Source organism: Neisseria sp. HMSC058F07 (assembly GCF_001810035.1).
Taxonomy (GTDB): Bacteria; Pseudomonadota; Gammaproteobacteria; order Burkholderiales; family Neisseriaceae; genus Neisseria; species Neisseria perflava.
The window spans coordinates 219,698-277,368 of the sequence record NZ_KV799706.1; the positions used below are offsets into that span (position 1 = coordinate 219,698).

At 49.1% G+C, this 57,671-nt stretch carries 51 protein-coding genes, 2 tRNA genes and 1 pseudogene (1 of these 54 cut by a window edge); 34 read left to right on the forward strand and 20 right to left on the reverse strand.

The features are described from left to right. The first annotated feature begins 352 nt into the window (after positions 1-352). The 7 genes from recN (at position 353) to HMPREF2696_RS09130 (ending at position 8,884) form a co-directional block, all read left to right on the forward strand. A complete protein-coding gene (recN, locus tag HMPREF2696_RS09100) occupies positions 353-2,014 on the forward strand; it encodes a DNA repair protein RecN (protein WP_039861999.1) in 1,662 nt (553 codons plus the stop codon). Positions 2,015-2,129: 115 nt separating this feature from the next. Then, on the forward strand, positions 2,130-3,086 hold the full coding sequence (gene gshB / locus HMPREF2696_RS09105) for a glutathione synthase (protein ID WP_039862001.1): 957 nt from the start codon (positions 2,130-2,132) through the stop codon (positions 3,084-3,086). A 68-nt stretch (positions 3,087-3,154) separates the two neighbouring features. Further along, the gene (locus HMPREF2696_RS09110) at positions 3,155-3,538 is read left to right on the forward strand and encodes a diacylglycerol kinase (protein ID WP_039862003.1); all 384 of its coding nucleotides are present in this window, start codon (positions 3,155-3,157) and stop codon (positions 3,536-3,538) included. A 131-nt stretch (positions 3,539-3,669) separates the two neighbouring features. After that, the gene (locus tag HMPREF2696_RS09115; RefSeq protein ID WP_004519448.1) at positions 3,670-4,146 is read left to right on the forward strand and encodes a copper chaperone PCu(A)C; all 477 of its coding nucleotides are present in this window, start codon (positions 3,670-3,672) and stop codon (positions 4,144-4,146) included. Between the two features lie 126 nt (positions 4,147-4,272). Then, positions 4,273-5,376, forward strand: a complete 1,104-nt coding sequence (gene mnmA, locus HMPREF2696_RS09120) for a tRNA 2-thiouridine(34) synthase MnmA (protein WP_004519449.1) — start codon at positions 4,273-4,275, stop codon at positions 5,374-5,376. A 93-nt stretch (positions 5,377-5,469) separates the two neighbouring features. Further along, on the forward strand, positions 5,470-7,125 hold the full coding sequence (locus tag HMPREF2696_RS09125) for an AMP-binding protein (protein WP_004519450.1): 1,656 nt from the start codon (positions 5,470-5,472) through the stop codon (positions 7,123-7,125). Positions 7,126-7,249: 124 nt separating this feature from the next. After that, positions 7,250-8,884, forward strand: coding sequence for a CTP synthase (locus tag HMPREF2696_RS09130; protein WP_004519451.1), 1,635 nt, complete (start codon positions 7,250-7,252; stop codon positions 8,882-8,884). Between the two features lie 63 nt (positions 8,885-8,947). On the opposite strand, the gene HMPREF2696_RS09135 is transcribed toward HMPREF2696_RS09130, so the two are convergent. Further along, positions 8,948-9,694 carry a carbonic anhydrase gene (locus HMPREF2696_RS09135; protein ID WP_004519452.1) on the reverse strand — a complete coding sequence of 249 codons (747 nt, stop codon included), beginning with the start codon at positions 9,692-9,694 and terminating at the stop codon, positions 8,948-8,950. 388 nt (positions 9,695-10,082) lie between these two features. Between HMPREF2696_RS09135 and HMPREF2696_RS09140 the strand changes: the two genes are divergently transcribed. Beyond that, complete coding sequence (locus HMPREF2696_RS09140; protein WP_004519454.1) at positions 10,083-11,198, forward strand: porin; 1,116 nt, start codon at positions 10,083-10,085, stop codon at positions 11,196-11,198. 63 nt (positions 11,199-11,261) lie between these two features. On the opposite strand, the gene HMPREF2696_RS09145 is transcribed toward HMPREF2696_RS09140, so the two are convergent. After that, on the reverse strand, positions 11,262-11,873 hold the full coding sequence (locus HMPREF2696_RS09145) for a CNP1-like family protein (protein WP_039862007.1): 612 nt from the start codon (positions 11,871-11,873) through the stop codon (positions 11,262-11,264). Positions 11,874-11,982: 109 nt separating this feature from the next. Here HMPREF2696_RS09145 and HMPREF2696_RS09150 point away from each other — a divergent pair, with 109 nt between their 5' ends. From HMPREF2696_RS09150 to pyrC, 3 genes are all read left to right on the forward strand, one after another. Next, a complete protein-coding gene (locus HMPREF2696_RS09150) occupies positions 11,983-12,207 on the forward strand; it encodes a sulfurtransferase TusA family protein (protein ID WP_003681929.1) in 225 nt (74 codons plus the stop codon). 11 nt (positions 12,208-12,218) lie between these two features. Then, positions 12,219-12,812 (forward strand): NMCC_0638 family (lipo)protein, encoded by a 594-nt coding sequence (locus tag HMPREF2696_RS09155; RefSeq protein WP_070588346.1) that lies wholly within the window; start codon positions 12,219-12,221, stop codon positions 12,810-12,812. Positions 12,813-12,909: 97 nt separating this feature from the next. Further along, entirely contained in the window at positions 12,910-13,944 is a 1,035-nt protein-coding gene (gene pyrC, locus HMPREF2696_RS09160) for a dihydroorotase (RefSeq protein ID WP_070504408.1), read from the forward strand. A gap of 134 nt (positions 13,945-14,078) precedes the next feature. On the opposite strand, the gene HMPREF2696_RS09165 is transcribed toward pyrC, so the two are convergent. Together HMPREF2696_RS09165 and cysD are read right to left on the reverse strand one after the other, a co-directional pair. Beyond that, positions 14,079-14,642 (reverse strand): RBBP9/YdeN family alpha/beta hydrolase, encoded by a 564-nt coding sequence (locus HMPREF2696_RS09165; RefSeq protein WP_049322739.1) that lies wholly within the window; start codon positions 14,640-14,642, stop codon positions 14,079-14,081. Between the two features lie 232 nt (positions 14,643-14,874). Then, entirely contained in the window at positions 14,875-15,816 is a 942-nt protein-coding gene (gene cysD, locus HMPREF2696_RS09170; RefSeq protein WP_079453679.1) for a sulfate adenylyltransferase subunit CysD, read from the reverse strand. Positions 15,817-16,005: 189 nt separating this feature from the next. On the opposite strand from cysD, the gene HMPREF2696_RS09175 reads away from it, so the two are divergent. Then, the gene (locus HMPREF2696_RS09175; RefSeq protein WP_049335514.1) at positions 16,006-16,632 is read left to right on the forward strand and encodes a PAQR family membrane homeostasis protein TrhA; all 627 of its coding nucleotides are present in this window, start codon (positions 16,006-16,008) and stop codon (positions 16,630-16,632) included. Positions 16,633-16,690: 58 nt separating this feature from the next. On the opposite strand, the gene HMPREF2696_RS09180 is transcribed toward HMPREF2696_RS09175, so the two are convergent. After that, positions 16,691-18,121 (reverse strand): alanine/glycine:cation symporter family protein, encoded by a 1,431-nt coding sequence (locus HMPREF2696_RS09180; protein WP_049335517.1) that lies wholly within the window; start codon positions 18,119-18,121, stop codon positions 16,691-16,693. A 364-nt stretch (positions 18,122-18,485) separates the two neighbouring features. On the opposite strand from HMPREF2696_RS09180, the gene HMPREF2696_RS09185 reads away from it, so the two are divergent. Further along, positions 18,486-19,214, forward strand: coding sequence for a YebC/PmpR family DNA-binding transcriptional regulator (locus tag HMPREF2696_RS09185; RefSeq protein WP_049329917.1), 729 nt, complete (start codon positions 18,486-18,488; stop codon positions 19,212-19,214). 60 nt (positions 19,215-19,274) lie between these two features. Here HMPREF2696_RS09185 and HMPREF2696_RS09190 read toward each other — a convergent pair whose 3' ends face one another. From HMPREF2696_RS09190 to tgt, 4 genes are all read right to left on the reverse strand, one after another. After that, the gene (locus tag HMPREF2696_RS09190; RefSeq protein ID WP_049335519.1) at positions 19,275-19,766 is read right to left on the reverse strand and encodes a disulfide bond formation protein B; all 492 of its coding nucleotides are present in this window, start codon (positions 19,764-19,766) and stop codon (positions 19,275-19,277) included. A 204-nt stretch (positions 19,767-19,970) separates the two neighbouring features. Beyond that, complete coding sequence (locus HMPREF2696_RS09195; protein ID WP_049335521.1) at positions 19,971-20,369, reverse strand: c-type cytochrome; 399 nt, start codon at positions 20,367-20,369, stop codon at positions 19,971-19,973. Between the two features lie 120 nt (positions 20,370-20,489). Continuing rightward, complete coding sequence (hemH, locus tag HMPREF2696_RS09200) at positions 20,490-21,500, reverse strand: ferrochelatase (RefSeq protein ID WP_049335522.1); 1,011 nt, start codon at positions 21,498-21,500, stop codon at positions 20,490-20,492. 85 nt (positions 21,501-21,585) lie between these two features. Next, on the reverse strand, positions 21,586-22,701 hold the full coding sequence (gene tgt, locus HMPREF2696_RS09205; protein ID WP_003745960.1) for a tRNA guanosine(34) transglycosylase Tgt: 1,116 nt from the start codon (positions 22,699-22,701) through the stop codon (positions 21,586-21,588). Positions 22,702-22,939: 238 nt separating this feature from the next. Between tgt and HMPREF2696_RS09210 the strand changes: the two genes are divergently transcribed. From HMPREF2696_RS09210 to accD, 11 genes are all read left to right on the forward strand, one after another. Then, positions 22,940-23,016 (forward strand) — tRNA-Val (locus HMPREF2696_RS09210). A 52-nt stretch (positions 23,017-23,068) separates the two neighbouring features. Next, the gene (thrS, locus tag HMPREF2696_RS09215) at positions 23,069-24,982 is read left to right on the forward strand and encodes a threonine--tRNA ligase (RefSeq protein ID WP_049335607.1); all 1,914 of its coding nucleotides are present in this window, start codon (positions 23,069-23,071) and stop codon (positions 24,980-24,982) included. A 17-nt stretch (positions 24,983-24,999) separates the two neighbouring features. Beyond that, positions 25,000-25,521, forward strand: coding sequence for a translation initiation factor IF-3 (infC, locus tag HMPREF2696_RS09220; protein WP_079453677.1), 522 nt, complete (start codon positions 25,000-25,002; stop codon positions 25,519-25,521). 143 nt (positions 25,522-25,664) lie between these two features. Next, on the forward strand, positions 25,665-25,862 hold the full coding sequence (gene rpmI / locus HMPREF2696_RS09225) for a 50S ribosomal protein L35 (protein WP_003675505.1): 198 nt from the start codon (positions 25,665-25,667) through the stop codon (positions 25,860-25,862). Between the two features lie 12 nt (positions 25,863-25,874). Next, the gene (gene rplT, locus HMPREF2696_RS09230; RefSeq protein ID WP_003675502.1) at positions 25,875-26,234 is read left to right on the forward strand and encodes a 50S ribosomal protein L20; all 360 of its coding nucleotides are present in this window, start codon (positions 25,875-25,877) and stop codon (positions 26,232-26,234) included. Between the two features lie 248 nt (positions 26,235-26,482). Further along, complete coding sequence (pheS, locus tag HMPREF2696_RS09235) at positions 26,483-27,472, forward strand: phenylalanine--tRNA ligase subunit alpha (RefSeq protein WP_049335524.1); 990 nt, start codon at positions 26,483-26,485, stop codon at positions 27,470-27,472. Between the two features lie 103 nt (positions 27,473-27,575). Then, positions 27,576-29,939: a phenylalanine--tRNA ligase subunit beta gene (gene pheT / locus HMPREF2696_RS09240; protein ID WP_049335526.1), complete on the forward strand. Its 2,364-nt coding sequence runs from the start codon at positions 27,576-27,578 to the stop codon at positions 29,937-29,939. A gap of 114 nt (positions 29,940-30,053) precedes the next feature. Next, positions 30,054-30,356: an integration host factor subunit alpha gene (locus HMPREF2696_RS09245; RefSeq protein ID WP_003680933.1), complete on the forward strand. Its 303-nt coding sequence runs from the start codon at positions 30,054-30,056 to the stop codon at positions 30,354-30,356. Then, the gene (locus tag HMPREF2696_RS09250) at positions 30,340-30,687 is read left to right on the forward strand and encodes a hypothetical protein (RefSeq protein ID WP_070588348.1); all 348 of its coding nucleotides are present in this window, start codon (positions 30,340-30,342) and stop codon (positions 30,685-30,687) included. Before HMPREF2696_RS09245 ends, HMPREF2696_RS09250 begins: the two co-directional genes overlap by 17 nt. Positions 30,688-31,013: 326 nt before the next feature. Further along, positions 31,014-31,799, forward strand: a complete 786-nt coding sequence (gene trpA, locus HMPREF2696_RS09255; protein ID WP_004519477.1) for a tryptophan synthase subunit alpha — start codon at positions 31,014-31,016, stop codon at positions 31,797-31,799. 75 nt (positions 31,800-31,874) lie between these two features. Next, positions 31,875-32,741, forward strand: a complete 867-nt coding sequence (gene accD / locus HMPREF2696_RS09260; RefSeq protein ID WP_039862013.1) for an acetyl-CoA carboxylase, carboxyltransferase subunit beta — start codon at positions 31,875-31,877, stop codon at positions 32,739-32,741. A 63-nt stretch (positions 32,742-32,804) separates the two neighbouring features. Here accD and HMPREF2696_RS09265 read toward each other — a convergent pair whose 3' ends face one another. From HMPREF2696_RS09265 to HMPREF2696_RS09290, 6 genes are all read right to left on the reverse strand, one after another. Further along, the gene (locus HMPREF2696_RS09265) at positions 32,805-33,251 is read right to left on the reverse strand and encodes a GatB/YqeY domain-containing protein (protein ID WP_004519479.1); all 447 of its coding nucleotides are present in this window, start codon (positions 33,249-33,251) and stop codon (positions 32,805-32,807) included. A 102-nt stretch (positions 33,252-33,353) separates the two neighbouring features. After that, entirely contained in the window at positions 33,354-33,566 is a 213-nt protein-coding gene (rpsU, locus tag HMPREF2696_RS09270; RefSeq protein WP_003680926.1) for a 30S ribosomal protein S21, read from the reverse strand. A 277-nt stretch (positions 33,567-33,843) separates the two neighbouring features. After that, the gene (locus HMPREF2696_RS09275; protein WP_070588350.1) at positions 33,844-35,691 is read right to left on the reverse strand and encodes a lytic transglycosylase domain-containing protein; all 1,848 of its coding nucleotides are present in this window, start codon (positions 35,689-35,691) and stop codon (positions 33,844-33,846) included. Positions 35,692-35,869: 178 nt separating this feature from the next. After that, positions 35,870-36,337: an FxsA family protein gene (locus HMPREF2696_RS09280; RefSeq protein ID WP_070588351.1), complete on the reverse strand. Its 468-nt coding sequence runs from the start codon at positions 36,335-36,337 to the stop codon at positions 35,870-35,872. Positions 36,338-36,504: 167 nt separating this feature from the next. Next, positions 36,505-38,022, reverse strand: a complete 1,518-nt coding sequence (locus HMPREF2696_RS09285) for a polyamine aminopropyltransferase (protein ID WP_256388735.1) — start codon at positions 38,020-38,022, stop codon at positions 36,505-36,507. Between the two features lie 124 nt (positions 38,023-38,146). Then, positions 38,147-39,220, reverse strand: coding sequence for a porin (locus HMPREF2696_RS09290; protein WP_070588354.1), 1,074 nt, complete (start codon positions 39,218-39,220; stop codon positions 38,147-38,149). Between the two features lie 327 nt (positions 39,221-39,547). On the opposite strand from HMPREF2696_RS09290, the gene HMPREF2696_RS09295 reads away from it, so the two are divergent. The 5 genes from HMPREF2696_RS09295 (at position 39,548) to HMPREF2696_RS09315 (ending at position 46,801) form a co-directional block, all read left to right on the forward strand. Then, positions 39,548-41,167: an ABC transporter substrate-binding protein gene (locus HMPREF2696_RS09295; RefSeq protein ID WP_070588355.1), complete on the forward strand. Its 1,620-nt coding sequence runs from the start codon at positions 39,548-39,550 to the stop codon at positions 41,165-41,167. 75 nt (positions 41,168-41,242) lie between these two features. Next, positions 41,243-43,039, forward strand: coding sequence for an aminopeptidase P family protein (locus HMPREF2696_RS09300; RefSeq protein ID WP_070588357.1), 1,797 nt, complete (start codon positions 41,243-41,245; stop codon positions 43,037-43,039). A 231-nt stretch (positions 43,040-43,270) separates the two neighbouring features. Beyond that, a complete protein-coding gene (oppB, locus tag HMPREF2696_RS09305; RefSeq protein WP_036472303.1) occupies positions 43,271-44,191 on the forward strand; it encodes an oligopeptide ABC transporter permease OppB in 921 nt (306 codons plus the stop codon). A gap of 72 nt (positions 44,192-44,263) precedes the next feature. Continuing rightward, the gene (oppC, locus tag HMPREF2696_RS09310; RefSeq protein ID WP_003683112.1) at positions 44,264-45,172 is read left to right on the forward strand and encodes an oligopeptide ABC transporter permease OppC; all 909 of its coding nucleotides are present in this window, start codon (positions 44,264-44,266) and stop codon (positions 45,170-45,172) included. Between the two features lie 24 nt (positions 45,173-45,196). Then, positions 45,197-46,801 (forward strand): ABC transporter ATP-binding protein, encoded by a 1,605-nt coding sequence (locus HMPREF2696_RS09315; protein WP_049335541.1) that lies wholly within the window; start codon positions 45,197-45,199, stop codon positions 46,799-46,801. Between the two features lie 79 nt (positions 46,802-46,880). On the opposite strand, the gene HMPREF2696_RS09320 is transcribed toward HMPREF2696_RS09315, so the two are convergent. After that, positions 46,881-48,158 (reverse strand): O-acetylhomoserine aminocarboxypropyltransferase/cysteine synthase family protein, encoded by a 1,278-nt coding sequence (locus tag HMPREF2696_RS09320; protein WP_049335542.1) that lies wholly within the window; start codon positions 48,156-48,158, stop codon positions 46,881-46,883. A 195-nt stretch (positions 48,159-48,353) separates the two neighbouring features. On the opposite strand from HMPREF2696_RS09320, the pseudogene HMPREF2696_RS11860 reads away from it, so the two are divergent. Continuing rightward, positions 48,354-48,564: pseudogene (locus tag HMPREF2696_RS11860) on the forward strand (IS30 family transposase); the annotation flags it as partial. A gap of 243 nt (positions 48,565-48,807) precedes the next feature. On the opposite strand, the gene HMPREF2696_RS09330 reads toward HMPREF2696_RS11860, so the two are convergent. Both HMPREF2696_RS09330 and yaaA read right to left on the reverse strand, forming a co-directional pair. Further along, positions 48,808-48,898: transfer RNA gene (locus tag HMPREF2696_RS09330), tRNA-Ser, on the reverse strand. Positions 48,899-48,977: 79 nt separating this feature from the next. Further along, positions 48,978-49,757 (reverse strand): peroxide stress protein YaaA, encoded by a 780-nt coding sequence (gene yaaA, locus HMPREF2696_RS09335; RefSeq protein WP_049335610.1) that lies wholly within the window; start codon positions 49,755-49,757, stop codon positions 48,978-48,980. Between the two features lie 170 nt (positions 49,758-49,927). Between yaaA and HMPREF2696_RS09340 the strand changes: the two genes are divergently transcribed. Both HMPREF2696_RS09340 and HMPREF2696_RS09345 read left to right on the forward strand, forming a co-directional pair. Further along, the gene (locus HMPREF2696_RS09340) at positions 49,928-50,317 is read left to right on the forward strand and encodes a RidA family protein (protein ID WP_003746001.1); all 390 of its coding nucleotides are present in this window, start codon (positions 49,928-49,930) and stop codon (positions 50,315-50,317) included. A gap of 70 nt (positions 50,318-50,387) precedes the next feature. Then, positions 50,388-51,218 carry a symmetrical bis(5'-nucleosyl)-tetraphosphatase gene (locus tag HMPREF2696_RS09345; RefSeq protein ID WP_004519496.1) on the forward strand — a complete coding sequence of 277 codons (831 nt, stop codon included), beginning with the start codon at positions 50,388-50,390 and terminating at the stop codon, positions 51,216-51,218. Between the two features lie 54 nt (positions 51,219-51,272). Here HMPREF2696_RS09345 and HMPREF2696_RS09350 read toward each other — a convergent pair whose 3' ends face one another. Both HMPREF2696_RS09350 and HMPREF2696_RS09355 read right to left on the reverse strand, forming a co-directional pair. Further along, positions 51,273-52,646: an FAD-binding oxidoreductase gene (locus HMPREF2696_RS09350; protein WP_004519497.1), complete on the reverse strand. Its 1,374-nt coding sequence runs from the start codon at positions 52,644-52,646 to the stop codon at positions 51,273-51,275. 95 nt (positions 52,647-52,741) lie between these two features. Beyond that, entirely contained in the window at positions 52,742-52,984 is a 243-nt protein-coding gene (locus tag HMPREF2696_RS09355) for a hypothetical protein (protein ID WP_070588359.1), read from the reverse strand. 509 nt (positions 52,985-53,493) lie between these two features. Between HMPREF2696_RS09355 and HMPREF2696_RS09360 the strand changes: the two genes are divergently transcribed. Beyond that, complete coding sequence (locus HMPREF2696_RS09360; RefSeq protein ID WP_003683125.1) at positions 53,494-53,976, forward strand: FKBP-type peptidyl-prolyl cis-trans isomerase; 483 nt, start codon at positions 53,494-53,496, stop codon at positions 53,974-53,976. Positions 53,977-54,193: 217 nt separating this feature from the next. Beyond that, positions 54,194-57,671, forward strand: the 5' portion of a protein-coding gene (gene glgB / locus HMPREF2696_RS09365) for a 1,4-alpha-glucan branching protein GlgB (protein ID WP_004519500.1). Its footprint extends 809 nt past the window's final position; the window shows 3,478 of its 4,287 coding nt (coding positions 1-3,478); the start codon lies at positions 54,194-54,196; its stop codon lies beyond the right edge, outside the window.

Consider the following 57,671-nt stretch of genomic DNA (forward strand, 5'->3'; position numbering starts at 1 on the left):
TTTTCGGATGGGCGCGATGGATACGATGTGCAATATATGACGCAAAAAGAATTGATTGCCGATATGCTCAAGCAGTATGAGCGTTATCTGAACCTGCTTGCAGGAGTAGGGCAGGAATTGATGGGGCATGAACAAGTAGAACTGGCAGAGTAAAATAAATTTAGGCCGTCTGAACATGTAGCAATATTCAGACGGCCTTTTTATTGCCCGCTTAAAAAATAATTTGTTTAAAATAAATATCTTAGATAAATCATAAGAAAAATCTGATTTAAACTATAAAAAACCTTAGTTATAATCAACTTATCTAAAGCTATTCCGCATGAGTGCGGGTGATTTACTAAGGAATACTGCAATGCTGTTGGCACTTTCTTTGCGTGATTTTGTCATTGTTGAAAACCTGAATCTTGATTTTCAAAACGGCTTTACCGTATTGACGGGCGAGACCGGCGCAGGCAAATCGATTACTCTGGATGCGATTGGCCTGTTGTTGGGCGATAAAGCCGATTACAGTCAAGTGCGAAGCGGCGCCAAAGAAGCGCAGTTGTCGGCTTTGTTCGATATCAGCGGTTTGCCTGAACTGAAAGCGCAGCTGCAGGAGCAAGGCCTTTTGGAAGAAGATGCCGAAGAGCTCAGCATCCGCCGTATTATCGATGCCAAGGGTAAAAGTCGCAGTTATATCAATAATCAGGCAGCAACATTGGTGCAGCTGAAAGCTATTGGCGAGCAGTTAATCGATATTCACGGACAAAATGCCCATCATTCGTTGAATCAAGAATCTGCGCAACGCGAGTTGTTGGACGCATTTGCCGGCAGCAAAGAGCAGGCAGAAACGGTCAAACAGCTTTATCAAAATTGGGTCAATGCGAAAAAAGCCCTGCAAGAAGCGCAAGAGCAGGCAGAAACCATGGCCATCGAGCGCGAGCGTTTGGAATGGCAGTTTAATGAATTGAACCAATTGGAGCTTAAGCCCAACGAATGGGAAACCTTAAGCCAAAGCCACGACAGTCTGGCGCATTCGGCCGAATTGCTGCAAACCGCCGAGCAGGTGGGCGACAGCATAGACGGAGATAACGGCATCCACCGTCAAATCTACCAATGCCAAAAACTGTTGGGTAATCTGCAAAACATTGAGCCGCGCTTTGCCGAGAGCCTGAATATGTTGGCAAGTATTGAAGCAGAATTGGGTGAAATCAGTGCCAATATGCGTGATGTGGCCGGTCGCAGCGACATCGATCCTAATGAATTGGCCGCACAAGAAAGCCGTATGGGCGAATTGATGAGCATGGCGCGGAAATACCGCATTGAGCCGGAAGAGTTGCCGCAAAAGCTGGCAGAAATCGACGAACGACTGCAAAACCTGCACGCGGCTGCCGATTTGGAAGCCTTGGAAAATACAGTTGCACGCAATCTTGCCGAATACCATGAAGCCGCGCATATCCTCTCTGCCATGCGCCATCAGGCAGCCGGCCGTTTGGGCGAAGAAACAACCGAGCATATGCAACATTTGGCCATGAAGGGCGCACGTTTTGACATCGTCTTGTTGCCGTCTTCGCCGACCGCACATGGGCTGGAGCAGGTGCAATTCCAAGTAGCGGCGAATAAAGGCAATCCGTCCCGTCCTTTGAACAAAGTCGCTTCCGGTGGCGAATTGGCGCGTATCAGCTTGGCTTTGCAAGTGGTTGCCAGCCAATACACGCAAGTGCCGACATTGATTTTTGACGAAGTGGATACCGGTATTGGTGGCGGCGTTGCTGAAATGGTCGGTAAAGCTTTGCGTGCCTTAGGTAAAAAACATCAAGTCTTAGCGGTAACCCATCTTCCTCAAGTCGCCTCTTGCGGTGAAAACCATTGGCAGGTCCGCAAGCATAGCGAAGGGGAGCAAACCGTCAGCGAAATCAGTGTTTTGAACCATCATCAGCGCATTGAGGAAATCGCGCGTATGCTGGGTGGCGAAATCATTACCGATACCACACGCAGCCATGCTGCCGAACTCTTGCATTTGGCAGCCGCCTAAAAGCCTCAAGGCCGTCTGAAAATAGGATTCAGACGGCCTTTTCTATATTTTGCCACCCTTTCAGGCGGGCCGAATACAAGGTATGATTATATCGTCTGTTTACAAGGAAATTTTGATGAAAGTCCTGTTTATCGCCGATCCGATGGCAAGTTTTAAAACCTATAAAGACACTACTTACGCCATGATGCGTGAAATGGCAAAGCGCGGTTGGCAGCTTTTTCATACCTTGAGCGGAGAATTGTCCGTCCGTGAAGGCTTGGTAGTGGCTCAGGTGGCGGCATTTGAGTTTGTCGGCGCGAAAAACGATGACGATCACGAATGGTTTAAATCAGAGGCAAAAGTTCAGACGGCCTTGAAAGATTTCGATGCGGTCATTATGCGCACTGATCCGCCGTTTGATATGCAATATCTGTACGCGACCCAGTTTTTGACGTTGGCACAGCAGCAGGGTACAAAAGTATTTAACAGCGGGCAGGCAATGCGCGATTTCAATGAAAAATTGGCTATTTTGAACTTCAGCCAGTTTACCGCGCCGACTTTGGTTACCACACGTTCCGCCGATGTCCGTGCCTTTTTGAAAGAACACGGCGACATCATTATCAAACCTTTGGACGGTATGGGCGGTATGGGCATTTTCCGCCTAACCGAATCCGACCCCAATATCGGCAGTATTTTGGAAACCCTGATGCAGCTTGATTCACGTACCATCATGGCGCAACGTTATATTCCTGAAATCGTACATGGCGACAAGCGCATTCTGATTATTGGTGGAGAGGTTGTTCCGTATGCTTTGGCGCGTATTCCGCAAAACGGAGAAACGCGCGGCAACTTGGCTGCCGGCGGCCGCGGCGTGGCACAGGAATTGAGCGAGCGCGACCGTGAGATCGCAGAAACCCTTGCGCCTGAATTGAAGCGTCGCGGTATTTTGCTTGCCGGTTTGGATGTCATCGGCAACAACCTGACCGAAGTCAATGTAACCAGCCCGACCGGCTTCCAAGAAATCATGAAGCAAAAAGATTTCAACGTTGCCGCTATGTTTGCAGATGCCGTAGCATCTTGGGCAAAACAATAAACCCAAAGGCCGTCTGAAAATTGACCCGACCGTTTCTTTTCAGACGGCCTTTTTATGTTGAGAATATGATGGAACCATCTTCCTACGCATCTGAAAAAAAAGGTAAAAACGGCATTAAGCGCATTATCAATGCGTTTGGTTATTCCAAAGACGGACTGGCTGCCGCGTATCGTTATGAAAGCGCATTTCGCCAAGTTTTTTGGTTGAACCTGATTTTAATTTTCTTAGCGTTGTTTCTTGATTTCGGATCGGTCACCAAAATGGTGCTTGTTGTCGCATCGTTTATTTCACTGATTACCGAATTGTTTAATACCGCCATCGAGGCAGCCGTTGACCATACTTCTACTGAAAAACACGAGCTGGCCAAGCGTGCCAAAGATGCCGGCTCGGCCGCGCAATTGATGGCTTTGTTCATGTTATTTATTGTTTGGATTATTGCATTAACTGCTTAAAAATGTGGTAATATAGTAATTCGTTAGGATTAGATAGTATTAATTAATCTATATCAAAGTTTTCAGGCGGCCTTTGGTTGTAAGATGAAGGCTGTATATCCCAGCCATTTGGCAAACACAAGGAGCAAAACATGAAAAAATTAATGGCAACCCTGATTCTGGCAGGCTTGGCAACTTCCGTATCTGCAGCCGGTATCCATATTGAAGACGGTTGGGCACGTGCCACTGTCGAAGGTATGAAAATGGGTGGCGCATTCATGAAAATCCAAAACGATGAAGCCAAACAAGACTTCTTGGTAGGCGGCAGCAGCCCTGTTGCCGAACGTGTTGAAGTACACACCCATATTAACGACAATGGTGTTATGCGTATGCGCGAAGTTAAAGGCGGCGTGCCTTTGGCTGCAAAAGGCGTAACCGAGCTGAAACCGGGCAGCTACCACGTTATGTTCATGGGTCTGAAAAAACAATTGAAAGAAGGCGAAAAAGTGCCTGTAACCCTGAAATTCAAAAACGCGAAACCTCAAACTGTCGAGCTGGAAGTGAAAACCGCACCTAAAGCCGAAATGCAGCATGATCACGGCGCACACGGTGGCGCACATCAGCACTAATTGCTTGAATTTGCATATAAAGGCCGTCTGAAAGTCGTTGGGCTTGCAGACGGCCTTTTCTGTCGTCAAATCAAAATGTGCTAAAATCACGCTTTAAAAAATGTATTTAAAACCCACATTCCGCTCATGAATACTCACAACACACCAGCAAACATCATCGTCGGCCTCTCCGGCGGCGTCGATTCATCCGTTACCGCGGCCCTGCTCAAACAGCAAGGCCATCAAATCAGCGGCGTGTTCATGCAGAACTGGGAAGATGACGACAACGACGAATATTGCAGCATCAAACAAGATTCCTTTGATGCCATTGCCGTTGCCGATATCATCGGCATCGACATCGACATCGTCAATTTTGCCGCGCAATATAAAGACAACGTATTTGCCTATTTTCTCAAAGAATACAGCGCAGGCCGCACGCCAAACCCGGATATCTTGTGCAATGCCGAAATTAAATTCAAATGCTTTTTGGACTATGCCATAGAGCAGGGCGCCGATACCATTGCCACCGGACACTATGCCCGCAAAGAAGTTCGAAACGGCGTGCATTACCTGCTCAAAGGCTTGGATCAAAATAAAGACCAAAGCTATTTCCTATATCGTCTCAAGCCTTTCCAACTCGAGCGCTCGATTTTCCCATTGGGTGAGTTGGAGAAGCCTGAAGTCCGCCGTCTTGCCGAAGAATTCAAATTACCGACTGCAACCAAAAAAGACAGTACCGGCATCTGCTTTATCGGCGAACGCCCGTTCCGCGAGTTTTTGCAAAAATACCTGCCGACCAATAATGGCAAAATGGTGACCCCTGAAGGCAAAGTAGTCGGCGAACACGTCGGCTTGATGTTTTACACGCTGGGCCAACGCAAAGGCTTGGGCATCGGCGGCGCAGGCGAGCCGTGGTTTGTTGCGGCCAAGGATTTGACCAAAAACGAACTGATTGTCGTCCAAGGCCATGACCATCCTTTGCTTTATACGCAAAGCCTGGTTATGAACGATTTGAGCTTCACATTGCCAGAACGCCCGAAAGAAGGCCGCTATACCTGCAAAACGCGCTACCGTATGGCCGACGCGCCTTGTACGTTGCGTTATTTAGATGATGAAACCATCGAGCTTGTTTTTGACGAGCCGCAGTGGGCAGTAACCCCAGGCCAATCTGCGGTACTGTATGACGGCGATGTGTGCTTGGGCGGCGGTATCATCATGTCCACCGACAAGCCTGTCATTATTACAGCTTAATAAAAGGGCCGTCTGAAAACGAAGCGGCAGATTGAATAAAGCCTTTCAGACGGCCTCGATTTCAAAAAACGACTAAATAAAAGACTGATCAATATGGAAAAACTCTGGCTCAAAAGCTACGAACAAGGCGTAAACCCTGAAATCGATATCTCTCAATACAGCTCCATCAGCGATGTATTCCGTCAAAGTGTCGAGAAATTCGCAGATAAACCTGCTTTTCAAAATATGGGCAAAACACTGACTTATGCCGAAGTGGGCAAGTTGGCGACCGATTTTGCGTCTTACCTGCAAAACGTATTGAAACTACCGCGCGGTGAGCGTGTGGCAATTATGATGCCGAACGTTTTGCAATATCCGATTGCGCTTTTCGGTATTTTGCAGGCAGGTTTGGTGGCAGTGAATACCAATCCGCTTTATACGCCGCGCGAGTTGGAGCATCAGTTGAAAGACAGCGGTGCGACCACGATTGTCGTGTTGGAGAACTTTGCCAATACGCTGGAGCTGGTGTTGCCGCGTACGCAAATCAAACATGTGATTGTCGCGTCGGTCGGCGAGATGTTCGGCATGATTAAGGGCGCGTTGCTGAACTTTGTCATCCGCAAAGTGAAAAAAATGGTGCCGGAATACCGCATTCCAAATACCATCACTTTTCAGACGGCCTTGAAGCAAGGTGCAGCAAATACGTTCAAACCAGTCGAGTTGACACGTGACGATACTGCCTTGCTGCAATATACAGGCGGCACGACCGGTTTGGCAAAAGGTGCCGTCCTCAGTCATGGCAATATCTGCGCCAATATGTTGCAGGCAAAAGAATGGATTAAAAACAGCCTGCACGAAGGCAAAGAAACGGTTATTGCCGCGTTGCCGCTTTATCATATCTTTGCCTTGACGGTAAACCTGATGATCTTTGCGAATACCGGTTCTAAAATCATCCTGATTACCAACCCTCGCGATATGAAGGGGTTTATCGGCGAATTGAAAAAAGAGCCGATTAGCGTGTTCATCGGTGTGAATACCTTGTTTAATGCGATGGTCAACCGTCCGGATTTCGCCGAAGTCGATTTTTCCCGTTTGAAGCTGACTTTGGGCGGCGGTATGGCAACGCAAAAAGCCGTTGCGGAAAAATGGAAAAAAATCACCGGTACGCCGATTGTGGAAGCTTACGGTTTGACCGAAGCCAGCCCGGGTGTGTGTTGCAATCCTTTGAATATCGAGGCTTACAGCGGCGGTATCGGTTTGCCGGTTCCTTCGACCGAAGTCGAATTACGCGATGCGGACGGCAAAGAAGTGCCTATCGGACAGCCGGGCGAATTGTGGGTACGCGGTCCGCAAGTGATGAAAGGCTATTGGAACCGTCCTGAAGAAACCGCCAAAGCAATCGATGCACGCGGCTTTTTAGAGACCGGCGACATTGCCGTGATGGATGAAAAAGGCTGGCTGAAGCTGGTGGACCGCAAAAAAGATTTGATTGTGGTATCCGGTTTCAATGTATATCCGAACGAAATCGAAGAAGTGGTGGCCAGCAACGACAAAGTCTTGGAAGTCGCCTGTATCGGCGTGGCAAGCGAGAAAACCGGTGAAGCGATTAAGGTCTTCGTCGTACGCAAAGACCCGTCTTTGACCAAGGAAGAACTGATCGATTTCTGCCGCAAAGAACTGACGGCGTATAAAGTGCCGAAAGACATCGAATTCCGCGACGAGTTGCCAAAATCCAACGTTGGCAAAATCCTGCGCCGCGAGCTGCGCTGATATATAGAATCAGTATGATAAGGCCGTCTGAAAACGCTGTTTTCAGACGGCCTGAAGCTTTTGCCGTTTGCCAGAATATGCTGCTTCAAGTTAAAATCACACATTCCAACATGGGTATCACATCATGACTAAATTCATTTTCGTAACCGGCGGCGTTGTATCTTCTTTGGGTAAAGGTATCGCCGCCGCTTCTATTGCTACTATTCTCGAGTCGCGTGGCTTGAACGTGACCATGCTTAAGCTTGACCCGTATATCAACGTTGACCCGGGTACCATGAGCCCGTTTCAACACGGCGAAGTATTTGTGACCGATGACGGCGCGGAAACTGACCTCGACCTTGGTCACTATGAGCGTTTCATCAACGCCACCATGACCCGCCGCAACAGCTTCAGTACCGGCCAAGTCTATGAAAACGTGATTGCCAAAGAGCGTCGCGGCGACTATTTGGGCGGTACCGTACAAGTGATTCCGCACATTACTGATGAAATTAAACGCCGTATCCATGAAGGCGCGGCTGGTTATGATGTGGCGATTGTTGAAATCGGCGGTACAGTCGGCGATATCGAATCGTTGCCTTTCTTGGAAGCCATCCGTCAAATGCGCAGCCAGCTCGGCCGTAATAATACATTGTTTGCCCACCTGAGCTATGTTCCCTACATTGCCGCCGCCGGCGAAATCAAAACCAAACCGACCCAGCATACCGTTAAAGAAATGTTGAGCATCGGTTTACAACCGGACATCCTGATCTGCCGTATGGACAGAGAAATGCCTGCGGACGAGCGCCGTAAGATTGCTTTGTTCTGTAACGTTGAAGAACGCGCCATCGTGGGCAGCTACGATGTGGACAGCATTTACGAATGCCCTGAAATGCTGCACAACCAAGGCATCGATAGCATCATTACCGAGCAGCTTCAACTGAATGTCAAACAAGCCGATTTGACCGAATGGAAGAAAATCGTTCACGCGATTCAAAATCCGAAACATACCGTCAAAATCGCGATGGTCGGCAAATACGTTGATTTGACCGAGTCCTACAAATCATTGATCGAAGCACTGAAACACGCCGGTATTCACACTGAAACCGACGTACAAATTACCTTTGTCGACAGCGAAAGCATTGAGAAGGGCAATGGCGACGTTTCCATGCTCAAAGACATGGACGCGATTTTGGTGCCGGGCGGCTTCGGTTCACGCGGCGTGGAAGGCAAAATTGCCGCCGTACGCTATGCGCGTGAAAACAACGTACCATACTTGGGCATCTGCTTGGGCATGCAAATTGCCCTGATCGAATACGCCCGCGATGTTGCAGGCTTGAAAGGTGCGAACTCTACCGAGTTTGACTTGAAATGCGCTGCGCCTGTCGTTGCCCTGATTGACGAATGGCAAACTGCAGACGGTAGCGTAGAAACCCGTGACGAATCTGCCGATTTGGGCGGTACCATGCGTTTGGGTGCGCAAGAAGTTGACCTCAAACCGGGCAGCCTTGCCGCAAAAATCTACGGTAGCGAACATATCCGCGAACGTCATCGCCACCGCTACGAGGTCAACAACAACTATGTGCCTCAGTTGGAAAAAGCTGGTTTGGTCATCGGCGGCGTATCCGCAGGCCGTGAGCGTTTGGTTGAAACCATCGAATTGCCAAATCATCCTTGGTTCTTCGCGTGTCAGTTCCATCCGGAATTTACTTCCAATCCGCGCAAAGGCCATCCTTTATTCAGCGCGTTTGTGAAAGCCGCGTTGGGTAACAAAAAAGCCTGATTGATGTGATTGAAAAAGCACCCGTTATCCGGGTGCTTTTTTCTTTTCAGACGGCCTTAGAAGTTATTTGTCTTCATTGACTTCGCGGTCGTTCAAAGGTTGTACGGGACGGTTGTTTTCGCCACCGATAATGTCGCGCATGGCTTTAAACTGCGCCGCATCTGCCTGAACCGGAGTTTTTAAGACAACCCAAGTCACGTTTTCGCTGCAAGGCGGCGTTGTCAGCGAGCCTTTCAGCTGAAATGACTTGCTATCTTTAGGCAGCAGGGCTTGGATATTCAAGTTTTTCAAATCTACGGATTCGCCTGCTTTCAGTTTTTTGGCAATGAGTGCGGACAAGGCAGGGTTGTTTTTGCCCGGTTTAAATACAGAGCCGATGACCGCCAAAGTACCGTCTTCGGCTTGATGGACGAAATGCGCTTCCATCGGGAAATGTTTGCCTTTGAAAGTATGTTCGCTCGGCGTATGGAAGTGGAATTGTTTTAAGGTATAGGTTTTACCGTTAATCACGATGGTTTGTGCCTTGCCTTGCGGCGTGGCTTGAAGGGTATGGCCGTTATTTTCTACTTTGTAGTCGGCGACGTTGTAACGGTATGCCAGTTGTTTGCCTTTTACTGCTTTTGTTGCGGAGAAGTCCACAGGAGATTGCTGTTTGCCTGTTTTGCAGACAGCAAAGTCTTCACTTAAATCGCCCCAGTGTGCAGCATCGTTTTCACCTGTGTAAGACCAATGTGCATGATGGGTTTCGGCGGATACCGTTGCAGTAGAGACAGCCATTAGCAAAGATAAAAAGAGATGTTTGTTCAACATAAGGGCTCCTGTTTATTTATATTAGGTAAAAGAAAAAATTTATACCAAATAAATTATTGATATAAAAAAACTTCTTCATAAGAAGAAAGTTAATGATAGTGGCAATTTGGGAATGTTGGGTTGATATATGGCAAACATTTATCAAGCAATCATTTTTGATTAAATGATTGCAATAAGAGGGATGATTGTCCTTGCAGTGACTTTGAATGGGAGAGGCCGTCTGAAATTTCTTTCAGACGGCCTGTTTTATTTGAAAATGTTGTAAAAAGTCTAAACTCTAATAAATAAAAGTGCTTATCAAGATGAAAGTAGTTGTTTGTAGCGTTGGAAAACATTAATATTGCTAAACGTGTTTTCACGAGATTTTAACTTTGTTTTGGAGAGAATAATGAAAAAATCGATTATCGCTTTGGTTATTGCCGGTTTGCCGCTGGCTGCATCTGCAGAAGTGATTCTGTATGGTCAAATCAAAAGTAGCGTGACCGTCGGTCAAGTAAAAATCAAAGGTGATGCAGGTTCTGAAACCAGCTCTACCGCAACCAGCATCAATGACAATACCTCCCGCATCGGTTTCAAAGGCAGCGAGAACTTGGGCGGCGATTTGAAAGCCATTTGGCAGGTAGAACAAAAAACGGCCATTACCGGCGGTTCCCAAGGTTTTGCCACTCGGGACTCCTTCATCGGCCTGCAAGGTAACTTCGGTAAGATTCGCGCCGGTAAACTCAGCAATATGCTGAATGAAATGGACACCATCGATCCATGGATGTACAAAACCAATGCCGCAGGCTTGGGCATCTTTACCCGTACCGGCAACCGCAACGCCGCTGTACGCTACGACAGCCCGGATTTCGGCGGATTCAAATTCAACGTGTCTTACGCACCGCGCGACAACCGCAATCCTTCAGATAAATACACGCATACCCAAGCGGCCAAAGACCAATACACCGGCGGCGTGAGTTTCTCTAAAAACGGCTTTACCGCCAATGCGGCTTACGGCCACTACAACGGCGCGTACACCGACAAATCAAGCAAAGCCAAAGCGGCGCAAATCGCCAAAGTCGAAACTTATTACGATAAAGACAATCTCTTTGTCGGCGGCGGCGTACAATATGCCAAAGGCCATGAGACAGCCAACAAATATTTAGGCTATTTCACCGATGATTTTAATCAGTACAAGGGTAGTGACATCACTACCGACACAGGCAAAGAGGAAGCCGTGAAAGTAGTTGATGCAGCGGTAACTGTCGGCTACAAATTCGGCAACGTGACCCCACGCATTACTTACGCACACGGCTGGCCTGCCAAGGGCGTGAACAGTGGCGAGAAATTGGTGGATAAATTCGACCAAGTCGTTATCGGCGGCCAATACACCTTCAGCAAACGCACCGGCATCAATGCTCAACTGGCGTATCTGAAAGTCGGCAACAAAACCCGTCTGACTGCGGCCAACAAAGGCGGCGTTGAACAAAAAGCCGCTTCTGTGGGCCTGTATCACAAATTCTAAACCGTCTTGAAAGACAAGGCCGTCTGAAAAATTTCAGACGGCCTTTTTGTTGATTAAAGCGGTTTATTTGTCGTGCTTGGTCAGTGTTGTGCCGTGACGGCCGCCGCGTTCTTTCAAACGTTGTACCAAGCCTTCGACCGTTGTCGGCATACCGTCGATACAGAATGCCTGATACAGGGCGGTGTGCAGGGCATCATTGCGGCTGAACGCATTGCCGATCAGCTTCCAATCGCCTTTACGCGGCTCGATCCAGCGGTGGTTTACTGTGTCGCCGTATGCGAATACTTTGTAAGAAGAACGCTTGTCGTTACTGTAAGTAAAGGACGTACGGGCGCAATAGAGGCCTTCGACGGAGAGGTTGTCGTAGCCTTTGTCGGAGCGTACGTTCAAGACATAGCGGATGCTGTTGTCCGGCGCAGGCATGATTTGCAGGCTGCTGAGCAGGATTTTGGGCTGCTTGCCGTAGGTTTCGTTGACATAGAGGTCGAACCAATCGCCCGATTGGGTATCGGGCAAGGGCGGCAACTCGGCTTTATGTTCTTTAAATTCGCGTGCGGCAACTTCTTCAGGGCTTTCCTGATAACGCGTGTTGGTCAGCGTATCCTTTTGGCTGAAACCCAAAGCAAATGCTTGAGTCGCGGCAAGGCTGAGAGCGAGAAGGGCAAAACGGCGCATAGACAGCTCCAAAGTGAAAAACGGCTTTATTTTATGGGCTTGCAGGGTGGGGTGCAAGTAAGTGCGGTATAATTGACGTTAATTCTGATTAATATGACGAGTTTTCATCATGAATACACAAACTCTGGATGTCATCGGTTTGAAATGCCCGCTGCCGATTTTGCGTGCTAAAAAAGCTTTGGCGCAAATGCAGGAGGGCGAAGTGCTGACCGTATTGGCTACCGATGGCGGCGCGCCCGGCGATTTTGAAGCGTTTTGCCGTCAGACCGGACATGTCTTGTTGGAATCGAGCGAAGCCGACGGCGTGTTCAAGCTGGTGTTGAAACACAAATAAGGCCGTCTGAAATGTCTAAAGCCGTCGCGTTGTGTGCCGCCGTATTGGCCGTCTGCCTGAGTGCATGCGGCAAGGAAGGCGTTTCGCCGCAGAACGCTGCCGATTATGCCCAAAATGTAACCGACTTGTTCCGCCAAAGCTGCGTGGCCTCAGACGGCGATGCCGCCCTTGTCGGCGAGTTTGCCAATGCCAACAAACTGGTTTTATTGTCGAAAAAAGATATTGCCGATTTGCCTGCCGGAATGATGGATTTGGAGGCATTAAGCATTTGGAAGAAAACGGAAAACGGCGTAGATTATTATTTGAGCCTGACTGAAGACAGTTGCAGCGTGCGCACGGCTAAAGCCGACGACCATCTGATTTTCAAACAATTTTTAGCTTTGGCAGAAAATCCGCCGCAAGGTTTGAACGCTGAGTTGCGTGCCGATAATTTGGCGGAAGCCCCGTTGCCTATGCGTCAGATTTCCTACGCATGGCGCGCGTCCGGCAGTCCGAAAGAAACCTTGCTGACCGTCAAAACAACGTCGTCCGAGCATTTTCCGGTACAGGCTGTTTTTTATTTGACCCATCATTCTTACGACAATAAGGCCGCCGTTTTGCCTTAGGCCGGTTGACGATTGAAACATCAAATCGATAGAAACCGTTACCGCCGAATAAAGGCCGTCTGAAACATTATCAAACCAAACCACTCGAAAGTAAGCTATGCAAACCCTGACCATCATCCGCCCCGACGATATGCACTTACACCTGCGCGACGGTGACGCGCTCAAAGCCGTTGCCCCCTACACCGCCCGACAAATGGGTCGCGCGGTTATCATGCCCAACCTGAAGCCGCCCGTTGTCAGCATTGCCGATGCCCAAGCATACAAAGAGCGCATTATGGCCGCCCTGCCAGAAGGCAGTGCCTTTCAGCCGTTGATGACGCTTTATTTGACCGACAACGCTACTCCCGAACTCGTGCGTGAAGCCAAGGCTGCCGGTATCGTGGCTTTCAAACTCTATCCAGCAGGCGCGACCACCAATTCCGATTCCGGCGTGACCGACTTGTTTAAGCTAATTCCCGTGTTGGAAGAAATGGCGAAACAGGGTATTTTGTTCTTGGTTCACGGCGAAGTAACCGACCCCGAAATCGATATTTTCGACCGCGAGGCCGCCTTTATCGAGCGCGTGATGAAGCCGGTTCTGGCGCAAGTGCCCAACCTCAAGGTCGTGTTTGAACACATCACCACTGCCGAAGCAGCCCGACTGGTATTGGAAGCTGGCGATAATGTGGCCGCGTCCGTGACGCCGCAACACTTGCTGCTCAACCGCAACGACCTTTTGGTCGGCGGCGTGCGCCCTCATCATTTCTGCCTGCCGGTTCTCAAACGCGAAACCCACCGTCAGGCTTTGGTTGCCGCCGTTACCGGTGATAAGGCGCACAAATTCTTCCTCGGCACGGATTCTGCACCACATGCCAAAACTGCCAAAGAAAATGCTTGCGGTTGTGCCGGTATGTTCAGCGCGATGACTGCCATTGAGCTTTATGCTGAAGTGTTTGAGAAAGCAGGCGCGTTGGACAAACTGGAAGCCTTTGCTTCTAGAAACGGTTCGCACTTCTACGGTCTGCCTGAAAATACCGATACCATCACATTGGTCAAACAAACACAAACCGTACCTATCAGCGTACCTTACGGCGATGGTGAGCTTGTACCGATGAGGGCCGGCGGTGAGATTGAATGGACGGTGCAATATTAAATTTGCTGTCAATAAGGCATAAAAAGAAACAACCTGCTTGAAAGGGCAGGTTGTTTTTTTATTGTCGTTCAGACGGCCTGTCGTGGGGAGGGGAGACAGACAAGGCCGTCTGAAAACCAAATTATATTGCGTGTTTATTCGGTCAACATGGGTTTCAGTGCTTCCCAAGCCTGCGGCAGTTGGGTAAAGCCGTCCGAAGCCATCAAATGGCCGCCTTCGGGAATATGGGTAACAGGACTTTTGAGTTTGGCCGCCATGTCCAAAGTCAGTTCGGGCGGAACATGGGTGTCGTTGTCGGAAACCAGACAGTGTTTGGGCATGTCGATTTTGCGCAGGATGTCGAAATCGGGCGACGCTGCTTTAATGTAGGCATCAAGCGCAGGCAGGGGTGGCAGCGTATCGGCAAAACCGGCGGCAAGCAACAGACCGCCGATTTTTTGGGGCTGTTGGCGGCTGAGAAAGTGAAGGAGGGTAATGCAGCCGAGACTGTGGCCGACTAGGAAGGTATGGGCATCGGGCTTGCCGATGTGCTGGTCAAGGGTAAACTGCCACGCGGTCGTGCTTGGTTTGTCGGGATTGGGCATGGCGAGGGAGATTGCTTGTGCGCCGGTGCTTTTGATTTGGGCGCAAAGCCAGTCAAACCAGTTGCCGTGCGGATTGCCTTCAAAGCCATGTACGATATAAACGCGTCGATTCATGTTTTTCCTCCTTCAGACGGCCTGAGACTTTTGTCTAAATCTCTGCCTGTAAGCGTTTATTATACCATGTTTGTTTATGTTTTATTGTTTGTCGCTTGGTAAGGATTTTTAATTAAGCTTTTGTTGTTAAATGATATTTGCAAGAATAATAAAGCAAACAACACGGCAGGGGCAGATGGTTTTGCCGTGTTGTTCGGGTTTGAAATATATATGGGCCGTCTGAAAAACCGGTTTAGAAATAGCCTTGTTTTTTGCGTTCTTCCATTGCCGCTTCCGATACGCGGTCGTCCATGCGCGTGGCGCTGCGTTCGGAAATGGTTGCGGCGGCGGTTTCAGCAATGATGTCTTCGGGCGTGGCGGAGGTACTGGCAACAGGGCAGGTGCAGGAAATATCGCCGACGGTGCGGAAACGGACATCACGGATTTGGGCAATTTCGCCTTCGCGTTTTGGGGTCAACGGGGTAACGGGAACGAGCAGGCCGTTGCGTTCGACAACTTCGCGCTTGTGGGTGTAATAAATCGGCGGCAGGGCGAGTTTTTCGCGTGCGATGTATTGCCAGATGTCCAATTCCGTCCAGTTGGAAATCGGGAATACGCGCATGTTTTCGCCTTGGAACAGGCGTGTGTTGTAGAGCGACCATAATTCAGGACGTTGGTTTTTAGGATCCCATTGGCCGAACTCGTCGCGGAAAGAGAAGATGCGTTCTTTGGCGCGCGCTTTTTCTTCATCGCGGCGAGCGCCGCCCATTAGCGCATCAAAGCCTTGTTCTTCAATGGTTTCAACCAGCGTAACGGCTTGGGCGGCGTTGCGAGAATCGGTTTCGCGGCGCAAGACGACACTGCCTTTGCGGATGGATTCTTCTACGCTACCGATCACAAGTTGTACGCCGGTACGCGCGACTGTGTCGTCGCGGAATTGGATGACTTCGGGGTAATTGTGGCCGGTATCGACGTGCAGGAGTTTGAACGGCAGCTTCAGCGGACGGCCTTCGATTTGGAAGGCTTTGACGGCAAGCGCCAGCAATACGACTGAGTCTTTGCCGCCGGAAAACAGCAAGGCCGGATTTTGGGCGTTGGCAATGACTTCGCGGATGATGTAGATAGACTCGGCTTCGAGCCAGTCGAGGTGGTGGTTTTGGATGGACATTTTTTCTCTCTTTGCAACCTTGGCGATAGTCGATACTTTAGTGAGGCCGTCTGAAAAAGGGAAAGAATGGTTTGTTTGTTGCAAAGATGTTTTTGTTATATTGCAAGGCCGTGTTTTTCAGACGGCCTTTGCGCTTTAACTTATTTTTAAACCGATTTCTCTGACGAAGCCTCTGTCTTCGCGTACACTTTGGTCTTTTAGAAATGAGAATGGTTTATGTATCACGGCGAGAGATTTAATGCGTACAGCCATTTGGCCGGTTTCTTATTGGCAGTGGCGGCGTTGGTGCTGATGCTGGTGAAAGCGGTGGAATCGGCGGACGGCTATCGGATTGCCGGTGCACTGACTTACGGAATCTGCCTGCTGCTTCTGTATTTGGGTTCAACCTTATATCACAGTATTCCGCAGCCTAAGGCCAAGGCGATTTTGCAAAAGGTTGATCATTGTATGATTTATCTTTTGATTGCAGGCAGTTATACGCCGTTTACGCTGATTACCCTTCACGGCGGCTGGGGCTGGTCGCTTTTCGGCGTGTCTTGGGGATTGGCTTTGCTAGGCATTGTTCAGGAACTGACAATTGGGCGCAAAAGCGAGAAGCGGCTGCTGTCGATGGTGATTTATGTGTTGATGGGCTGGCTGATTGTGGTGGCGGTATGGCCGCTGATACAGTCGCTTTCGGCTGGTGGATTATTTTGGCTGGTGTTGGGCGGCGTATTGTATAGCGCGGGGATTTATTGGTTTATCAACGATACGAAAATCCGCCACGGCCACGGTATCTGGCACTTGTTTGTCTTAGCAGGCAGTTTGACGCAATTTATCAGTATTTATTTTTATGTGTTGTAGTTTCAGACGGCCTGAAATAAAAAACCTCTCAGTTTGACTGAGAGGTTTTTGTTTGTCGTTAATCTGGGTTTTTGTCGTGGAATTCGTGGAATTCGTAGTTGTAGGTCAACTCTTTGCCGGCTTTGGTTTGCGCCAGATAATCGTCATAAACCGCACGGATTTCCTTACGCAGCAGGAAGAGGGCGATTAAGTTCGGCAAAACCATAAAGCCGTTGAACATATCGGACATACTCCAAACCAAATCCACTTTGCCCAATGTACCCAATACGATGGCCACCAAAACCAGTGCGCGGTAGATGCCCAAGTGTTTGCCGCGGAACAGGAAGCGGATATTGGATTCGCCGAAGTAGTACCAGCCGATGATGGTGGTGAAGGCGAAGAAGGTCAGGCAGACGGCGAGCAATTGTGAACCAAAACCCGGGAAGGCTTTGTTAAACGCCAGTTGGGTAACTGCTGCGCCGGTTTCGCCGGACAGGTTGGCATCGGTCAGCAGGATAATCAGCGCGGTTGCCGTGCAGACCATCAGCGTATCGATAAAAATACCGATAAACGCGGCCATACCTTGTTGCACAGGGTGTTTGACGTTGGCGGTCGCGTGAGCGTGCGGGGTCGAACCCATACCGGCCTCATTGGAAAACAGGCCGCGTGCCACGCCGAAGCGGACTGCCTCGCGCATACCGATACCGGCCGCACCGCCCAATACCGCTTCGGGATTGAAGGCGGCAACAAAGATACTGTGGAACATCGGGATAATGTGGTCGGAGAATTTGAACAAAATAATCACGGCACACAAGATGTAAATTACCGCCATAAACGGCACGACAAATTGCGCGATACCGGCAATGCGGTTGATACCGCCGATGATGATCAGGCCGGCGAATACCGCCAAAGCAATGCCGACAGCCATCGGAGGAATATCGAAAGCCAAATTCATGGCCGAGGCGATGGAATTGGATTGGGTTGCGTTGCCGATGAAACCCAGCGCGATAATCAAGGCGATGGAGAAAAAGCCGGACAGGAAACGCGCCGCGCCACGGCCGATTTTCGGGGTCAGGCCGTGCGTGATGTAAAACGCAGGGCCGCCGATGTATTTGCCGTGGCTGACCACGCGGTATTTTTGCGCCAAAACGGCTTCTGCAAAAATGGTAGACATGCCCAGAATGGCAGACAACCACATCCAAAAAATGGCCCCCGGGCCGCCGGCAGTAATCGCAGTGGCGACACCGGCAACGTTACCGGTACCGATTTGCGCAGAAATCGCTACGGCAAGCGCTTGAAATTGAGACAGGGATTTGCTTTCGTGGTCTTTGTCTTTTTTGCTGAACAAGCCGCCGAAAACGGCTTTAAAACCCGCCCCCAATTTGGTAATTTGCGGCGCGCCCAAGTACAGGGTAAAAAACAGGCCAATACCGATTAAGGCATAAATCAGCAGGTAGTCCCAAAGAACCAGATTGACTGCACCCACCAGAGCAGACAATATTTCTTCCATAATAAAACCTTTAATAAAAACAATAAAAATAAAATGATACGGGTAACTACTCCCACTCATTTTTCGCGTTTGGCAATATCGGCGAGCAGGCCGTTTTGCCATTCGATACCGGTTAAGTTGTTAACAATTTTGACCGATTTTGTCATCATACCGTAAACCTTCGTGAATTAAAACGAAAAACTGACAAAGGTTTGCCGCAAATGTGCTTCTTTATTTAAAAAAGTTTCTTTGTTTTCAGACGGCCTGTTTTTGCAAATATTCGGGCCGTCTGAATATTTTGGCTAAAGGCAACTTATGATAAAATGCACGCCTTACAAATGAAGCAAATTCCGCCTCAGCGCGTGAAAAAACGAAAGGAATCAACATGGCAGGCCATAGTAAGTGGGCAAATATCCAACACAAAAAAGCCCGACAAGATGCCAAACGCGGCAAAATCTTCACCCGTCTGATTAAAGAAATTACCGTTGCTGCCCGCATGGGCGGCGGCGATCCCGGCGCGAACCCGCGCCTGCGCCTGGCTTTGGAAAAAGCCGCTGAAAACAATATGCCTAAAGACAACGTGCAACGTGCCATCGACAAAGGTACGGGCAATCTGGAAGGCGTGGAATACATCGAGTTGCGTTACGAAGGCTACGGCATCGGCGGCGCGGCTTTGATGGTGGACTGTCTGACCGACAACAAAACCCGTACCGTTGCCGATGTGCGCCATGCGTTCACTAAAAACGGCGGTAACTTGGGTACCGACGGCTGCGTAGCGTTCAACTTCGTTCATCAAGGCTATTTGGTGTTTGAACCGGGCGTTGACGAAGATGCGCTGATGGAAGCAGCTTTGGAAGCCGGTGCGGAAGACGTCATCACCAACGACGACGGTTCCATCGAAGTGATTACCGCGCCGAACGACTGGGCCGGTGTGAAATCGGCTTTGGAAGCCGCAGGCTACAAATCTGTTGACGGCGACGTTACCATGCGCGCCCAAAACGAAACTGAATTGAGCGGCGAAGATGCGGTTAAGATGCAAAAACTGATTGACGCATTGGAAGATTTGGACGACGTACAAGACGTTTACACTTCTGCCGTGTTGAATCTGGACTAAACAGTTTAAAGAACAAAAGGCCGTCTGAAATTTCAGACGGCCTTTTTATATCGAAACCAATCAGATTTTTCTGGTTTTCAACCAAGCCCAAAGCAGCAGCAATACCACGAAGCTGAAATACAAAATACTCCACACCGGTAGGGCGACGCCGAATAGATAGTCCGGCTCGGCGCAGTTGCCAAAGCCGCGGACGATAGGTTCAAACCAATCGAACAAAGGCCAGTCGCGCAGGCGGAAGGTCCAAGGTGCGCCGCAAGAAGGGGCGGTGCCGGGCGGCAGGCTTTGCAGCCAAATTTGATAGGCGGCGACACCGGCGCCGTAAACGGCCGGAGTGGCAATCAACAATGCCGAGAGCGAGCGGGCAAATTTGGAAGATTGAGAACTGAATGCCGTAACAATGGCCAACAGCCCGACTGCCAATACGCACAAGCGTTGCAGGATGCACAATACGCACGGGTTCATGCCCAAAACGTATTGGGAAATAAAGGAGCCGCAGGCGGCAAATATGGAGAGGACGACTAAAAATAAAACAGTCTTGCGGAAAAAGTTCATGACATAAAACCTTTCAGACGGCCTGGACGCAAAACAGCCGATAAATAATGTTTACTTTAACACAAAACGCATATGCTTTTTTTCGGTTTGACGGTTTTTTGCGTATGTTTGTTGATGTTACGTAACCATAAATATAGAAACAAAAATGTGTCGTACAGAAAAGGCCGTCTGAAATATTCAGACGGCCTTTAGGGGAGAGACGTTTTATTTTTTCCCGTGAGATTTTTTGACATCTGTTTCAGTAATCGTACCGCCGCCATTATTAAAGGCGTTCATGATGTAAGTGGCAACGGCGGCAACATCGGCATCATTGATGGCGGTAGAAGGCATAAAGCCGTTGTAGGATTTGCCGTTTACTTTAATCGGGCCGTTGATGCCTTTGGTCATGCTTTGCAACAGCACTTGCGGTTTTTTATTAATATAGTCGGACTGGAATAAAGGCGGGAACATGGCACCCCGGCCTTCGCCTTTTTTCCCGTGGCAGGCGGCGCAGTTGGTTTCGTAAATTTTTTGTCCTTTGCTCATCAACGCGGCATCAGCGGCAAAAGCAGTTGGGAGGCTGAGTGCGGTCAGAAGGAGCAGGATAGGGCGGAGTGCAGTCATGATGTGTTCCTTTTTGAGTGGTATTTTTGATGGCCACACGCTTGGTTTGCGTTTTAATAGCTTGATGATAACGCTAAAGGCCGTCTGAAAGTGGATTTTTCAGACGGCCTTTGGTTTAAGTCAAATCCAGCCTTGCAGATTGGCTCGACTTAATTGTGCAAGTGCGGCAATCCAGTCGGCGGAATCGTTGAGGCAGGGGATGTAACGGTATTCTTTGCCGCCTGCGGCGTGGAATTGTTCGCGTCCCATAATGGCGATTTCTTCCATGGTTTCGAGGCAGTCGGCCAGGAAGCCGGGGCAGAATACGTCGAGTTTGGTTGTGCCTTGTTTCGGTAGCTGATCAAACAGGGCTTGCGTGCTGGGCTTGACCCATTGGGATTTGCCAAACTGGCTTTGGAAAGAAACGATGTATTCTTGTTCGGACAAGCCCAATGCCTGCGCCAGCAGTTTGGCAGTATGGTGGCACTCGTCAGGATAGGGGTCGCCGTCGTCGTGATGCTTTTGCGGAATACCGTGGAAACTCAACATCAGTTTTTCACCGCGTCCGTTTTGGGCCCAATAGGCTTCAATATGCTGCTTCATGGCTTGAATATAGGCGGCATCGTCGTAATAACGGGAGACAGTGCGGACGCTCATTTGGTTGCGTTGCAGCAATAACTCTTGAAACACTTTATCCAAAGCCGCGCCAGTAGAAGAGCCGGCATATTGCGGATAGAGCGGGATGACCAGCAATTTGCCCACGCCTTGGGCTTTGAGTTCCGCCAAAACATCGGCAACGCTTGGATTGCCGTAAGTCATGGCATGACGGACGATGACATCGGGCAAATGTTTGGCTAGGGCTTCTGCTTGGCGGTGTGTGTAAACCTCAAGCGGCGAACCTTCTTTAAACCAAACTTTTTCATAGGCATGCGCGCTTTTTTTCGGGCGAAAAGTCAATACCAAGCCGCGCAATATCGGTTGCCATAAAAGTTTAGGCAGTTCGACAACGCGTTGATCGGACAGAAATTCTTTCAAGTAAGGCTTGACTGCGGCAGCCGTCGGCGCGTCAGGCGTGCCGAGGTTGAGCAGCAGGACGGCGGTGCGGTTTTGTGCGGTGTAGGCTAAGGGAGGTTCGGTATGGAAACGGGACATGATTGTGCTTTATTAATTAAGAATATTGAGGCCGTCTGAAAAGCAGTTTGAATTAAAACCTGATTTCAGACGACCTTTTAAAGGATTAATCCACACCGCGGGCGCGGTTTTCATGGAATTGCGCCTGCCAATCGGCAAATTTGCCTTGTTCGATGGCTTCGCGCATTTCTGCCATGATGACTTGGTAGAAGTGCAGATTGTGGATGGTGTTGAGCTGTGCGCCCAAGATTTCGCCGACACGGTGCAGATGGTGCAGGTAGGAGCGGCTGAAATTCTGACAGGCGTAGCAGGTGCAGCTTTCATCAATCGGACGCTTGTCGAGTTTGTGTTTGGCGTTTTTGATTTTCAAATCGCCAAAACGGGTAAACAGCCAGCCGTTACGCGCATTGCGGGTAGGCATGACGCAGTCGAACATATCCACGCCGTGTGCCACGCCGTACACCAAGTCTTCAGGCGTGCCGACGCCCATCAAATAATGTGGCTTGTGTTCCGGCAGGATAGGGCCGACGGCGCGCAACATGCGGTACATTTCGGGCTTAGGTTCGCCAACGGACAAGCCGCCGATGGCCAAGCCGGGGAAGTCGAGCTCTTCCAAACCTTTCAGCGATTCTTCACGCAAATCTTCATACATCGCGCCTTGTACAATGCCAAACAGCGCATTTGGGTTTTTCAGGTCTTCAAAAGCCTTTTTGCTTCGTTCCGCCCAGCGCAGGCTCATTTGCAGCGATTTTTGCGCTTGGCTGTGCGTTGCTTCTCCAGGGGTACATTCGTCTAACTGCATCACAATGTCGGAATTCAACACAGTTTGGATTTTCATCGACACTTCGGGCGAGAGGAACAGTTTGTCGCCGTTGATCGGGCTTTGGAAGGTACAGCCTTCTTCGGTCAGCTTGCGCATGTCGGACAACGAGAATACTTGGAAGCCGCCTGAGTCGGTCAAAATCGGCTTATCCCAACCGATAAATTCGTGCAGGCCGCCGAATTGTTCGATGACTTCCAAACCGGGGCGCAGCCACAGATGGTAAGTGTTGCCTAAGATGATTTGTGCTTTGATGTCATGCAGGTTTTGCGGGTTCATCGCTTTGACCGAACCATATGTGCCGACCGGCATAAATACAGGCGTTTCGATTTTGCCGTGGTTCAGTTCCAAAGTACCGCGTCGGGCATGACCGTCTTTTTTGTGTAAGGTAAATTTGAGCATAATAATAAGAGATTGGATGTTCGCGTGTGTGCGAAATGAAAGGGCAGATTATAAAGGATTTTTCGCTGGTTGACGGCTGGATTTTATCTTCTCTAAAATAATGCTTCAGACGGTCTGAATAATAGAAGAAATAAAACAATGAGGCATAAATCAAACAAAATTATCTAGGCCGTCTGAAAAGTATTTACAGATGCTTGCAAAAGGGAACACGCTTCGTTACAATAAGCGCCTTAGATGAAGGCACATAGCTCAGTTGGTTAGAGCACCACCTTGACATGGTGGGGGTCGTTGGTTCGAGTCCAATTGTGCCTACCAAATTTCCATAACGGCTTTATGCCGTTATTTTTTAATGTTTTGGAGCTTTCTGATGTTGAACATTACCTTGCCGGACGGTTCGGTCCGCCAATATGAATCACCCGTTACCGTGGCGCAAATTGCAGCGTCTATCGGTGCAGGTCTGGCAAAGGCAACGGTAGCGGGCAAGGTTAACGGTAAATTGGTGGATGCTTGCGATCCGATTACCGAAGATGCCCACGTTCAAATCATTACGCCTAAAGACAAAGAAGGTGTGGAAATTATCCGCCACTCCTGCGCGCACTTGGTCGGTCATGCGGTCAAGCAGCTCTACCCTGATGCCAAAATGGTTATCGGCCCGGTCATTGAAGACGGATTCTATTACGATATCGCAACTGAAAAACCATTTACGCCTGATGATGTGGCCGCCATCGAAGCGCGCATGAAAGAGTTGATTGCACAAGACTATGACGTCATTAAAGTGATGACGCCCCGTGCAGAAACCATCAAAATTTTCCAAGATCGCGGCGAAGAGTACAAATTGCGTCTGATTGAAGACATGCCTGAAGTGGAAGCAATGGGTATGTATCATCATCAGGAATACGTCGATATGTGCCGCGGTCCTCACGTTCCCAATACCCGTTTCTTGAAAAACTTCAAGCTGACCAAACTGGCAGGCGCATACTGGCGCGGCGACAGCAATAATGAAATGTTGCAACGTATTTACGGTACGGCTTGGGCAAGTAAAGACGAATTGAAAGCCTATATCCAACGCATCGAGGAAGCAGAAAAACGCGACCACCGTAAGCTGGGTAAACAATTGGATTTGTTCCACCTGCAAGATGAAGCGCCGGGTATGGTGTTCTGGCATCCTAAAGGCTGGGCTTTGTGGCAGGTGATTGAGCAGCATATGCGCAAAGAGTTGAATGCTGCCGGTTATAAAGAGGTGAAAACGCCTCAGATTATGGATAAAACCTTCTGGGGAAAATCTGGCCACTGGGAAAACTATAAAGACAATATGTTTGTGACCAGTTCGGAAAAACGCGAATACGCGGTTAAGCCGATGAACTGTCCGGGTCATGTACAAATTTTTAATAACGGCCTGCGCTCATATCGCGATTTACCAATGCGTTTGGCTGAGTTTGGTTCTTGCCATCGTAATGAACCAAGCGGTGCGTTACATGGTCTGATGCGTGTTCGCGGTTTTGTGCAAGATGATGCGCATATCTTCTGTACCGAAGATCAAATCGTTGATGAAGCACGCGCATTCAATGAATTGCTGGTTCGCATTTACAAACAATTCGGCTTCCATGATGTTGCCGTGAAGCTGTCACTCCGCCCTGAACAACGTGCAGGTTCTGACGAAGTTTGGGATAAAGCCGAACAAGGTCTGCGTGATGCATTGACCGCTTGCGGCGTAGAGTGGGAAGAGCTGCCTGGCGAAGGCGCATTCTACGGTCCTAAGATTGAGTATCATGTTAAAGATGCTTTGGGTCGTTCTTGGCAGTGTGGTACCCTGCAGTTGGACTTCGTATTGCCGGAGCGTTTGAATGCCGAATATGTAACTGAAAACAACGACCGTGCGCGTCCTGTAATGTTGCACCGTGCTATTTTGGGTTCATTGGAGCGCTTCATCGGTATTCTGATTGAAAACCATGCAGGCTCATTCCCATTGTGGCTTGCGCCGGTTCAAATGGTGATTATGAATATCACCGAGAACCAAACAGATTATTGTCGCGAAGTGGCTGCCAAATTGCAGGCTGCAGGCTTCCGTGTCGAATTGGATTTGCGTAACGAAAAAATCGGTTACAAAATCCGTGACAACAGCCAATACCGTTTCCCTTATCAAATCGTTGTCGGCGATAAAGAGAAACAAGAAAACAAAGTTGCGGTACGCCGCAAAGCAGAAGACTTGGGTTCTTTGAATGTCGATGATTTTATTGCGCAATTGCAGCAAGAAATCACTGACGCCCTCGTCAATCATTAATTTTTATAGGAGTATTCATCATCGCTCAAGAACGCGAAGCACGAATCAATGGTGAAATTACCGCCAAAGAAGTGCGATTAATCAGTGAGTCAGGCGATCAGCTTGGTGTCGTTTCAGTTCGTGAAGCTCTGGCTATGGCCGAAGAGCAAGATGTCGATTTGGTAGAAATTTCCCCGACTGCCAAACCGCCCGTATGCAAACTGATGGATTACGGTAAATACAAATACCAACAAGCCAAGAAGCGCGACGAAGCCAAGAAAAACCAAAAGCAGGTACAAATCAAGGAAATTAAATTCCGTCCGGGTACTGATGAAGGCGACTATCAAATCAAGATGCGCAACATCAACCGCTTCCTTGCCGATGGTGACAAAGTCAAAGTGACATTGCGTTTCCGCGGTCGTGAGATGGCCCACCAACAATTGGGCGCCCAACTGCTTGAACGCGTAAAAGAAGAGTTGGCTGAAGTGGCACAAATCGAGTCCTTCCCTAAAATGGAAGGCCGCCAAATGGTGATGATGATTGCGCCTAAGAAGAAATAAAGCTATAATGCAAGGCTTATTTCGATTGCCGCTCGGAATAAGGTTTAATTAGCGGCAAAAACCGTGGTATTTTGGGTTCCAAGTGTTTGAAATTTTATTTCAAAACCCCTTATACCTTATCTAATAACGAATGGAGTTTTCCAATGCCTAAAATGAAAACCAAGTCTAGCGCGAAAAAACGCTTTAAAGTACTGGGTAACGGTGGTGTAAAACGCGGTCATGCGTTCAAAAGTCACATCCTGACCAAAAAAACCACTAAAACTAAACGTCAATTGCGCGGCACCGCTATGGTGGATTCACGCGATTTGGCTTCTGTTGCTAAAATGTTGCCCTACGCTTAAGGAGTTTAGAATATGCCACGCGTAAAACGCGGTGTTACCGCTCGTGCTCGTCACCAAAAAGTCTTCGCGTTAGCCAAAGGCTACCGCGGTCGTCGTAAAAACGTTTACCGTGTTGCCAAACAAGCGGTAATGAAAGCCGGTCAATACGCATACCGTGACCGTCGCCAACGCAAACGTCAATTCCGTCAACTGTGGATCGTTCGTATCAACGCAGGTGCCCGTGAAAATGGTCTGTCTTACAGCAAATTCATGAACGGCCTGAAACGCGCTGCTATCGAAATCGACCGCAAAGTATTGGCTGATTTGGCTGTATTCGACAAAGCTGCATTTGCACAATTGGTTGAAAAAGCTAAAGCTGCTTTGGCTGCTTAATTCGATAAGATTATTTAAAAAGGAAGCGTATGCTTCCTTTTTTCTTTTCTTAAAGAAATCCTATGTAGTTGATTTTCTTTCTTTAAACTCTATTTTTTTATACTAATTTGCGATAAAATAGGCCTCTCTTATCAAACGGATTGGCCGCAGTAAGACAAAAGGCCGTCTGAACGGGTTTGCAATCAAATCCAACAGACGGCTTTGTTGTTTCAGACGGCCTGCCATCAACAAACAGACGATAAACCACCATGGAAAATGTAAACCGTATCGTTGCAGAAGGTATTGCCGCTATTGAAGCCGCGCAAGACTTCAATGCCTTAGAACAAATTAAAGCACGCTATCTTGGTAAAACCGGCGAATTGACCGGACTTTTGAAAACTTTGGGTCAAATGTCTCCTGAAGAGCGTAAAACCATAGGCGCGCACATCAACGAATGTAAAAATCAGTTTCAGACGGCATTTAATAGCAAACGCGATGCCCTGAATGAAGCCAAGCTGCAAGCTCAATTGGCTGCAGAGGCCTTGGATATTACTTTGCCGGGCCGTGCACAAGAACATGGCGGTTTGCATCCAGTTACTTTGACTTTGCAACGTGTGGTTGAGCTGTTTCACGGTATGGGTTTTGAAGTGGCGGACGGCCCTGAAATCGAAGACGATTTCCATAATTTCCAAGCCTTGAATATTCCTGCAAATCACCCAGCGCGTGCGATGCAAGATACTTTCTATGTTGAAAATGGCGACGTTTTGCGCACACACACTTCGCCTATTCAAATCCGCTATATGCTCGACAAAAAAGAGCCACCTATCCGCATTATTGCTCCCGGCCGCGTTTACCGCGTGGACAGTGATGCCACTCACTCGCCTATGTTCCATCAGGCCGAAGGTTTGTGGGTAGAAGAGGGTGTGACTTTTGCCGACTTGAAAGCAGTGTTCACTGACTTTATCCGTCGCTTCTTTGAACGCGATGACCTGCAAGTACGTTTCCGTCCGTCTTTCTTCCCGTTCACCGAGCCTTCTGCCGAAATCGACATCATGGGCGAAAACGGCAAATGGTTGGAAGTCGGCGGTTGCGGTATGGTACATCCTAACGTGTTGAAAAACGTCGATATCGACCCTGAAAAATATACCGGTTTCGCTTTCGGTATCGGTCTCGACCGCTTTGCCATGTTGCGCTACAACGTCAATGACTTGCGTTTATTCTTCGATAACGATTTGAACTTTTTGAAGCAGTTTAAATAAATTTCAGATGGTCTTTTGATAGTCCGTCTGAAAAGTGAATAGATATTACTGATTTCGTCTGATAAAAATTTGTTTCAGACGGCCTGATAGTAGAGAAAATAATATGCAATTTCCTTATTCATGGCTGAGAACCCAAGCCAATCCTGATCTTTCTGCCGATAAACTGGAACATCTTTTGACCATGGCCGGTTTGGAAGTGGAAGAAATCGATACTGCTGCCCCTGCTTTCAGTGGCGTGGTTGTTGCCGAAGTAAAATCCGTTGAAAAACACCCTGATGCAGACCGTTTGAACGTTACCCAAGTTGATGCCGGTACGGGCGAGTTGGTTCAGATTGTTTGTGGTGCGCCGAATGTCAAGCCGGGCATTAAAGTGCCGTGTTCGTTGCCAGGTGCCGTTTTGCCGGGCAATTTCAAAATTAAGCCGACTAAAATGCGTGGTGTGCCATCAAACGGTATGCTGTGTTCGACCAATGAACTGGGTTTGCCTGATGACGGTGTAGACGGCCTGCACATTCTGCCTGAAGATGCGCCTGTCGGTACCAATATCCGTGAATACTTGGATTTGGACGATACGCTGTTTACATTGAAAATTACGCCTAACCGCGCTGATTGCTTGAGTGTTAAGGGTATTGCGCGTGAGGTTTCTGCGTTGACTCAATGTGCGTTTACGCCTGTTGAAATTCAGACGGCCTCTATCGACAGTGAGAAAAAACAGGCTGTCCGTATTGATACACCGGCCGATTGCGGTCGTTTTATCAGCCGCATTATTGAAAATGTCAATGCGAAAGCGGCTACACCCGATTGGATGAAACAACGTTTGGAACGCAGCGGTATCCGCAGCATTTCCGCATTGGTGGACATTGGCAACTATGTGATGCTGGAAATCGGTCAGCCTATGCATGTTTTCGATGCTGACAAGCTGTCAGGCAGCTTGATTGTCCGCCGTGCTCAAAATGGTGAGACTTTGGCGTGTCTGAATGAGAAGACGGTTACTTTGGCGGACAATACACTGGTGGTCGCTGATGAAAAAGGTGCGTTGAGCTTGGCCGGCTTGATGGGCGGCGAGGCAAGCGCGGTTTCTGATGAGACGCAAAATATTGTGTTGGAAGCTGCTTGGTTTGCCCCGGAGATTATTGCAGGTAAATCCCGTCAATACGGTTTTGGTTCGGATTCTTCTTTCCGTTTTGAGCGTGGTGTGGATTGCCGCTTGCAAGCTGATGCCATTGAGCGTGCTACCGAATTGGTGTTGCAGATTTGTGGTGGCGCAGCCGGTGAAATGGTTGAAGCACAAGGCAAATTGCCCGAGGCAAAACAGGTCGAATTGCGTTTAGGCCGTCTGAAAACGGTATTGGGCGTTGAAGTCCCTGCCGATCAAGTCGAAATTATCTTGCAACACTTGGGTTTGAAGCCTGAGAAAACTGCAGAAGGCTTCCGTGTCACTTCTCCTAGCTTCCGTTTCGACATCGAAATCGAAGCCGATTTGATTGAAGAAATCGGCCGCGTTTACGGTTATGAAAATATTCCCGACGACTATACTTCAGGCCGTCTGAAAATGTTGGCTTTGCCTGAAACCAAACGTCCGCGTTTTGCGGTTTATAATGAAATGGCGGCTCGCGGTTACCGCGAAGTGGTCAGCTATGCGTTTGTGGATGAGCAATGGGAGCAAGACTTTGCTGCCAATACCAATCCTATCCGCCTGCAAAATCCGTTGGCGGCGCAGTATGCCGTCATGCGTTCTACGCTTATCGGCGGTTTGGTGGAAGTTTTGCAAAACAATTTGAACCGCAAGCAAAACCGAGTACGCGTGTTTGAGATTGCCCGCGTGTTCAGCAAAGATTCGGCTGATCAATTTGTTCAAAACGAACGTATCGGCGGTTTGTGGTATGGCTCCGTGCTGCCTGAGCAATGGGGCGAGAAAACACGCAACGTGGATTTCTACGATATGAAAGCTGATGTTGAGAGCCTTTTGAAAAGCAAGGAAGTATCCTTTGTTAAGACCGAACATCCGGCATTGCATCCTGGACGTGCTGCTAATATTGTTTCAGACGGCCGAGTAGTTGGTTTTGTTGGCGAGTTGCATCCGAAATGGCTGCAAAAATATGATTTGCCACAAGCGCCGCTGGTATTTGAAATCGATATGGATGCGGTATTGGGTCGTGAGAAAACCCGTTATCAATCCGTATCCAAGTTCCAACCTGCACGCCGAGATTTGGCATTTGTAATGCCTGAAGCTGTGACGCATGATGATTTGTTAAATGTCCTGAAAGCGGCGGCGAACAAGCTGGTTCAAGAAATCAGTGTGTTTGACGTTTACCGCGGTACGGGCGTGCCTGAAGGCATGAAGAGCGTTGCCGTCAAAATCATTTTGCAAGATATGGAAAACACGTTGACAGATGAGGTCATCGAGCCTTTGGTTGCGAAAATGATTAAAGCGGCAGCCGAAAAAGACGCACAGCTTCGCGCTTAAAATAAGATAAAAGTTGTCGCTAAAAATCACTAATAATATTTGATTTTTTGGTGAGGACTTGATTTTTAAAAGAATTTTGGTAATAATTGCACCAGTTTGAATGAAGGTAAACACATGACACTAACTAAAGCAGAATTGGCTGATATTTTGGTCGACAAAGTCAGCAACGTCACCAAGAATGATGCCAAAGAAATCGTCGAGCTCTTTTTTGAAGAAATCCGCAGCACTTTGGCGCGTGGTGAAGAAATTAAAATTTCCGGTTTCGGCAATTTCCAATTGCGCGACAAACCTCAACGCCCTGGCCGTAACCCTAAAACAGGCGAAGAAGTGCCGATTACCGCACGCCGTGTGGTAACTTTCCATGCCAGCCAAAAACTCAAAGGCATGGTGGAGCATTACTATGACAAACAACAATAATCCGGTTATTCCTGCCAAGCGTTATTTTACGTTGGATGAAATGTGCCAATTGGTGCAAATCAGTCCGGCTCAGTTTGCCCAATGGCAACATGAAAATAATGTTGTGATTGGATACGGTGGCGATCGATATACGCGCTCAGATGTTGTTAAGTTGTTGAAACTGAAAGATACGTTTGAACCGTATATCGATACGTTCAGCCGTGGCGCTTTGGATGCAAACGGCAATCCTGCCGCCAATGCGGAAGAAGTCCGTCATGGTCTGACGCAAATTTTGTCTGATTTGGAGCGTCATCTAGGTTCTGAACATCAAAACCATCATGTTGAGCTGTAATCGATAGGGAAACTCTGATCAAAAGTGCGAAAGCATACAAAGATTTGCATAATTGATTCTAATAAAGGCTGTTTGAATGATTTTCAGACGGCCTTTATTGTTTTATATTGCTTTCAAAATATCAGAATCTTGATTGCAAATGATTCTATGAAATAGCCGTAAATGTTATACTTAGCCTCTTGTTTGCCGATTGGGAAGAAACAGTCATTAGATAATGCGGATAAATGCCGCTTTTTCATGGCAGACTGAGGTTTTTAAAACAAATGTAACGGCAGAATAAACAGGCTGCCGGACAACATTCAAATCGATGAAATGGATAGCAGAAAATGAGCAGAATCCAACAAACTTTCTCAGTGCTCAATGGCGCAAAAGCACTGATTCCTTATATTACAGTGGGTGATCCCAACCTTGAGACAACCTTGGCATTGATGCATAGCCTGGTGGCTAATGGTGCTGATATTTTGGAACTGGGTGTGCCGTTTTCTGACCCGATGGCGGATGGCCCGACTATTCAACGTGCGGCTGAAAGGGCGTTGGCAAATCATGTTTCTTTGCACGACGTATTGGAAACAGTACGCTTGTTCCGTCAAACCAATGATAAAACGCCGGTTGTCTTGATGGGCTATTTGAACCCTGTACATAAAATGGGCTATCAGGCGTTTGCGCAAGCGGCTGCCGACGCGGGCGTGGATGGCGTATTGACTGTGGATTCTCCGGTAGAAACCATTACCCCGCTGCATGACTCATTGAAAGCGCAAGGTATTGATTGTATTTTCCTTATTGCGCCAACAACGACTGAGGAGCGTATTCAAACGATTGCCAAAGTAGCCGGCGGTTTTGTGTATTATGTATCGCTCAAAGGCGTGACCGGTGCGGCAAGTTTGGATACTGAAGAAGTTTCGCGTAAAATAGAGCTTTTGCGCAAATACATCGATATTCCGATTGGTGTCGGCTTCGGCATCAATAATGCGGAGAGTGCGCGTAAGATTGGTGCGGTAGCGGATGCCGTTATTATCGGCAGCCGTATCGTCAAAGAGATTGAAAGCCACGCAGGTAGCGAGGCCGAAGCGGTAGGCGTGTTGGTTAAAGAGTTGAAAGACGCGATTCGCTAATATTTTTTATTCCATTATTTCAGACGGCCTTACATTCAACAGGCCGTCTGAATTCTGAATTCCAAGGAGTCATTCATGAGCTGGCTAGATAAAATTCTTCCTCCGAAAATTAAAAACCGAAGCAGTTCGTCCAGCGTCCCTGAAGGCCTGTGGCACAAATGTCCGTCTTGTTCGGCAACGGTTTACTCAACCGAGTTGAAACAAAACAGCGAAGTCTGCCCAAAATGTAATCATCACAATCCGCTTTCTGCGCGCGAACGTTTGAATCTACTTTTGGATGAAGAAGGCCGTGAAGAGATTGCAGCCAATATTAAACCGACCGACCCGCTGAAATTCAAAGACAGCAAAAAATATCCTGACCGCCTCGCGGCTGCGCGTAAAGCAACCGGCGAAGACGATGCATTGGTTGTTATGAAAGGCACCATGAACGGCCTGCCTGTCGTGGTGGCTGCTTTTGAATTCCGCTTTATTGGCGGCTCTATGGGTTCGGTAGTGGGCGAGCGTTTTGTGCAGGGTGTACGCTGTGCTGTTGCAGATAATTGTTCGTTTATTTGCGTGGCGGCTTCCGGTGGTGCGCGTATGCAGGAAGGGATTAACTCTTTGATGCAGATGACGAAGACCAGCGCGGCTTTGCATTTGCTGACTGAAAAACGTCTGCCGTTTATTTCCGTATTGACTGACCCGACCATGGGCGGCGTGTCTGCCAGCTTTGCCTTCTTGGGTGATGTGGTTTTGGCAGAACCGAATGCGCTGATTGGTTTTGCCGGTCCGCGCGTTATTGAGCAGACTGTACGTGAAACCTTGCCGGAAGGTTTCCAACGTGCAGAATTCTTGTTGGAGAAGGGGGCAATCGACCAAATCGTCGATCGCCGTTCCATGAAAAAACGTATCAGCGATTTGATTACTTTGTTGCGTCATGAAGGTAAAGTAACTGCTGCTTGATTGGCACAATAAGAAAGGCCGTCTGAAAATAATATTTCAGACGGCCTTTTTGATTATTGAGGATTAAGCAGTCAATGCGGTTTTCAAAACCTTGTTGACTTCGCCCATGTCGGCTTTGCCGGCCAGGCGGGTCTTCAATACGCCCATGACTTTGCCCATATCTGCCATACCTGATGCACCGGTTTCTGCAATGACTGCTTCAACGACAGTCTTGATTTCTTCTGCGGACATCATTTGCGGCAGGTAGCGATTGAGGATTTCGATTTCCGCGTTTTCTTTGTCAGCCAAATCTTGACGGCCGGCTTCGGTGTAGATTTTGGCGCTGTCTTTGCGCTGTTTTACCATTTTGGTCAGGATAGAGATGACTTTTGCGTCATCGGCTTCAGTGCGCTCATCTACTTCAAATTGTTTGATGGCGGCATTAATCAGGCGGATGGTGCTTAAAGACACTTGGTCTTTGGCACGCATGGCGGTTTTCATGTCTTCGGTTAATTGTGTTTTTAGGCTCATAATGTGCTCACTTTATATCAATAAAAAGGTGCCGTCTGAAAAACAAAACACACCGCAAAGCTGCCCTTGCGGTGTGTCGTTTATCACAGGGCAGGCCTGTAATTAGTACATTTTAGGAGGCAGTTGTTGGCTGCGCAGACGTTTTTGCAGACGTTTGGCTGCAGCAGCTTTTTTGCGTTTGCGTTCAGTAGTTGGTTTTTCGTACGCTTCACGGGCGCGCAGTTCGGTCAACAGACCGGTTTTTTCTACGGCACGTTTGAAACGACGCATGGCAACTTCAAATGGTTCATTCTCTTTAACACGAATAGCAGGCATTTTATTTCCTTTAAATTTTGTTCAATCAAACCGTTTTAAGAAATAGAGGACGGTTTGTCATAATGGGGGAGTTGTTGTATCGCTGGTTTGCCTAGGGCAGGGCGGGATACGCGCCGTGATGTAAACATCACCTCCTAACAAGTCGGCTTTTGCCGTGCAAGTGACCTTTTCGGTCAGAAACAATCGGGCGATTATCTTATAAACCCGATAGTCTGTCAAGATTGCAGGCCGTCTGAACGTTTGATTCTGTCTCACTTTTCAGACGGCATATCGGGTATTAATAGCGGGCGGGAACCGTACCCATACGTTGTTTCAACGAAGTTTGCGGTTCATTGAACAATGACGCGTAATAAGTCGCGTTGGTCATGACTTTTTTCACGTAGTCGCGGGTTTCGGTGAATGGGATGGTTTCGGCGTAGATGGCGCCTTCCAAAGGCGAAGAAGCCTGCCAGTTGCGGGCGCGGCCTGGGCCGGCATTGTAGCCTGCGGTGGCCATTACTTCGTTATTTTGCAGGCGGCGTTTGGCATCTGCCATGTACCAAGTACCCATGCGGATGTTGCCGTCCATGGTGTAGAGTTCGCTGCTGCTCATGCCGATTTTGCCGGCGATTTCGCGGGCGGTTGCAGGCATGACCTGCATCAGGCCTTGCGCGCCGACGCTGGATTGCGCGCCCATGACAAAGCGGCTCTCTTGACGAATCAAACCGTAAACCCATGCCGGGTCAACGCCTGCCTGTGCGGCATAGCGGACGGTCAGGTCTTTAAATGGAGAGATATAGCGCAATTTGTAGTTGAGTTTGTGGTCGGTACGGTCGGCACTGTTGATTGCCATGTCGTAGAACTGGTTGTCGAAAGCGACTTGTGCGGCAGTCAGCAGGTTGTCTTCGTTGAAGTCGCGGGTGGCAAAACGCCATTCCGCCTGTGCCTGACGGCGCATTTTGGAATCGCCGTTGCTTTGGCTGTTTTTAAACAGAACCAATGCGCGTTTGATGGCACCGTCTTCGCTCATACAGCGGACGTCTCTGGCATCGGCATCGGAAACATTGTTGCGCGTATTGATGCGGCGGCCCAGTTCTTCACCTGCCATTACGGCGTAGAAATTGCGGCCGGAAGCGGCAGCTTTTTCATACATTTCTTTGGCTTGGCTGCTTTTGCCTTGTGCGGCAAAGCTGCGGCCCAGCCAATATTGCCATGTCGGGTCTTTTTGCAGTTTTTCAGGCATATGCTGAATCACGCTTGCCAATTCGTCCCAACGTTGCAGACGCAAAGCGGCGCGTGCGTACCATTCCAATTGTTCGTCGGTCAGTTGTTTGCGGTCGGAAACGCGACCGTAGTAGCTCAAAGCGGTCGGCATATTTTGGCTTTGTGCATGGTAGTGGCCCAATACGCCCCATGCGAAGCTGCGTTGTTCGCGGCTGAGGCCTGATTCCATGTCGGACAGGGTAGCGGCGGCAGAAGCGGATTTGCGTGCATCTTTGCCGATCACGCTCAACAGGCTGTATTCGGTCGCACCTTGCGCGCCACCTTCAAACGGGCTGCCCAATGCGGCGGCGAGATTGCGTGCATCTGTGGTTTGGCTGTTACTCAATAAGCCGCGTACGCGACGCCATGCGTCGTTGGTGTTCAGACGGCCTGAAGCTGCCGCGCTTTCAACCAAGCGGGTACAGCCAGCAGGCAGTTTGCTGGTCACGCGAACCAGCTCGGTGGCTTTGCTGTAATTGCCGCTGCTCAAATCGGCATAACATTGCACTTCTTGTGCGACGCCGGCGGCGTTCAATTTGCTGAATTCTTGACGGAACAAATCCCATTGGCCGCGCGCGCCCAAGGTTTTCAGCCATTCGTTGCGGACGTTTTCAGCCATTGCGCTGTCGCTGGCTTGGGATAAAAATTGTTGTACCCAAGCATCGTCGCCGCGTTTGGCGGCATCGATGGCGCTTTGGTATTGGCTGTAATCGGACAGGACTTTGGACTCGCTGTCGGCGCGGCGTGAAGGAATAGAAGTAGATTTAGGCTGAACGACGGTTTCGGTTTTCGAAGCAGTCGGTGTGTTTTGGGTGGCGCACGCCGATAAAACAGCGGCGGTAATCAAGCTGAGGGAGAGAGGGAAAAGACGTTGAACGTTCATTAGATACCGTGTCGTTTTTAGAATCAAAATAGTTGCTTATTTTAAATGATTTATGCGGAATAACCGAATTACAAACCGATATTTACATTTTCAAAGCCCAGAAATGACTAAGGCCGTCTGAAATATGAAACACTTTTGAGGTATTCCTAGTTCAGACGGCCTGTTATGAAGGAAGTCGTCAATCGGGTTTGTGCTCGATATAGTCTTGCGGTTTGTCGGCTTTGCCGGTGCGCGTAACCGTGTATTCGCCTTCGATAATGTCTTCATCATCTTTGGCAGGGCCGTAAGTTTGGCGGCTTTGGAAAGACTGCGCAGAAGAAACGGGCGTATTGCCTTTAAACGGAATCAGCAAGAGCAGGGCGACGGCGGTTGAAATAAAACCTGGGCTGAGCAGGAAAACCGCGGCAGCGGTATAGCGAATCGGCCACAGCATTTGATAGAGGGAAATGTTTTGGCCGCTGCGGACGGCAGCGCCTGCGAGCAAAAGGCCGGAAATGCCGGTATGGCGCAGCATAAAGATACCGCTGATAAAGCTGACGGACATCACAAACAGCGTCCAGCCGCCACCTATCCAGTCGGCAACCCAGACGATGGACATGATTTCCAAAAAGATTAAAACCAAAAAACCGATTCCAAAATACTGCATAAATGTTTGTTCCTTCATTCAACGGATAGTGTCGATTGTGTTCTATCTAGATAAAGATAAACCTTATTTTTTCAAGCAAATGCTGTGTGAAAAAGGGTAAACGGGCGATGAGGCCGTCTGAACGGAGATAAAAAGAAGACTGATGTTTCAGACGGCCTTTAGATATTCTATCGCATCACATTGTTCCAATCGCTTTCAAAATAGCTGACGAGGATTTGGTTGTTCAAATAATTTGCTTCAACCTTGCGCCTTGCCATATCGGGTGGAAAGCGGAACATTTCGGCGGCGGTTTGGGCGTTGAGATAACGGGTGGGGACGTCGAATTTTTGCGGGACGGGGAATTGCTTATCAAATCCTGCCAGCACAAATCCCCATTCGCCAAAGGAGGGGACGTAAACATGATAGGGCGCGGTATTCAGCTTGGCCGCTTCGAGGGTGGCGACGACCGACCAGTAGGCGTTGGGGGCGAAGTAGGGCGAGGTGGATTGGACGACGATTTTGCCCTGCGGCTCAAGATGGCGGGCAACGAGGCGGTACATGGGGACGGAGTAGAGTTTGCCCAGCGAAAAATTGGACGGGTCGGGCAGGTCGATGATGATAACGTCGAATTTTTCAGACGACCCCTCCAGCCATTTGGCGGCATCGTCGTTGACGACGTGCATTTTGGGATGGGACAGCGAGCCTTGGTTGAGCGCGCTTAAGGTGGCGGAGGTTTTAAAAGTAGCGGTCATGTCGGGGTCGAGATCGACCAAAGTAACATTTTTGACCTGCGGATATTTTAAGACTTCGCGCGCCGCCAGTCCGTCGCCACCGCCGAGAATCAGCACGCGTTCGGCATTCGGCACCATCTGCATGGCGGGCAGGACGAGTGCTTCGTGGTAACGGGCTTCGTCGCGTGAGGAGAATTGCAGGTTGCCGTTGATGTAGAGGCGGGTATCGTCTTTCCAGCGAGTAACGACAAGCCGTTGGTAGGGCGAATGGCTTTGATAGACGACGGGATCGCCGAAATAGCTTTGTTCGGCTTTGAAGGAAATACGGTCGGCGTAGGCGAAGGTGATGGCGAGGATGGACAAGACAATCAGCGCACGCAGGCGGATGGCGCGGTAGCGTGGCAGTTCGGCTTTAAACACGCGCGCGGTCAGATAGGCAACGGCGGCGTTGAGGATGCCGAACAACAAGGCGGAACGCGCCATGCCGAGTTTGGGGGCGAGCAGGAGCGGAAATAATAACGAGACGGCAAGTGCGCCCAAGTAGTCGAAGGTCAGGACTTTGGAAACGAGTTCTTTAAATTCCGCCCCTTTTTGGTTTAACACGCGCATGACCAAAGGAATTTCCATGCCGACAACTGCGCCGACAATCAGCACAAAGGCGTAGAGCAGGGTGCGGAACGGGGCGGCGGATAAACCGAAGGCCACAAATAATGCCAGCGCAGAAATGCCGCCGATGATGCCGACCAAAAGTTCGATTTCGATAAATCGGTGCAATACGTCTTTATCTTTGATGTATTGGGTCAGGTGCGCACCTATGCCCATCGAGAAAAGATAAAGCCCGATGACGGAGGAAAACTGCAAAATACTGTCGCCCAAAAGATAGCTTGCGAGTGCGGCGATGATGAGCTCGTAAGCGAGGCCGCAGCTGGCGACGATAAAAACGGAGATAATGAGGGTGCGGTGGGCATTCATGATGACATTTTTGTGGCTTGAGTGTGGGCAATGTAATGATTTTTAAGGTGGGCTGCAAGTTTATTTATAGGATGTAGAAAAGGCCGTCTGAACGAATTGTTTCAGACGGCCTTTAATCTGTTAGGCATTAATAGCGGTGTTTGAATACCATGCCCACTGCGTAAGAAGATTTTTTCGGCAAATCTTCGTCGTATTTCGGATTGACACTTTCTTTCAACCAGCCGGCGCCGAGTGTGGCGGTCGTCCGTTTGGAGAAGCTGTAATCGGTGCTGACGGCGACGTGTTTGTAGTTTTCGCCGATGGAGCTTTTACCGTAGGCAAAGCCGATTTGAGGTTTGAAATTGCCGATTTTATATGAACCCGACACCATAAATTCTTTGGTGTTGTTGATTTCTTTGTCTTCGTGTTTTATTTTTTTACCATTCTTCTCCTCCTCCCATGGCCCCCAGCAGCTGAAGCCGTCGCAAGTGTTTTTGGCGTATTGGAACGCGGCATCAACGGAGATTTTGTCTTTGCTGTATCCGGCCATGAAAGCGTGGGCTTGGAAGTCTTTGGTTTCGGATGGGGAGTCGTTGGGTGCGTATTCGGCAGCATAGTGGGCGTTAAAGCCGTTGTTGGGGTGGTAGTAGTCCACGCCCCAGCCGAAGACCCAGTCGCCGTCACGTTTTTTGTCCGGACTCCAGTTGTTGTTGTTGCGTGCGGCATTGGAGCCGGGGGAGACGTTGAATTTGAATTGGAAACCGTTTTTCCAAGGCGATTCATAAGCCATGGAAACGCGGCGTTGGCCGAAACGGGAAATTTTACTGAATTCCAAAATCGGGCTGTTGGTGTCGAACGGATTCAGATAAATGCTGTTCATAGGGGTACTGATGTAACCCATTTTGACGGTGCCGAGGTTTTTGTAGCTGTTGAGCGCAACGTATGAGTCGGCGGTACCCCAGCCGCCCCAGCGGTCGGAATCGAAGTAAATAAAGGAGCCAAGTTGCCATTTCAACCATAAGTCGTTGTTGAGCGGTACTTCATCGGAGAGATAAAGACTGGAACTTTTATCGGAAATAGTTGTAGAGGTTACACCGGTTTTATTGTTGTGTTCGACCTCGGTCATGATGTAGATGGTACCGCTCATTTTAGGTTCGGCGTGGGCGGCGCTTATGGAAGAGCCTATGAGGGCAGTGGCAATAAAGTAAGATAACTTCTTCATTTGATTCTCCTTTTTATGTCTTTTTCTTGCTTATGGCGAAAGAGTTCGGATAATCTTATTTGACAAATCATAAAAAATCAATACATTTGTAACTTATCGTAGGATAAATTGAAAAATAGTTTTCAGTTACGTATTTTTGTGTTAATTTGCCGACAATCTTAGACGGCTATTATTATTTCGATGGAATATGTGGTTTAAAACACTATTTTCATGGTTTGAAATAGATGATTTAACTATGCTGGAGAACTTCTAAATAAATGTAGTTGAGTGTAGTTTGAATAATTAGGCCGTCTGAAAAAGAAGAATACCCAAAAGAAGGAATGAAATATGGCCGGAAAAACCTATCCGCTGTTGGCTGCATCATTGGCTGCCGTATTCGCATTGTCGGCGTGCAGCCGCGATGTTAAGCCTGCTCCTGAGTTTAAACGTACCGATTATGAGCGCGTGGTGGTCAGCAACGGTGTTGAGCCGGGTACGCTGGATCCTCAAATGAGTGGCGATATGGCGGCCGGTGCGATTATCCGTCAGTTGATGGATGGTTTGGTCGGTACGGATGCCGAAGGTAAAACCATTCCTGCTTTGGCGGAAAAATGGGAGAGCGAGGGCGAGCGTATTTGGACCTTCCATCTGCGTGATGCCAAATGGAGCAATGGCGATCCGATTACCGCCGAAGATTTCGTGTACAGCTTTCGCCGTCTTGCCGATCCAGCCACCGGCGCACCTTTCGGCAGCTATTTGGTCGATGCCCAAGTGGAAAATGCGGAAGATATATTAAACGGCAAAGCCAAGCCTGAGACATTGGGTGTCAAGGCGTTGGACGCAAAAACCCTGCAATTTACGCTGATTGCGCCGGTACCTTATTTCCCCGATATGCTGATTCAGCAATTCACTTTCCCAGTTCATCGCGCCACTGTCGAAAAATACGGCAATAAGTGGACGCAGCCCGGTCATTATGTTTCCAGTGGCGCTTATCTGTTAACGGATTGGAAAGTCAACAGCCACATCAATATGGAACGTAATCCCAATTATTACGATAAAGACAAAGTGGCCATTCCAAAGGCGGTTTTTCTGTCAGGCAGCGGCGAGTACAACCGTTATCGCGCCAATGAAATTGATGTAACTTACGGCATTCCCAGCGATCAGGTCAAAGTGGCGGATATTGAGTTTCCGGGACAAGTGAAACGTACAACTTCCTTGTGCAGCTGGTATTTGGAGCCGAACCACGAAGCGGCGCCGTTTAATGATCCGCGCGTCCGCAAGGCACTTAATATGCTGACGCGCCGCGACATTGTCGTCAAAGTGGGCGGCCGCGGCGATACGCCTGCCTTCCAATTGACACCGCCGCAAATGCAGGGCGTGATTCCTGTTTATCCGGAGTGGAAAGAGTGGACGCCTGAAAAACGCATCGAAACCGCTCGTAAACTGTTGAACGAAGCAGGCTACAACGATGAGCATCCGCTTGAGTTCGATATTTTGTACAGCACCAGCGAAGCGTCTAAAAAACAAATCACTGCCGTGCAGTCGGTGTGGAAGGCCGCCATTCCGTTTATACGTCCGACTTTGTCCAACGAGGAATGGAAAACTTATTTGGATACGCGCGCACAAGGCAATTTCAAGGTTTCGTTCAGCGGCTGGTGTTCCGATTTCAACGATCCGGCAGGCATGCTCAATATCTTGAAATCCAACAATTCAAACAATGCATTCCGCTACAAAAGCGCGGCGTTTGATACATTTATGAACAATACGCTGAAAGATGGTGTCAGCAAGGAAGCGCGCAGCCAGCTTTATGCCGATGCAGAGAAGCAGCTTCAAGAAGACGCTGCACTGATTCCGCTGTATCATCAGGTTGAAGTGCGTATGGTCAAACCCGATATTATCGGCTATTCCGACAAAGACCCTTTGCGGAACTATACGGTCAAGAGCTGGTCGTTCGCACCGAAAAAATAGATTGATGATAGACAGCACAAGCTTTCAGACGGCCTTGATGACAGGGGCCGTCTGAAACAATAGGAGACATAACACATGAAATCTGTACAACAACGTTTGTCCGCTTTACGTGAAGCCATGAAAAAACATGGCGTGGACGCGTTTGTCATTCCTTCCGCCGATCCACACCTTTCCGAATACCTGCCCGAGCATTGGCAGGCACGCCGCGATTTTTCCGGCTTTACCGGTTCGGCCGGCACTTTGGTGGTAACCGCCGATAAAGCAGGCGTGTGGACGGACAGCCGCTATTGGGAACAGGCCGGCCAACAGCTTGCGCCAAACGGCATCGAGCTGCAAAAAATGGGCGTTGATGCGCCTTATACCGAGTGGCTGGCACAAAATCTGCCCGAGGGCGCAGTAGTCGGCGCGCCTGCCGATATGTTCGCACTCAGCGGCGAGCGCGGTTTGAAACAGGCACTTGCCGCCAAAAACATCCGCCTTGAATACCCAGAAACCTTGTTGGACGAAGTGTGGGACGACCGTCCTGCATTGCCGACTCAGGAAATCTACGTTCACCATCCCGATTACGTTTCCGAAACTGCGGCCGAAAAACTGGCCCGTATCCGTGCGGCCATGAAGGAGCAGGGCGCAGATGCGCATTTGGTTTCTTCTTTGGACGACATCGCTTGGATTACCAATCTGCGCGGCGACGATGTGCCGTTCAACCCTGTGTTCTTATCTCATCTGTTTATCAGCCAAGACAAAGCCGTATTGTTTACCGATGCAGGCCGTCTGAAAGCCGAATCTGCCGAAGCTTTGAAAGCGGCAGGTTTTGAAGTGTTGCCTTATGCGCAAGCGGCAGACTATTTGGCTGGCGTTAAGGGCGCATTGCTGATTGATCCGAACAAAACCGCCGTCGGTACTTTGCGCCGCCTGCCTGAAGACGTTCGTTTGATTGAAGCCATCCACCCAAGCACATTCTTCAAATCAGTCAAATCTGATGCCGACATCGCCCATATCCGCAATACCATGGCGGAAGACGGCGCAGCATTGTGCGGCTTCTTTGCCGAGTTTGAACAAATCTTGGCAGACGGCGGCGAATTGAGCGAGTTGGACATCGACGGCATGCTCTACAAACACCGCAGCCAACGTCCCGGCTTTATTTCGCCAAGTTTCGACACCATCGCCGGCTACAATGCCAATGCCGCCTTGCCTCATTACAGCGCGACACCGGAAAACAACAGCAAAATCAAAGGCGACGGTATGCTGCTGATTGACTCCGGCGGCCAATATTGGGGTGGTACGACCGACATCACGCGCGTGGTGCCCGTCGGCAATCCGAGTGCGGCCATGAAGCGCGATTACACTTTGGTGCTGAAAGCTCATATTTCTCTGGCGGAAACCATTTTCCCTGAAAACATCAAAGGCCCGATGATTGATGCCATCTGCCGCAAATCACTCTGGCAGGCGCAATGCGATTACGGTCACGGTACCGGCCATGGCGTGGGCTATTTCCTCAATGTGCATGAAGGCCCGCAAAGCATTGCCGTTGCCGCCGTACCGCAACCGCATCACGCGATGAAGTCAGGCATGCTGACCTCTAACGAGCCGGGTCTTTACCGTCCGGGCAAGTGGGGTATCCGTATCGAAAGTTTGGTAATCAATCGTCCGGTTGAAAACCCTGAGGAAACTGAGTTTGGCAAATTCCTGTATTTTGAAACCGTTACCCTCTGCCCAATCGATACGCGCCTGATTGATACCAAACTGATGACCGGCAGCGAAATCGAATGGCTGAACCAATATCACGCCGAAGTGCGCCGCCGTCTTGAGCCTTTGACAGAAGGCGCGGCCAAAGCATGGCTGATTGAACGCACCGAACCTTTGGCGCGTTAACTTGAAAGGCCGTCTGAAACGGCGGATACAAAGTTTCAGACGGCCTTATAACAATAATTATCTAAAAACTAAAAAACCTTACCCGACTCCGAATAAAAACAATAACCCGGTCGGAATAGAGAGAGAAACCGGCGCGGCGACGTTACAGACGCCTGCTGCCATTCATCCGATTTCCGCTTCAGGTCAGCTTGTTTTCACGAGTCCGGTATGTTCAGACAGGACAGCCTGATTATGTTGAAATTCATCATCAAACGGATATGTGCTTCCATCCCGACCATGCTGGTGTTGATTACCGTATCGTTTTTCCTGATGCGGCTCGCACCGGGCAGCCCGTTCACAGGCGAACGCAATCTGCCGCCTGCGGTCATGGCCAACATCGAAGCCAAATACCACCTCAATGATCCGATGTACCTCCAATATTTCCACTACCTCAAGCAGTTGGCGCAGGGGGATTTGGGGCCGTCGTTCAAATATAAAGATTTCAGCGTTAATGAGTTGCTTGCCCAATCCCTGCCGGTATCGGCAGAACTTGGCTTCTACGCCTTTTTGATTGCCGCCATCTTCGGCATGTTTATCGGTATCATCGCCGCCTTAAAACAAAACAGTTGGCTGGATTATTCGCTGATGAGCGGTGCGATGACCGGTATCGTTGTCCCCAGTTTTGTGATGGCGCCGGTATTGGTGCTGGTGTTTGCCGTCAGACTGCAATGGCTGCCTGCGGGCGGCTGGAACGATGGCGCACTGATGAACCTGATTTTGCCCGTCGTTACTTTGTCCATCGGTTATGTGTCCAGTATCGCGCGGATTACGCGCGGCGCGATGATTGAAGTATTGAACAGCCCCTTTATCCGCACGGCACGCGCCAAAGGCCTGCCCATGAGCCGCATCATCCTGCGCCATGCGCTGCGCCCAGCTATGTTGCCGATTGTTTCTTTCTTAGGCCCGGCATTCGTCGGCATCATCACCGGCTCCATTGTGATTGAAAACGTGTTCGGTATTCCCGGCGTCGGACAATTATTTGTCAACGGCGCGCTCAACCGCGACTACGGCATGATTTTGGGTTTGACGATTTTGGTCGGCATTATGACCATTTTGTTCAACGCCATCCTCGATATTCTGTATGCCATTATTGACCCGAAAATCCGTTATTAATCCCATTTGCGCAAAGGCCGTCTGAAACGTTCAGACGGTCTGAAGAAAGAATAAAAAGCGAGAGAGAACATTATGTTATTTAAAAAGAAGCAGACTCAGGCCCTTGCAGAGGCAGCAGAATACGCCCAAGTACACGGCAAAAGCCTGTGGAGCGATGCATGGCGGCGTTTTAAACAAAACAAAGCGGCGGTGTACAGCATTATCATCCTGTTGCTGATCAGCATTTTTGTGATTGTGGCGCCATGGATTGTCCGCTACACCTACGACTTCACCGACTGGGACAATATGCAGATTCCACCGTCCTTTTCTACCCATCACTATCTGGGTACGGACTTGCTCGGCCGCGATTTGCTGTCGCGTGCGGCAACCGGCGGACGTATTTCCTTGCTGGTCGGTGTGGCCGGCGCATTGGTGGCTGTTGTCATCGGTACGCTTTATGGCGCGATTGCCGGCTTTATCGGCGGTAAGCTCGATTCGCTGATGATGCGCTTTTTGGAAATTTTGAACGCGTTTCCGTTTATGTTTTTCGTCATTCTGCTGACCACATTCTTCGGCCGCAACTTGCTTTTGATTTTTGCCGCCGTGGGTTTGGTGTCTTGGCTGGACGTGGCGCGTATCGTGCGCGGCCAAACCTTGAGCTTGAAGCATAAAGAGTTTGTCGAAGCGGCACGTGTGAGCGGCGTGGCAAAACGTAAAATCGTAACGCGCCACATTATTCCGAATGTTTTGGGTGTGGTGATGGTGTATGCCTCTTTGCTGGTACCGGGCATGATTATGTTTGAATCCTTCTTGAGCTTCTTGGGCTTGGGTGTGCAAGAGCCGATGACCAGTTGGGGTTCGATGCTGCAAGAAGGCGCAATTTCGATGGAAGCCGCACCATGGCAGCTGCTCGTGCCGAGTTTCTTCTTGGTAACCACTTTGTTCTGTTTCAACTTTATCGGCGACGGCCTGCGCGATGCGCTCGACCCGAAAGACCGCTAAACCACAACCAAAAGGATAATCAAAATGACAAAACAGTTACTGGTTGTAGAAAATCTGGACATCAATTTTGAATTGCATGAAAAAAACGTGCACGCCGTGCGTAATGTCAGCTTTAAAGTGGCAGAGGGCGAAACATTGGCTTTGGTCGGCGAGTCCGGCTCGGGCAAGTCTGTAACATCTATGTCCGTTATGCGCCTGTTGCCTGAAAAGTTTGCCCGTTATGGCAAAGATTCGCGCATTACTTTTGACGGCATTTCCATTTTGGATGCCGATGAGAAAACCCTGCGTGATTTGCGCGGCAACCGCATCAGCGTGATTTTCCAAGAGCCGATGACCTCGCTCAATCCGTTTATGCGTATCGGTGCGCAACTGATTGAAGCGGCGCGTGTGCACAATAAAAAGCTCGGCCGCAAAGAAGCAGGGCTGAAGGCATTGGCATTGTTGGAGCGTGTGGGCATCAAAGAAGCCGAACGCCGCATGAAACAATATCCACACGAGTTTTCCGGCGGCCAGCTGCAACGCATCATGATTGCCATGGCACTCATTAATGAACCTGACCTGCTGATTGCCGACGAACCGACCACGGCTTTGGATGTAACCATTCAAGCCGAGATTCTCGATTTGCTCCACGATTTGCAACAGCAAATGGGCATGGCGATTATCTTCATTACCCACGATTTGGGTTTGGCGGAACACTATTCCAAAACCGTCTGCGTCATGCGTAACGGCGAAATTGTCGAGCGCGGCAAAATCAAAGAAGTTTTTGCCCATCCGAAGCACGAATATACCGCCGAACTCATCAATGCCATTCCCAAAGGCATGAAAGAGCCGGAAGAAAACAACGCCGGTGTGTTAATCGATGCCGATAATGTCAATGTTTCTTTCGTATTGAAGCAAAGCTTTTTTGGCAAGCCGCTCAAAACTTTCGACGCCGTCAAAGGCATCAGCCTCAAAATAAAAGAAGGGGAAACATTGGGCGTTGTCGGCGAGTCCGGTTCCGGAAAATCCACGCTGGGCAAAGCCGTCATGCAGATGCTGCCTTATACCGGCCATATCTTCTTTGAAGGCAAAGACCTGAAAAACTATACAGCCGAGGAAGCATGCCGTCTGAAATCGCAACGGCAAATTGTGTTCCAAGATCCGTTCGGTTCGCTTTCCCCACGCCTTACAGTTGGTGAAATTATTGGTGAAGGTTTGACGGTTCATCATCCTGAGATGACTAAAAAAGAACGTATCCAGCGCGTTTTGGAAGTCATGAAGGAAGTGTCCCTGCCGCTTGACGCGCTCAACCGTTATCCGCATGAATTCTCCGGCGGCCAGCGTCAGCGTATAGCTATTGCACGCGCCGTTATCCTGCGCCCGAAATTCATTCTTTTGGACGAGCCGACTTCTGCACTTGACCGTTCCGTACAATCCAAAGTAGTCGAGCTTTTGCGCGATTTGCAAAAGAAATACGGCCTGACTTATATGTTCATCAGTCATGATTTGTCTGTCGTGCGCGCCGTTAGCGATAATGTGATCGTGATGAAGCAGGGCGAAATGGTTGAGTACGGCAGCGCGGATCAGATTTTCCACCATCCGCAAAACGATTACACCAAACGTTTGATTAACGCCGCATTTGATTTGTAGAAAAGGAAAAGGCCGTCTGAAAAGAAATTTTCAGACGGCCTTTTTAAGCGGAGGCTTTTTTCATCTAATGAGCGATTGCTTATGCCTGTACGGCATCCAATGCCTGCGCCAAGTCGGCAAGCAAATCGTCGATATGCTCGATACCCACGCTCAGGCGTACCATGTCGGGGCTGACGCCTGCTGCGGCGAGTTCTGCATCGTCAAGCTGACGGTGGGTCGTTGTGGCAGGATGGGTAGCCAGCGATTTGGCATCGCCGATATTCACCAAACGCAGGAAGAGTTGCAGTGCGTCAATGAATTTCGCGCCGGCTTCACGACCGCCTTTAATACCAAAACTCAGCAAACCTGAGGCTTTTCCGCCGTAGTCGCGGTCAATCAAAGCTTTATACGGACTGTCAGGCAGTGCAGGATAGTTCACCCATTCGACCCGCGGATGTTTCTTTAAGAATTCGGCTACTTTTAGGGCGTTTTCGCAATGACGTTCCATACGCAGGGCGAGGGTTTCCAAACCTTGAAGCAGTAAAAATGCGCTGTGCGGAGACAGGGCGGCACCGGTATTACGCAATGGGACGACACGGGCACGGGCGATATAGGCTGCCGCACCAAAATGTTCGCAGTAGTTTACGCCGTGGTAAGACGGATCAGGCTGATTGAAGGTTTTTTCAAAACGCGGATTGCCTGCCCATTGGAATTTGCCGCCGTCGATAATGGCACCGCCAATCGTTGTGCCGTGGCCGCCGATGTATTTTGTCAGAGATTGGATAACAATGTCGGCTCCGTGTTCTATCGGGCGGAACAATGTAGGCGTAGCAACGGTGTTGTCCACCATTAGTGGTAGCCCTTGAGCGTGCGCGGCTTGGGCGAATGCTGGAATATCAACGACATTGATGGCAGGATTGCCGATAGATTCGCAATACACCAGTTTGGTGCGGCTGTCGGTATTGGCGGCGATTTCTTCGGGTTTGGCCGGATCGATAAAGCGTACTTCTATGCCTTGGCGCGGCAGGCTGTGAGCAAAGAAATTGTATGTGCCGCCGTAGAGGGTTTTGGTTGCAATGATGTTGTCGCCTGCTTCAGCCAAGGTTTGAACGGCATAGGTAATTGCCGCCATACCGCTGGCGACAGCCAATGCGGCGATACCGCCTTCCAAACGGGCAACGCGTTCTTCCAAAACGGCAGTGGTCGGATTCATCATACGGGTGTAGATATTGCCCGCTACATCAAGGTTGAACAAGTCTGCGCCGTGTTGCGTGTTGTCGAAAGTGTAGGAAGTGGTTTGGTAAATGGGGACAGCAGCGGATTTGGTAGTTGGTTCGGATTGATAGCCTGCATGCAGGGCAATGGTTTCCCGTTTCATTTAAATATCCTTGTAGCGATTAAATAATGATAAATAGAGGCCAGCAGATTCGGATTTGAAGGGCAAACTTTCCATAACGGAAAAGTTCGGTATGTAGCAGCATACAGCCTTTCCTATAAGAAAGATTACCCTGAGCGACACTCAACTGACCCAAGAAGAACGATATCACATTCAAGACCTGTCCTACCACCACACCATCATCGAATGACACCCCATCATAATGCCGTTTACCGCGACCTTCTCCAAGATAAAAGCAACGGCAGTACTCTTTGGCAACAGCTCAGAATATGCAGCAAACCCTACCGCAAATGATACGGCAGCACACGGCTCTGAGGCAAAATGCACGATCGCGTCGGCATAGGAAAAGCCCCACATGGTTGAGCAAAAATTCCGCATTGGTGATGGGTAGGCAGATACCATTGACGGCAAAGATTAGAAAAGCGGAGACCTTGGCAAAAATCCCTCAAATTCCTAAATGTCTGGGTAGGACTTTAGGGATTTGGGGGAGTTTTAAAGGTTTTAGGCCGTCTGAAACTGCGTTATAGAAAGTTTCAGACGGCCCTTGGGTATTCTTTGGATTTGAAAATAAAAAAAGACTTGAATCATCAAGTCTCGCATTTCATTTTTACTGGATAAAAAATATCAAGAATGGCGGAAGCGGTGAGATTCGAACTCACGGAGGGCTATCAACCCTCGACGGTTTTCAAGACCGTTGCATTAAACCGCTCTGCCACGCTTCCGTTCTTGAAGCCGTAATACTAATGGAACTTACGGCCTTTGCCAAGAGGTATTTTAGAAAAAATATCTAGGATTCTGTTTTTATTTAGATTGTTCTTTACGCATGAATACCCATTCGGCTTCGTTTGAAGCTGCTTCATTGAATGAATAGCCTTCGTAGTCGAAGTTTTTGAGCATTTCAGGCTCGGTAATGCCGTGTTCTGCCGCGTAGCGCACCATCAAACCGCGCGCACGCTTGGCGTAGAAGCTGATGATTTTGTATTTGCCGTTTTTCTCGTCTTTAAAAATCGGCGTAATCAGGCGTGCGTTGAGTTTTTTGGTGTTGACGGATTTGAAATATTCTTGTGAGGCGAGGTTGATTAAAACGTCGCTGCCTGCCTGCTTCAGCGTTTGGTTGAGCAGGTCGGTGATTTTATCGCCCCAAAATTCGTAGAGGTTTTTGCCGCGCGTGTTGGTAAAGGCTGTGCCCATTTCCAAGCGGTAGGGCTGCATCAAGTCGAGCGGGCGCAGTACGCCGTATAGGCCGGAGAGCAGACGGACGTGTTGTTGCAGGTAGTCGATTTGTTTCGGTTTGAGCGTATCGGCGGCAATGCCTTCATAGACGTCGCCGTTGAACATAAATACGGCTTGTTTGGCGTTTTCAGGCGTAAACGGCGTGTGCCATGCGGCATTGCGTTCGGCGTTGAGCAGGGCGATTTTGTCGGAAACATGCATCAGCTCGGCGATTTGTTGGGGGGCAAGCTGACGCAACTCCTGCATCAGGATTTCCGCTTCGGGTAGAAGGTCGGGCTGGGTAAAGCTGCTGACGGGGGAGGGGTCTTTTTCGTTGAGGTTTTTGGCTGGGGATAAGACAAAAAACATAATAATTTCGGCTTTGAAATGAATAATGTGTGGGATTGTAGGTTTAAAATCGAGGAAGAACAAGACGGGCTAAACGCATTAATTGAATGCTTTTATTGAAACGTATTTCTGTTGAAAGTAAAATTCGAAGCTTCCCCCTGTTTCTGACATTTCTACTTGAGGAGAATATCATGTCTAAAACCATTATTCATACCGACAAAGCCCCTGCCGCGATTGGCGCATACAGCCAAGCAGTCCGCGCAGGCGATACGGTTTATATGAGCGGTCAGATTCCTTTGGATCCGGCTACGATGACTGTGGTCGGCAATGGCGACTTCCGGGCAGAAGCCGTGCAAGTATTTAAAAACCTGCAAGCCGTAGCCGAAGCAGCCGGCGGTTCTTTAAATGATATCGTCAAACTCAATGCTTATTTGACTGATTTGGCTAACTTTGCCGTGTTCAATGAAGTGATGGCTGAATTTATCGAACAACCTTTCCCTGCACGTGCGGCGGTTGGCGTGGCCAGCCTGCCTAAAGGCGTTCAGGTTGAAGCAGAGGCAGTATTGGTTTTAAATGCATAATTGATGTTTTCAGACGGCCTGGGCTGGGCTTGAGGCCGTCTGAAAAGAATAACAACGGAAAACAATAATAATGGCACATTACGCAATCGGAGACATTCAAGGCTGTTTTGACGAGCTGACTTTGTTGCTTGCCAAAATCGGCTTTAATCATGGTACGGACACCCTTTGGCTGGTCGGCGATATTGTCAATCGCGGCCCAAAGTCATTGGAAACCCTGAAATTTGCCAAAGAGCATGACAGCAGCGTGCAAATGGTTTTGGGCAATCATGATTTACATCTTTTGGCCGTCGGTTGCGGTGAAGGAACGCTCAAGCGCAGCGATACGGTTGAGCCGATTTTGACCCATCCCGAGAGTCAATCCCTATTGGACTGGCTGCGTCATCAACCGCTTTTGGTGCGCGGCGACAGGCATGTGATGGTGCATGCCGGTATTTTGCCTCAATGGTCGGTTGATAAGGCCGAAAGCCTTGCCCGTGAAGCTGAGGATGAATTGCAAGGTAAAAAGTACAGGAAATTTTTTGGCAAAATGTACGGCAACAAGCCGACCGAGTGGACAGATGATTTGACAGGCTATGAGCGTCTACGCATGATTATCAACGTCTTTACCCGTATGCGTGCGCTGACGTACAAAGGCGAATTGGATTACGAATATAAATCCACTTTAAAAAAAATGCCGCTTTACCTGCGCCCTTGGTTTAAAGCGCCTGATAGGCAGAATTTGGATTATATTACCGTGTTTGGACATTGGTCGTCATTGGGCTACGTTAATACCGATCAGGTCATTGCTTTGGATACCGGCGCGTTGTGGGGCGGAGAGCTGACAGCGGTCAATTTGGATACCAATGAAGTGATACAGGTACCGTCGTTGGGCGGATTGGATTGGAAAACGGCATTGAAATAGTTTGGATAAGATAAAAGGCCGTCTGAAATGTTTCAGACGGCCTTTTTATATTACTTAATCCAGAGAAGGCAGGAGTTTGCCCGGATTCATGATGCCATAAGGGTCAAGTTGATTTTTGATAGCATGCATCAGAACGAGTTCGGCCTGTGTACGTACGCGGGGCAGCCAATGTTTTTTGATGATGCCTACGCCGTGTTCTGCGGCAATCGTACCGTGGCAGGCAAGGATGTTTTCATAAACAATGGTATTGACGGCGTCTTCGTATTGGTAGGCTTCGTTGCTCAATACGTTGGGCAGGAATGTATTGTAATGTAGGCTGCCGTCGCCTAAATGTCCGAAGCAGACAATTTGTATGCCGGGGAAATGGATTTCCAAGGCAGGGGCGCATTGGCGGACAAAGGCGGCCACTTGGGCGATAGGGACGGCGATGTCGTGTTTGATGCTGGTACCGAGTTTGCGTTGGGAAGCGGAAATATTTTCACGTAAGGTCCATAAGTCGGAACGCTCTTGCTCGGATTGCGCCAAGATACTGTTTTCCCACCCGTTTTGATAGAGAAATTCGGCAAGTTTTTCATCCAGTCCGGCATCGGGAATGGAATCTGCAAGTTCAATCAAAATATGCCATTCCGCGTCGGCAGGCTTTTTGAGTTGGCTGAATTCCGAAGATAAATCGAGGGCAAAGCGGCTGATCAGCTCGAAGCTGATCAAGCGTTCGGCAAAATGGCCTTGTACCGCAGTTAAAAGCGAAACGGCGGATTCAATATCGTCTAAACCTACCCATGCGGTCGCTTTGGTTTTGGGCTGGGCAAAGAGTTTGAGTGTGGCGGCGGTAATGATGCCCAATGTTCCTTCACTGCCGATAAAAAGATGGCGCAAGTCGTAGCCGGTCGTGTTTTTGTGCAGGGGCTGAAGGTGGGAAACCAGTTCGCCGTTTGGTAAAACGACTTCCAAACCCAATACCAAATCACGCATGCTGCCGTAACGCAAGACATTCAAACCGCCGGCATTACAGGCGATATTGCCGCCGATTTGGCAAGAGCCTTCGCTGGCAAGGCTGAGTGGAAACAGTCGTCCGGCTTCGGCTGCCGCCTTTTGAGCATTTTGCAAAATTACTCCAGCTTCAACCGTCATGCTGTTGTCGGCAAGGTTGATATCACGGATACGGTTTAGCTTGGAGAGGTTGAGCAGTACGCCCTCGGTGGTTACCGTTGCGCCGCATAATCCGGTATTGCCACCTTGCGGGGTGACGCGGATGCGGTTTTCAAAACAGAAACGCATGATTTTCTGCACGCTTTCGACAGAGTTCGGCTGTAAGACAATATCCGGCGAAGAAACAAAACGGCGGCGTTGGTCGTTTAACAAGGCCGGAGTGGCTTCGATGATTTCAGAGGCGGAAAGAAACGTTGCAAAACGGTCGTGAAGGTGCATGGCAGTCAGGCGGAAAAGTCGGGAAGGGGAGTGTGAGGAATGTAAAAAAGCAGGATACGCAATGGTATCCTGCTTTTCTTATATTCAAAAGAATATTATTTAGCAGCTTCAGAAGCAGCAGAAGCAGCGGCTTCAGTAGCAGATGCAGCAGCTTCAGTAGCTTCGGTAGCAGCAGAAGCGGCAGCTTCAGTAGCAGATGCAGCAGCTTCAGTAGCAGATGCAGCGGCTTCGGAAGCAGCAGAAGCGGCAGAAGCAGCAGTTTCAGCAGCTTTATCAGCACCGCCACAAGCGGCCAAAGCTAAAGACAACAAAGCAGCAGCGAACAGAGATTTTTTCATTTTTAAGAACCTTTTTTAAATCGATTTAAACTAAAAATAGCCGTCAGACGGCCTATACAGTAGAAATTCATTGCTGAATTTTTCAATATTATGCCCCACGGGATAGGTCAATGCAACGTTGCGTAACCGTTTGCCGGCTAAAATCAATACGAAAATAGTGAAAATAATGTAAATCATATTGGCGCGCGAAAAATCATCTAAAAATATTCATTATTAATGAAGATTTTAAAAATACATTGTATTCAATGAGTTGTGTATTTTTATTTGTTATAGGTTTTAAGGGTTTGGAATGTTTTTGCGTTTAGGGAAATTTTTGTAATTTAGCAACTTTGTGTTGTGAAAAAGCAACTTTTATGGATTGGAATCATTCGATTTTGTTTTTTATATGGACTTTTTCGGTTTTGTTGTGTTTGCTAAAAGTATTTGTTTAAGGTAAACCGATTGTTTAGTTACAGCTGTGATAGAATAGCCTGAACTTGACTTTATAAATATTGATTAAGGACGACATGATGTCTATTGTTAAAAATTCCGTAGTTTCCCTGCATTATGAAATGTACGATGCAAACAACCAGTTGTTGGACAAAACCGAAGAGCCGATTGCTTACTTGCATGGCGGTTATGACGGTATTTTCCCTTTGGTGGAAGAAGCGTTGCACGGCAAAAATGTAGGCGATACCGTCGAAGTGGCTTTGTCGCCCGATGATGCTTTCGGCGAGCAAGATCCTGAGTTGGTGCGCATTGAAGATGTAAGCGTATTTCCTGTTGAAGTTGAAGTCGGCATGATGTTTGAAGCCGATGATCCGGAAACAGGCGATGTATTGATTTATCGTGTAACCGATGTTGCCGACGGTAAAGCCGTAGTAGACGGCAACCATCCTTTGGCCGGTATGAAAGTATTGTTCAAAGCGACCGTTGAAGGTGTACGCGATGCGACTGAGGAAGAAATTGCCCACGGTCACGTACATGGCCCGCACGGTCATCACCACCACTAATCAGGCTTGAAGCATGATGAAGGCCGTCTGAAAAGGAATGAAACCTTCCTTTTCAGACGGCCTTTAAGTTTTTACAAGACAGATAAATAGGAAATTTTGGCTCAGGTCAAATCAAGCGGGGAAATATGGGGTTTGTTTGATACTACAATGAATTACATATCACGGTGCGGCAGAATCTGTATTAAGATTCTGATATTGGTAAAACAGGCAGAATACAATGAGTGAAACATTGGAGCAGCAGGCGGTACAGGCCGGTATTGATTTAGGTTATCACGACATCAACGGCACTTATCGTGTGACCAAAACGGAAGTTTTGGAATCGATTGTTGCTGTTTTGGATAAAAGCAAACCGGATTCAGATGGCCTTTATTTGAATACGATGGTTGCGCATGAAAATGGCGAAGAATCTTTACAGATGCCGTCTGAATTTCATGGTGCGGAAGCGGTCGTATTGATTGATGAGGCGGATGAGTGCCAGACCTTGACTTTGTATCTGGGCGACAACGATACGCTTTGGATTAAGCTGCCCCAACTGGCTTGCGGTTATTACACTTTGTCGGCCGAGACCGGCGGCAAATGTCGCCTTGTACGCCTGATTGTTGCGCCTGAATCGGTTTATCAACCCAAACTGCTTGCCAATGGCGGACGGATGAATGGTTTGACCATGCATTTGTACAGCCTGCGTTCCGAGCGCAACTGGGGCATAGGCGACTTTACCGATTTGCTGAACCTGATGAAATATGCTGCAGAGAAAAAGCTGGATTTTGTCGGTATCAACCCTTTGCACGCCTTGTTTACCAGCAAGCCTGCCTTTGCCAGCCCGTATAGCCCTTCTTCGCGCGAATGGCTCAATCCGATTTATTTGGATATAGAGAAAGTCGGGGCGTTTACTTATAACGAGCAACTGAAAAACTGGCTGGCGCAACCGAAAATCCGTCAGCGCATCGCTGCTTTGCGTATCACGGAAACGGTGACTTATACCGCGGTTTGGGCATGCAAACGTGATGCGCTGCAAATGGCGTTTAATGCATTTGAACAAGATACTTGTGAAGCCGCGGAAAATGAGCGTGCTGCATTTGAATCGTTTGTGATGGAAAAAGGCAAAGCCTTACAGGGCTTCGGTTTGTTTGAGGCTTTGGACCAGTATTACAGCCGTCCTGGACAAGTGGGTTGGCAGTCATGGCCGTCTGAATTTCATCAACCTGATGGCGAAGCAGTAGAAAAATTCGAGCGCAGTCATGAGCGGGAAATCCGTTTTTATATGTGGCTGCAATGGCTTTGCGCGGAGCAATTGCAAGAAGTTAACCAAGCCGCTGCCGAATACGGTGTCAAACTCGGCATTTACGGCGATTTAGCGGTCGGCGTGGCGCGAGGTAGCGCGGATACTTGGTTAAACCGCCAAGATTATTGTATGGACGTATCGGTCGGTGCGCCGCCCGATCCTTTAGGGCCGACAGGGCAGAATTGGGATTTGCCGCCGCTTAATCCGTCGATGTTGAAGCATACGGGCTATGAAAAGTTTGCCCATCTGTTGCGCGAAAATATGCGTCTGTATGGCGTGTTGCGGATTGACCATGTGATGGCATTGTGTCGTTTGTGGTGGGTTTTAAAGGATAAAACAGCAGATTTCGGCGCATATGTGCATTACGATGCCGAAGTGACTTTTGCCATTTTGGCATTGGAAAGCCAGCGCAACCGTTGCGTCATTATCGGCGAGGATTTGGGGACGGTACCCGATCAAGCGCGTTATCTGCTCAACCGCTATCAAGTGTTCTCCTACAAAGTGATGTATTTCAGCAAGGGCTGGAACGGTTTTCAATTACCTGACGAATACCCCGAGCAGGCGATTACGGTCATCAGTACCCACGATGTCGCACCCTTGGCAGGTTATTGGATAGGCAAAGATTTGGATACGATGTTCAAACTCGGTACTTTGCCTGATGCAGCCGCTTTTCAGACGGCCTTGGATGAGCGCGAACACGATAAAGCCGATTTGCTGGACAAATTGAAAGAAACCGGCTGTCTGGGTGCAGACGTACAAATGCCGGCAAAAGCCGATGAAACCTTGCTGGCGGCTTTGCACAAATACGGCGCATTGAGCCGCAGCAAGCTTTACGCCGTACAACTGGAAAACCTACTGGGCGTCATCGACAATCTGAATGTCCCGGGTGTAACCGAAGGCTATCCGAACTGGGCGCAAAAAATGCCGGTTTCTTTGGAAGATTTCCTACAACACCGCCTCATGGGCGGCCAACTTGCCATTATTGACGAGGTACGCATGAAAACAAACAGCCAAATCAAGGCTTATCATGAACTTGACCAAATCGAGCGCGATACGGTCGAAAGCCTGTTTCTTGCCACCCATAGCGATGTGTTCGCTTATCTGGGACGACACCGCCTTGCAGAGGGCGATGAAGTAGTGCGCGTTTTGATTCCCGGCGCAGTAAGCGTGGATATCGTGAACCGCCGCAGCGGCGAACTCATCGTGCCGTCTGAAAAAATTGATGAACGCGGTTTCTTTGTGGCCGTTTTGCCCGATGATGCGCCCGATTACGCTTTACGTATCCGTTACACCGAAGACACCGAGCCAGTGATTGAAGAAGACCCTTATCATTTCAGTTCTGCGTTGCAAGACATGGATTCCTGGCTGTTGGCCGAAGGTAAACACCTGCGTCCTTATGAGACTTTAGGCGCGCATTTTGCCGAGTTGGACGGCGTGAAGGGCGTACGCTTTGCCGTATGGGCGCCAAATGCGCAACGCGTTTCCGTCATCGGCGAGTTCAACAACTGGGACGGCCGTCGCCATGTGATGCGTTTCCACCGTGACAACGGCATTTGGGACATCTTCATCCCTGCTGTCAAACTCAATGCCCTATACAAATTTGAAATCCGCGATGCCAACGGTAATGTACGCGAAAAAGCCGACCCGTATGCCTTCGGTGCGGAACTGCGTCCGACCACGGCATCTATCGTGCGTGGTTTGCCTGACGAAGTGGAAGAACCGGCCTTCCGCGCCCGTGCCAACGCCATTGATGCGCCGATCAGCATTTATGAAGTGCATTTGGGTTCGTGGAAACGCAATCCGGAAAACAACTTTTGGCTGACTTACGAAGAGCTTGCCAAAGAATTGGTCGCATACGTCAAAGACATGGGCTTTACCCATATTGAATTTCTGCCTGTTTCCGAATATCCGTTTGACGGCTCATGGGGCTATCAGGCAACCGGTTTGTATGCGCCGACCAGCCGTTTCGGTTCTCCGGAAGAATTGCGCGCCCTGATTAAAGCCGCGCACGACGAGGGTATCAGCGTTATCCTCGACTGGGTGGTCGGACACTTCCCAACCGATGACCACGGGCTTGCCAAATTCGACGGCACCGCGCTGTATGAACACGCCGATCCGCGCGAAGGCTATCATCAAGACTGGAACACTTTGATTTACAACTTCGGCAGAAACGAAGTGAAAAACTTCCTGCAAGGCAATGCTTTGTATTGGATAGAACGTTTTGGCTTTGACGGTATCCGCGTTGACGCGGTGGCTTCGATGATTTACCGCAACTATTCGCGCAAAGATGGCGAGTGGATTCCGAACCAATACGGCGGCCATGAAAACCTTGAAGCCATCGCTTTCCTGCGCGATACCAACACCATGTTGAAAGAGGAAGTTCCGGCTGCGACTGAAATTGCTGAAGAGTCTA

Coding starts and splice junctions, on each gene's coding strand:
- recN (WP_039861999.1), top strand. CDS start 353: ATGCTGTTGGCACTTTCTTTGCGTGATTTTGTCATTGTTGAAAACCTG.
- gshB (WP_039862001.1), top strand. CDS start 2,130: ATGAAAGTCCTGTTTATCGCCGATCCGATGGCAAGTTTTAAAACCTAT.
- HMPREF2696_RS09110 (WP_039862003.1), top strand. CDS start 3,155: ATGGAACCATCTTCCTACGCATCTGAAAAAAAAGGTAAAAACGGCATT.
- HMPREF2696_RS09115 (WP_004519448.1), top strand. CDS start 3,670: ATGAAAAAATTAATGGCAACCCTGATTCTGGCAGGCTTGGCAACTTCC.
- mnmA (WP_004519449.1), top strand. CDS start 4,273: ATGAATACTCACAACACACCAGCAAACATCATCGTCGGCCTCTCCGGC.
- HMPREF2696_RS09125 (WP_004519450.1), top strand. CDS start 5,470: ATGGAAAAACTCTGGCTCAAAAGCTACGAACAAGGCGTAAACCCTGAA.
- HMPREF2696_RS09130 (WP_004519451.1), top strand. CDS start 7,250: ATGACTAAATTCATTTTCGTAACCGGCGGCGTTGTATCTTCTTTGGGT.
- HMPREF2696_RS09135 (WP_004519452.1), bottom strand. CDS start 9,694: ATGTTGAACAAACATCTCTTTTTATCTTTGCTAATGGCTGTCTCTACT.
- HMPREF2696_RS09140 (WP_004519454.1), top strand. CDS start 10,083: ATGAAAAAATCGATTATCGCTTTGGTTATTGCCGGTTTGCCGCTGGCT.
- HMPREF2696_RS09145 (WP_039862007.1), bottom strand. CDS start 11,873: ATGCGCCGTTTTGCCCTTCTCGCTCTCAGCCTTGCCGCGACTCAAGCA.
- HMPREF2696_RS09150 (WP_003681929.1), top strand. CDS start 11,983: ATGAATACACAAACTCTGGATGTCATCGGTTTGAAATGCCCGCTGCCG.
- HMPREF2696_RS09155 (WP_070588346.1), top strand. CDS start 12,219: ATGTCTAAAGCCGTCGCGTTGTGTGCCGCCGTATTGGCCGTCTGCCTG.
- pyrC (WP_070504408.1), top strand. CDS start 12,910: ATGCAAACCCTGACCATCATCCGCCCCGACGATATGCACTTACACCTG.
- HMPREF2696_RS09165 (WP_049322739.1), bottom strand. CDS start 14,642: ATGAATCGACGCGTTTATATCGTACATGGCTTTGAAGGCAATCCGCAC.
- HMPREF2696_RS09175 (WP_049335514.1), top strand. CDS start 16,006: ATGTATCACGGCGAGAGATTTAATGCGTACAGCCATTTGGCCGGTTTC.
- HMPREF2696_RS09180 (WP_049335517.1), bottom strand. CDS start 18,121: ATGGAAGAAATATTGTCTGCTCTGGTGGGTGCAGTCAATCTGGTTCTT.
- HMPREF2696_RS09185 (WP_049329917.1), top strand. CDS start 18,486: ATGGCAGGCCATAGTAAGTGGGCAAATATCCAACACAAAAAAGCCCGA.
- HMPREF2696_RS09190 (WP_049335519.1), bottom strand. CDS start 19,766: ATGAACTTTTTCCGCAAGACTGTTTTATTTTTAGTCGTCCTCTCCATA.
- HMPREF2696_RS09195 (WP_049335521.1), bottom strand. CDS start 20,369: ATGACTGCACTCCGCCCTATCCTGCTCCTTCTGACCGCACTCAGCCTC.
- hemH (WP_049335522.1), bottom strand. CDS start 21,500: ATGTCCCGTTTCCATACCGAACCTCCCTTAGCCTACACCGCACAAAAC.
- tgt (WP_003745960.1), bottom strand. CDS start 22,701: ATGCTCAAATTTACCTTACACAAAAAAGACGGTCATGCCCGACGCGGT.
- thrS (WP_049335607.1), top strand. CDS start 23,069: ATGTTGAACATTACCTTGCCGGACGGTTCGGTCCGCCAATATGAATCA.
- rpmI (WP_003675505.1), top strand. CDS start 25,665: ATGCCTAAAATGAAAACCAAGTCTAGCGCGAAAAAACGCTTTAAAGTA.
- rplT (WP_003675502.1), top strand. CDS start 25,875: ATGCCACGCGTAAAACGCGGTGTTACCGCTCGTGCTCGTCACCAAAAA.
- pheS (WP_049335524.1), top strand. CDS start 26,483: ATGGAAAATGTAAACCGTATCGTTGCAGAAGGTATTGCCGCTATTGAA.
- pheT (WP_049335526.1), top strand. CDS start 27,576: ATGCAATTTCCTTATTCATGGCTGAGAACCCAAGCCAATCCTGATCTT.
- HMPREF2696_RS09245 (WP_003680933.1), top strand. CDS start 30,054: ATGACACTAACTAAAGCAGAATTGGCTGATATTTTGGTCGACAAAGTC.
- HMPREF2696_RS09250 (WP_070588348.1), top strand. CDS start 30,340: ATGACAAACAACAATAATCCGGTTATTCCTGCCAAGCGTTATTTTACG.
- trpA (WP_004519477.1), top strand. CDS start 31,014: ATGAGCAGAATCCAACAAACTTTCTCAGTGCTCAATGGCGCAAAAGCA.
- accD (WP_039862013.1), top strand. CDS start 31,875: ATGAGCTGGCTAGATAAAATTCTTCCTCCGAAAATTAAAAACCGAAGC.
- HMPREF2696_RS09265 (WP_004519479.1), bottom strand. CDS start 33,251: ATGAGCCTAAAAACACAATTAACCGAAGACATGAAAACCGCCATGCGT.
- rpsU (WP_003680926.1), bottom strand. CDS start 33,566: ATGCCTGCTATTCGTGTTAAAGAGAATGAACCATTTGAAGTTGCCATG.
- HMPREF2696_RS09275 (WP_070588350.1), bottom strand. CDS start 35,691: ATGAACGTTCAACGTCTTTTCCCTCTCTCCCTCAGCTTGATTACCGCC.
- HMPREF2696_RS09280 (WP_070588351.1), bottom strand. CDS start 36,337: ATGCAGTATTTTGGAATCGGTTTTTTGGTTTTAATCTTTTTGGAAATC.
- HMPREF2696_RS09290 (WP_070588354.1), bottom strand. CDS start 39,220: ATGAAGAAGTTATCTTACTTTATTGCCACTGCCCTCATAGGCTCTTCC.
- HMPREF2696_RS09295 (WP_070588355.1), top strand. CDS start 39,548: ATGGCCGGAAAAACCTATCCGCTGTTGGCTGCATCATTGGCTGCCGTA.
- HMPREF2696_RS09300 (WP_070588357.1), top strand. CDS start 41,243: ATGAAATCTGTACAACAACGTTTGTCCGCTTTACGTGAAGCCATGAAA.
- oppB (WP_036472303.1), top strand. CDS start 43,271: ATGTTGAAATTCATCATCAAACGGATATGTGCTTCCATCCCGACCATG.
- oppC (WP_003683112.1), top strand. CDS start 44,264: ATGTTATTTAAAAAGAAGCAGACTCAGGCCCTTGCAGAGGCAGCAGAA.
- HMPREF2696_RS09315 (WP_049335541.1), top strand. CDS start 45,197: ATGACAAAACAGTTACTGGTTGTAGAAAATCTGGACATCAATTTTGAA.
- HMPREF2696_RS09320 (WP_049335542.1), bottom strand. CDS start 48,158: ATGAAACGGGAAACCATTGCCCTGCATGCAGGCTATCAATCCGAACCA.
- yaaA (WP_049335610.1), bottom strand. CDS start 49,757: ATGTTTTTTGTCTTATCCCCAGCCAAAAACCTCAACGAAAAAGACCCC.
- HMPREF2696_RS09340 (WP_003746001.1), top strand. CDS start 49,928: ATGTCTAAAACCATTATTCATACCGACAAAGCCCCTGCCGCGATTGGC.
- HMPREF2696_RS09345 (WP_004519496.1), top strand. CDS start 50,388: ATGGCACATTACGCAATCGGAGACATTCAAGGCTGTTTTGACGAGCTG.
- HMPREF2696_RS09350 (WP_004519497.1), bottom strand. CDS start 52,646: ATGCACCTTCACGACCGTTTTGCAACGTTTCTTTCCGCCTCTGAAATC.
- HMPREF2696_RS09355 (WP_070588359.1), bottom strand. CDS start 52,984: ATGAAAAAATCTCTGTTCGCTGCTGCTTTGTTGTCTTTAGCTTTGGCC.
- HMPREF2696_RS09360 (WP_003683125.1), top strand. CDS start 53,494: ATGTCTATTGTTAAAAATTCCGTAGTTTCCCTGCATTATGAAATGTAC.